Origin of the sequence: Motilibacter deserti, from assembly GCF_011250635.1 — a bacterium.
Classification (GTDB): Bacteria; Actinomycetota; Actinomycetes; order Motilibacterales; family Motilibacteraceae; genus Motilibacter_A; species Motilibacter_A deserti.
In genome coordinates, this window is sequence record NZ_JAANNP010000002.1 from 361,716 (window position 1) to 419,386 (window position 57,671).

The window sequence follows — 57,671 nt, forward strand, 5'->3', positions numbered from 1 at the left end:
CCGTGATCGGGGTCGGCCGCACGGCCGAGACGCGGGCGCTGCTCGACGAGGGCTTCGAGGGGCCGGCCGGTGCCGATCCTCCGGCACCCTGGAGCCGCGCCACCGGGCAGGGCGGCGGGGGGGAGCTGCAGTCGTTCACCGACGACGCCTCCAACAGCGCCCTGGACGGCAACGGCGCGCTCGCGGTCGTCGCACGCAAGGAGCCGTTCCTCTTCGACGGCGGCAGCACCGACTACACCTCGGCCAAGCTCACCACCGAAGGCTCCTTCGCCTTCACGTACGGGCACGTCGAGGCCCGCATCTCGCTGCCGGGCGGCCGCGGGCTCTGGCCGGCCTTCTGGGCGGTCGGCGCGGACCGGGCGCAGGTCGACTGGCCGCGCAGCGGTGAGTACGACGTGATGGAGGTGCTCGGCAAGGACCCGACCGTGGTCCAGGCGCACGTCCACGGGCTCGGCGACGACCAGGACCCGCGGGGGTGGCGGGACCAGCCCGTCAGCAGCCTCGGCCTGGGCTTCGACACCGGGCAGCCGCTGACCGACAGCTGGCACGTGTACGCGGCGGACGTCCAGCCCGGCGCGATCACCTTCAGCGTGGACGGGCGGCCGTACTTCACGGCGGCGGCCGTGGACCAGCGGCCGGGCCAGGACTGGCCCTTCGACTCGCCCTTCTACCTCATCCTGAGCATGGCCATCGGCGGCGACTGGGGCGGGCCGCCGGACGGGGAGACGGAGTTCCCCGCCCGCATGCTGGTCGACCGGGTCCTGGTGACGTCGTAGAAGATGGGTACGTGGACTCCCGCTGGTGGCCCTTCGGTCGAACCGCCGGCCCAGCAACACCCTGTGCGTCATGTGGCCATCCCCGCCGGGCGCACGAGCACCTCCGGCGCGGCTCCGACTGCGGGCTCTGCGACTGCGGGCGCTTCCGGCGTCGCCGTCGGGGCTGAGCCGCAGTTGCCGCTCGACACGCCCGACGCCCTCGGCACCGGGATCGAGCCGGCTCCGGGCGCGGCCGTCGACGGCGAGCCGGGGCCGAGCGGCCGTACGCTCACCGGCCCGGTCACGCTGCTCATGGCGCTCGGGCTGCTGTCGGTCGCCTGGGCGGCCTCTCGCGGCCGGGCCGGCGACCCGATCAGCTCCACCGAGGTCTTCTACTGGGCCGGGCTGGGGCTGGTCTTCCTGCCCGTCGCCGCCCGGGTGCTCTGGGGCCGGACCCCGGCGCGCGAGCGGCTCGTGCTCTCGGTGCTGCTCCCGCTCGCCCTGCTGGGCACCCGCGCGCTGCTCTACCCGACGCAGTTCGTCTTCCACGACGAGCTCGCGCACGCGAACACGCTGCGGGTGATCCAGAACACGGGGCACCTGTTCGGGGTCAACGCGCTGCTGCCCGCCTCGTCGTCCTACCCGGGCCTGGAGATCGCCACGTCCGCCGTCGAGGCGCTGACCGGGCTGCCCGACCGCCCCTCGGCGCTCGTCGTCATCGCGGTCGCACGCATCGTGATGACGCTCGCGCTCATCGGGGTGATGGCGCGGGTCAGCGGGTCCATGCGGGTGGCCTGTGTGGCCGCGCTCGTCTACACGTGCAACCCGCAATACCTGTTCTTCAATTCGCAATACTCCTATCAGACGTTGTCGCTGCCGCTGGCGATCCTGACGGTCTACCTCATCGTGACGCGCCGGGGAACGGGCTGGCGTGCCGCCGCTCCCGCCGCCTTCGCGCTGGCGTCCGTCGTCGTCACCCACCATCTCACCGCGATGCTGCTCGTCGGCGCCCTCGCGGTCTGGTGCGTGCTCGAGGCCACCCTGCGCGGCCGTACCCCCGACAGCAAGGCGCTGGCCTGGCTCACCGGGCTCGGCGTGCTGCTCGTGGTCGCCTGGGCGGTCCGGCCCGGCAACACCGTCACGTCCTACCTCGGAGCGATCGCCGAGAACTCCGCGTCGGAGGTGTCGAGCCGGGTCCAGGGCGGGGAGTCGCGCGAGCTGTTCTCCGACGGCAGCGGCGAGACCACGCCGCAGTGGCAGCAGGCCGCGCTCGTCGCGAGCCTCGGCCTGATCTGCGCGGCGCTGCTGCCCGCCCTCTGGCACGCGCGGACCGTCTGGCGGCGCCGGGTGGCGTTGGCCGTCTTCCTCTGCGGCATCGGCGCGCTCTACCCGATCATCCCGGCCGGCCACATCACGCCGGCCACCTCCGAGGTGACCGACCGCTCCTCGGGCTTCCTGTTCGTCGGCACCGGCCTGCTGCTCGGCAGCTGGCTGGTGGCGCGCTGGCGGCTGGCGCGCTGGGCCCCGGCGATCGTGGCCACGCTGCTCGTCGGGGTCGTCTTCGTCGGCCAGACGATCCTCGGCTCCGGCCCGCGCTGGTCGCGCGTCCCCGGCCCCTACCTCGTCTCGGCCGACTCGCGCAGCGTCGACGCCGACAACATCGCCGCGGCACGCTGGGAGGCGCGCAACCTGCCTCCCGGCGAGCGCGTGCTCGCGGATCGCGTGGGCCGGCTGCTCGCCGGCGCCATCGGCGGGCACCACCCGGTGACGCACCTCGGGGACCGGATCGACGCCTCGCAGGTGCTGCTCGGCCCCGAGTTCACCGACCGGGACCGGGAGCTGATCCGCCAGGGGCGCATCGCCTACGTCGTTGTCGACCTGCGCGACGCGACCGGCCTGCCGCGCATCGGCGTCTACTACGAGAACGGCGAGCTGGGTGGAGAGGGCAGGACCGAGCCGGTGGAGCGCTCCGCGCTGACCAAGCTGGCGGCGGTCAGGGGCGTGCAGCGGGTCTACGACAACGGCTCGATCGTGATCTACGACGTGAGGGCGATCCGTGACGGCGACTGACACTCCGGCCCCGGCGCCCGCTCCCCGGGAGCCGCAGCACCTGGGCCGTGGGCCCGTGCACCGCCCCACGGCCGCACTGCTCGCCGTCGCCGCCGCACTCGTGGTGGCGGCCGTCGTCCTCGCGCTGCTGGAGGCGGGGGCCGCGCTGCGCGGGCCGGTCACGGCCGCGGCTGTGCTGGCCACGGTGCTCGGGGCCGCGCCACGAGGCAGCGGGCGGCGTCACCTGGTCGTGTCGGCCGGCGGTGCGCTGCTCGTCGGGGCGGTGCTCGTCGGAGTCGTCCTCGACGTGCTGCCCGGCGGCATCACCCGTGCCTCGTGGGCGGTGTCCGCGGGGCTCCTGGGTCTGCTGGCCCTCGCGATGGCCGCGCGGCGCGGCACCCCGGCGGTGCTCCCACGGCTGCGCCGACTGCCTCGCCCCGGCACCGGTACGACGTGGTACGTCGCGGCCGCGGCGGTCGTCGCCGCCGCAGCCTGGGTGTCGGTTGACGCGGCGCGCGACAGCGAGCGCGCGCCCGTTCAGTTCGCTCTGGAGAACGCACGGGCCGGCAGCGTCGAGGTCGTCCTGACCGCGTCGCAGCGCTCGGGGCCGTACGACGTGGTCGCGGTCGCGGGGAAGAGGTCGACCACCCTCGAGCGGGACGTCGTCGTGACGCCCGGCCTGCCGCTCCGGCTGACGGTGCCCGCACCCGAGGGCGAGCGTGTCGTCGTGCGGCTGCTGCCGGGCGACGACCCCGAGGGCAAGCCGCTGCGCACGCTCGTCGTCGACCCGAGCTGAGGCCCGGCGGGCGGTCCTCAGACCGTGCCGCTGCGCTTGGCCAGCGACTCGAGGCGGGCCGGGTCCTCGTCGCAGCCGGGGTAGACGACCTGGTCGAAGCTGCCGCGGCCGGAGTGGACACGGGCCGGGATGCCGTACGCCACCGCGCGGTCCTCCAGCGACCGGGTCACCACGGCGTTGGCCCCGATCACGACGTCGTCACCGATGGCGATCCCCCCGGTGACGACGGCGCCCGGCCCGATCCACACCCGGTCCCCGACCCGGGGAGCGGCCTTCTCGCCGCGCCTGCCGCTCCGGCCGAGCGTGATGCCGTGCGTCAGGTTGCAGTTGCTGCCCATGGTGACGGCGCCGATGATCGTCGTGCCGTGGTGGGCGATGTGCAGGCCCGGGCCGATGTCGGCGTGCTCGTTGATGCGGATGCCGCTCGTCATCTCCGTCAGCCGGGACAGCGCGAAGTGCGCCAGCCGTCCCGCCATGCGCAGCGCCTGTCCCGTCTCCGTGCGCGGCTCGGAGAGCACGACCGCGCGGCCGAACCGGTAGACAAGCGTTGCTTGCAGCCCGGGACACACCACGATGGCGCGCAGGACCTCGGACCGCCCGCCGTCCGCGACACCCTCGCCCATGCCGTCGAGCCGGAGCATGTGCACGTAGCGCGCGATGTCCGCGCGGGCCGCGGCGACGGCTCCGGCTCGGAGCGAGGGTCCGCGCTGCAGACGGAGCACGAGGCCTCCGGGGTGGCTAGAGGGCAGGAAACAGGGGCGAGAAAGCAGTGGCAGGGCCCGAGGCGGGGCAGCCCCTGGCTGCCCGGTCCGAGCAGGTGGGGGAGGCGCGGCCGGGGGCCTGTGACTCCCCGTGCCCGTGACGGGTGCGTTCTGGGATCGGCCTCATCCTAGCCGCGGGGCGGCGACTGCAGGCATCGCGAAAAAGCACTCGTCCAGCCCCCATCCGGGCTAGTCCATGCTCCGAATCTCCTGTGGGGCTTCTCCTGCCGCGCAGTGTCGCGCGACTCCCACCGCCCACGACGGCCGGTGGCCCGGGGGCCACGCCTCCCGCTCGACAACCCGACCGTACCCAGCCCAGGGGGACGCACGTGCTCGATCCCGACGGACGGATGTCCACCACGGACTCCTCAGCCTTGTCGGCCATGCGGGTCCTGGTGACCGCCGCCCGGCGCGACCTGGACCCCTCCGGGCCCACCGTCAGCGTCGTCGTGCCGGCCATGAACGAGGCCCGCAACCTGCCGTGGCTCGCGAAGCACATGCCGCGCGGCGTCGCCGAGATCGTCCTCGTCGACGGGAACTCCGTCGACGACACGGTCGACGTCGCCCGGAGGCTGTGGCCCGACGTCCGGGTCGTGACGCAGACCCGGCGTGGCAAGGGCAACGCGCTCGCCTGCGGCTTCCACGCCGCGACCGGCGAGATCATCGTGATGATCGACGCCGACGGGTCGATGGACCCCGGCGAGATCCCGTACTACGTGGACGCCCTCGTCGCCGGCGCGGACTACGCCAAGGGCAGCCGGTTCAGCTCGGGCGGTGGCTCCAGCGACATCACGCGCGTGCGCGCACTGGGCAACCGCGCCCTCAACACCTTGACCAACTCGCTGCACGGCACGCGCTACAGCGACCTCTGCTACGGCTACAACGCCTTCTGGCGGCGGATCCTGCCGGTGCTCGCGCTCGACCCGGGTGAGCCCGGCGAGGCCGCTGCCGAGCGCCGCTGGGGCGACGGCTTCGAGGTCGAGACGCTCATCAACATCCGGGTGCACACCGCGGGCCTGCAGATCGCCGAGGTGGCGTCCTTCGAGTCCGAGCGGCTCTTCGGCACGAGCAACCTCAACGCCGTCTCCGACGGCCTGCGGGTCCTGCGGACCATCGCCATCGAGAAGCGCGACGTGCTCAGCGGCGCCCGGGTCCGCGCGCTCGGGCTGGCCGCGGCCCGCCCGGTGCCTGCCCCTGTGCCGATCCCCGCCGAGGACCGGCTCGTGACGCCCGGGGTGGTCGCACGCGAGCTCAGCGAGATCGGGGCGATGCAGGAGGTCGACGTGGACGAGCTGGACGAGCCGGAGGTCCGCTCACACCTCATCGACCTCACCGCGCGCGACGTGCCCGCCGCTCGCGCGACCCAGCTGCGCGCCGAGGACGGCCGTGGAGACGTGGCCGTCTGATGGCCGACCTGAGCTTCCCTGATCTACGTTTCCTACTGATCGCACCGCCCCGGTGGGCTGCGTGACCACCGACACGCCGCCTCTGCGCGTGCTGCAGCTGGCCGCGCGCTACTTGCCGGACCTGGGCGGCATCGAGACCCACGTCCACGAGGTCGCGCGGCGGCTCGCCGCCCGGCCCGGTGTCGACGTGACCGTGGCGGCCTCCGACCGCACTGGCACGCGCCCCGGATCCGAGCGTGTCGAGGGGTTCGACGTCCTCCGGCGACGGGCCTGGCCGCGCGAGCGGGACTACTACGTGGCTCCCGGCCTCGCCCGGGTCGTGCGCGACGGCCGTTGGGACGTCGTCCACGTCCAGGGCGTGCATACCGCGGTCCCGCCACTGGGGATGCTCGCCGCGCTGTCGGCGCGCGTGCCGTTCGTCGTGACCTTCCACACGGGGGGCAACTCCTCGGCGGCGCGCAACGCGGCTCGCAGTGCCCAGTGGCGTGCGATCGCGCCGTTGCTCCGGCGCGCCGACCGGCTCATCGCGGTCAGCCGCTTCGAGCGGCGCCTCTTCGCGGGGGCGACCGGGCTCGACGAGTCCGAGATCCTGGTCGTGCGCAACGGCGGCGCGCTCCCGGAGGTGCCGGCCGGCGTGCGGCCGGTCCCCGGCCGGGTCGTCTCCAGCGGCAGGCTCGAGCGCTACAAGGGCCACCACCGGGTGATCGAGGCGCTGCCGGCCCTGCGCCTGCTCGTCCCGGAGGCGCACGTGCACGTGCTCGGCGCGGGCCCGTACGAGCATGAGCTGCGCACGCTCGCCCGGCAGCTCGGCGTCGGTGACGCGGTCGAGATTCGGTCCGTGCCGCCGGGGGACCGGGCCGGCATGGCCCGGAGCCTGGCGGAGGCGTCCGTGTTCGCGACCTTCTCCGACTACGAGGCGCACCCGGTCGCGGTCATGGAGGCGCTGACCCTCGGCGTGCCCGTCGTCGGCACCGATGTCGCCGGTGTCGCCGACCTCGTCGAGGACGGCCTGGTGAGCGGGGTCGGGGTCGGTGCTCCCGCCGAGCAGGCGGCCCGGCTGCTCGCCGAGGCGATGACCGGGCCGCGCTCGCGCCGGCAGGTCGACCTGCCCACGTGGGACTCGGCCGCTGACTCGCTGGAGGCGGTCTACCGCGACGTCGTGGCCTCCCGCGCGCGCCTCGGTTCACCGAAGCGCAGTACGGCGAAGAAGGCTTCGCTGAAAAGTCTTGGTAGAGATGCGCGGCGCGAGGAGGCTGCATGACCGCGGAGGCCTGTGCACCGGCGGCCGCCTCGACGTCGGGCAGCCCGCTGCGTGTGGTCCACGTGGTGCCCGGGCTGGCCCCCGGTGGGGCGGAGAACCAGATCGAGTACCTCGTCACCCGGGGAAGCACGTCCGCGCAGGTCGTCTGCCTCTACCTCATGGGCGAGATCGGCGTACGCATGGCGTCCCGGGGCGCTCGGGTCGACCTGCTGGGCATGGAGGGCACGGCCAAGATCACCGCGCCGTTCCGGCTCGCCCGGCAGCTGCGCGCGCTGCGGCCCGACGTGGTCCACGTCCACCTGCTGAGCGCCCAGCTGTTCGGGACGCTGGGCGCACGGCTCGCCGGCGTGCCGGTGGTCGTGTCGAGCGAGCACTCGATCATGGGGGACTCGCTCGAGGGACGGCCGAAGACCCCGGCCCTGCGCGCGGTCTACCGGGTGCTCGAGCGGCTCGCCACGCACACGGTCGCGGTGTCCGCCACGACGGTGGAACGGCTGGCCGACTGGGGCGTCGACGGCCGCCGCGTCACGCTCGTCGACAACGCCGTGGACTTCCCCGCCCTCGCCTTCGACGCACAGGCGCGTGCCGAGGCCCGCGAGGAGCTCGGCCTGCCCCCCGACGCACAGGTGATCGGCGCCGTCGGCCGGCTCGACCCGGTCAAGCGGCTCGAGCCGCTGCTGCGCTCCGTGGCGCCGCTGCTGCGCCAGCGGCCGGCCGCGTACCTCGTGATCGCCGGGCACGGGGCCCTCCACGCCCAGCTGGCCGCGCTCGCCGACGAGCTCGCCGTCGCCGGCCAGGTGCGGCTGCTCGGCGCGCGCCGGGACGTGCCCCGGCTGCTCAACGCGTTCGACGTGCTGGCGAGCCCCTCCCGCGACGAGACGTTCGGCATCGCGGTCGTCGAGGCGCTGGCCAACGGGCTGCCGGTGGTCTACGGGCAGTGCCCGGCGCTGGACGACGACGGGCTGCGGCCGGAGTGGGCCGTCCACATGCCGGAGGGGCTGTCGGCCGCGGAGGAGGAGGAAGCCCTGCGCGCCGCCCTCACGGACGCGCTGGACGGCCGGTCCCGCCACGAGGTGCCTGCCGCGCTGTCCGCCCGCTACGGGCTGCCCACGATGCTGGCCGCCACCGAGGGGCTTTACGCCCGGCTGCTCGCTTCGTCGCCCCGGACCAACAAGGGGCGACGGCGCAACGGCGCCTAGACTCGCCGTCGATGGCATACCTCGACCACGCAGCCACGACGCCGATGCTGCCGGAGGCGGTCGCGGTGATGGCGTCCCTGCTGCCCACCGTCGGCAACGCCTCGTCCCTGCACGCGGCCGGCCGGCGCGCCCGTCGCGTCGTCGAGGAGTCCCGCGAGCAGCTGGCCTCGGCGCTCGGCGCCCGCCCCAGCGAGGTCGTCCTGACCTCCTCGGGGACGGAGGCCGACAACCTCGCGGTCAAGGGGCTCTACTGGGCGCGCCGCCGCGAGGACCCGCGCCGCCGCCGGGTGCTGGTCAGCGCGGTGGAGCACCACGCCGTGCTGGACGCCGCCGCCTGGCTGGCCGAGCACGAGGGCGCCGTCGTCGAGGTGCTCCCGGTCGACGCCGTCGGGCGCGTCGACCTCGCGGCCGTCGCCGCGGTGATCTCCGCGGACCCGGCGTCCGTCGCGCTCGTCAGCGTCATGTGGGCCAACAACGAGGTCGGCACCGTCCAGCCGGTCTCCGAGGTCGTCGCCCTGGCCGCCGAGCACGGCATCCCGGTGCACGCGGACGCGGTCCAGGCTCCCGCGCAGGTTCCCGTGGCGTTCACCGGGAGCGGCCTCGCGGCGATGACGGTGACGGCGCACAAGCTCGGCGGGCCGATCGGGGCCGGAGCGCTCCTGCTCGGGCGCGGCGTGCCCCTCGCCCCGCTGCTGCACGGCGGCGGCCAGGAGCGCGACGTGCGCTCCGGCACCCTGGACACGCCTGCGGTCGCGGCCTTCGCGACGGCCGCGTCGCTCGCCGTCGAGCGCCGGCCCGAGCGGGCCGCGCGCCTCGCCGCCCTGCGCGACGACCTCGTCCGCCGGGCGATCGAGCAGGTGCCCGACGCCATGGTCAACGGCGACCCGTCGCCCGCCGGCCGGCTGCCCGGCATCGCCCACCTGTCCTTCCCCGGCTGCGACGGGGACTCCCTGCTCATGCTGCTGGACGCCCGCGGCATCGAGTGCTCGACCGGGTCGGCCTGCTCGGCCGGCGTCCCGCGCCCCAGCCACGTGTTGCTGGCGATGGGCATCCCCGAGGACCGCGCCCGCGGGTCCCTGCGGTTCAGCCTCGGCCACACGTCCACGCAGGCCGACGTGGACGAGGCGGTCGCCGCCCTGGCGCCCGTCGTGGAGCGTGCACGACGGGCCGCTACGCCCGCGAGCGCCCGCCCCGCCGTCGCCGTGCCCGCAGGAGCCTGACGTGCGCGTCCTCGCCGCGATGTCCGGCGGTGTCGACTCGGCCGTCGCGGCCGCGCGCGCCCTCGACGCCGGCCACGACGTCACGGGCGTCCACCTCGCCCTCGCCTCCGGCGCCCCCGACCACTCCGGGCGCTCGCGGGGCTGTTGCACGCCCGAGGACGCGCGCGACGCCCGCCGCGCGGCCGACGTGCTGGGGATCCCGTTCTACGTCTGGGACCTCGCCGAGCGCTTCCGCGCCGACGTCGTGCAGGACTTCCTCGACGAGTACGCCGCTGGCCACACGCCCAACCCGTGCCTGCGCTGCAACGAGAAGATCAAGTTCGCCGCCGTGCTCGACAAGGCGCTGGCGCTGGGCTTCGACGCCGTCTGCACCGGCCACTACGCCCGCATCCTCGACGGGCCGGACGGCCCCGAGCTGCACCGCGCCGTCGACGTGGACAAGGACCAGTCCTACGTCCTCGGCGTGCTCGACGCCCGCCAGGTCGCGGCGGCGCTCTTCCCGCTCGGCGCCGACCGCAAGGCCGACGTGCGGGCCGAGGCCGCCCGGCGCGGGCTCGCCGTCGCCGACAAGCCCGACAGCACCGACATCTGCTTCGTCTCCGACGGCGACACCGCCGGGTTCCTCCGCGCCCGGCTCGGTGACGCGCCGGGGGAGGTCGTGGACGAGCGCGGCGAGGTCGTGGGCACGCACTCCGGCGCCTACGCCTTCACCGTGGGCCAGCGCCGCGGCCTGCACATCGGCCGCCCCGCCGCGGACGGGCGGCCGCGCTACGTGCTCGAGGTGTCCCCGGTCCAGCGCCGCGTCGTCGTCGGCCCCGCGGAGGCGCTCGACGTGAGCGAGCTGTCCGGCGTACGCCCGCGCTGGCCCGGGCCGGTGCCGGCCGCGCCGTTCCGGTGCTCGGCCCAGGTGCGCGCGCACGGGGAGGCGGTGCCCGCCACCGCGTACCCGCAAGGCGACCGGCTCGTCGTCCGGCTCGACGCCCCGCTGCGCGGCGTCGCGCCGGGCCAGGCCGTCGTGCTCTACGACTCCACGCGCGTCCTGGGGTCCGCCACGATCAGCGCCTCGGCGCCGGCCGCCGGCAGCACCACGGGCGCGTCCCGGACCGGCTGAGCCGGAGCCGTCGAAGCCTGCGGGGCGTCCGGACGCGCCGGGTGCGGCTCGACCGGAGCCGCCGGCGGCGCGGCGCCGGGGTCCGCGGAGTGGCGGGCCGCGGCGGGAGCCGCTCCCGCGCGACGTCGCAGCCGGCGTACGTCCGGGACGGCCAGCGCCGCCAGGGCCGCCGCGCCGGCGACGCACGCGGCCACCGTGGCCGTGGCCTGCGGCGAGGAGGCGTCTGCGAGGTGGCCGGCGAGCGCCTGCCCGAGCGGCACCGCGGCGAAGCTGCCCAGCAGGTCGAAGGAGTAGACCCGGCTCAGCGTCGCCTCGGGGACGTTCTCCTGCAACGACACCTGCCACGCCACCTCGAACACCTCGCTGCCGACCCCGGCGAGCAGCGCCGCTGCCATCAGCGCGGCGAGGCCCGGCGCGAGGCCCAGCACGAGCAGGGCGGGAGCGACGAGCACGGTCATCGCGACCCCGATCCCGAGCATCCGGGAGGCCCGCAGCCGCAGGGCCAGCAACCCGCCGAGCACCATCCCCACGGTCAGGGCGGCCGCGACGAAGCCCCACCCGGCCCGCCCGACCGAGTCCTGCGCGATCACCGGCCCGAGCGTCACCCAGCCGCCGGCGAGGGCGGCGTTCACCACGAACGACTCGGCGACCACGACCCACACCCACCGGCGGTGGGCGAACTCCTGCCAGCCGGCGCGCAGGTCGGCGAGAACAGTGCCGCCAGCGCTGCCACTGCCGACGCCGCCGCTCGGCGCGCGCTCGGCCGTCGCGACGGCCAGTCGGGACAGGCACGCAGCAGCCATTGCGTACGCCGCGGCCGCGCCGGCGAAGCCCCAGGCCACGTCCACCGCAGCGATGAGCACCCCCGCGAGGGCGGCGCCCGCGGTGAGCGCGACGTTGACGCCCAGCCGCAGGACGGCGTTCGCCTCGCGGAGCAGGGCAGCCGGGACCGTCTGGGCCGTGAGGGCCTCGCTGGCCGGAAAGAGGAATGCCGAGGCGGCGCCGGCGACCGCCTCCAGCGCGGCCAGCAGGACGAGCGAGTCCGTGCCGGCGAAGAGCATCGCCGCCACGCCGGCCTGGGTGAGCGCGCAGACGGTGGTCGACACGAGCACGACCCGACGACGCGGGAAGCGGTCGGCGACGACGCCGCCGGCGAGGAGCAGCAGCACCTGCGGCGCGGACCGGGCCGCGAGCAGCAGGCCGAGGGTCGCCGCGCTGCCGGAGATGTCGAGGACCGCGAAGGCCAGCAGCAGGGGCGCGGCCGCGGTCGCCAGGCTCGCCGCGACGCGGGCGGCGAAGAGGCCGCGGAAGGCGGGCTCGCGGAAGGGCTCCCGCGCGGCCTGCTGCCGCCGGCGCCTCCCGTGGCGGGGGGAGTGCCGGCTCCGCTCCCGCACCGGGTACTTAGCGGACATCGCTGGCTACTCTAGGTCACTTCACCCCGGCGTGAGGAGGCCTGCGCCCGATGCCTTCGTAGGGTGAGCCCGTGGAGAGCGTGACAGGCCTGTCGGCCGCGGCGGCCGAGCCCGACGACGCAGAGGACCCGGCCGGCGCGGTGCTGGCACCGGCACCCGGCAGCGCCACCGGAGTGGGGTCCGCTCCGGGCGTCGACGTCCGGGAGGCCCTGCGCGTCGTCCTCGGCGAGCTGCCCGGCCTGCCGCACCTGCCCGAGCTGCCCGCCCGCGGCCCCGGCGCGGACATGGTGGGCCGTGCCGTGGGCCTGCTCTCGGGCCTGCACGGCGACGTGCAGCCGGCCGGGTGGCGCCTCGTCGACCTCCCGGGCCGGGACGAGCGGCGCGCCGTGTCGTGGCTCGGTGAGGACCTCGACGCCGCGGAGGAGCTGGCCGAGGGCGTCGAAGGCCCCTTCAAGGTGCAGGCCTGCGGCCCGCTGACGCTCGCCGCCTCGCTGGAGCTCCCGCGCGGCGGACGGGCGCTGGCCGACCCCGGTGCGCGGCGCGACCTCGCTGCCTCGCTCGCCGAGGGCCTGGCGGCGCACGTCGCGGAGGCGCGTCGCCGGCTGCCGTCGGCGCAGGTGGTGCTCCAGCTCGACGAGCCGGCGCTGACCGCCGTGCTCGACGGTCGGATCCCCACGGCCAGCGGGCTGGGGCGGCTGGCGGCGCTGGAGCGCGGCGAGGCCGTGCAGGCCCTGCGCGCCGTCGTGGACGCCGCGGGTGTGCCGGTCGTCGTGCACTCCTGTGCGCCGCGGGTCGACGTGGGCGTGCTGCGCGACGCCGGTGCGGCCGCCGTCTCCCTCGACGCCGCGCTGCTCACCGAGCGCGACGAGGAGCCCGTGGGGGAGGCCCTGGAGGCCGGGCTGCTGCTCTTCCTCGGGCTCGTGCCGTCCACCGACCCTCCCGCCTCCCGTCCCTTGTCCTCCCCGGCCGCTACGGTCGAGCCGGCCCGGCGGCTGTGGCACCGGCTGGGGCTCGCTCCCGAGCACCTCGCGTCCTCGGTCGTCGTCACGCCGGCCTGCGGGCTCGCGGGGGCCAGCCCGGCGTACTTCCGCCGGGCGCTCGCGCTCGCCCGCGCCGGTGGGCGGGTGCTGTCGGACGACCCGGAGGGATGAGCAGTTGGCTCGAGCAGACGCGGCGAAGGACACGGCGAAGGACACCGCGGCCGTCGAGGACCTCCCGGCGGTGCCGGACGTGACGCAGGTGCCGGACGTGCCGGAGGACGCTCGCGCCCGCCACGCCCAGCTCTCGCAGGAGCTCGACGAGCACGCCTACCGCTACTACGTGCTCGACCGGCCGTCGGTGTCGGACGCGGAGTACGACCGGCTGATGCGCGAGCTGCAGGCGCTCGAGGACGCGCACCCCTCCCTGCGCACGCCGGACTCCCCGACGCAGAAGGTCGCCGGCAGCTACTCGACGCTCTTCACGCCGGTCGAGCACCTCGAGCGGATGATGAGCCTGGACAACGTCTTCGGCGACGAGGAGCTCTCTGCCTGGGCCCAGCGGGTCGTCCGCGAGGTCGGCGAGGGGGAGGCGCGCTGGCTCTGCGAGCTCAAGATCGACGGGCTCGCGGTGGACCTCGTCTACGAGGACGGCGTGCTGGTCCGGGCCGCCACGCGCGGGGACGGGCGTACCGGCGAGGACATCACGCCCAACGTCCGCTCGCTGTCCGAGGTCCCCTCGCGGCTGACCGCGCCGGCCGGCGGCTCGGTGCCCCGGCTGCTCGAGGTGCGCGGCGAGGTCTTCTTCCCCAGTGACGAGTTCGAGGGCCTGAACGCCTCGCTGGTGGCCCAGGGCAAGCCTCCGTTCGCCAACCCGCGCAACGCCGCGGCCGGCTCGCTGCGGCAGAAGGACCCGCGCGTCACGGCGCAGCGTCCGCTGCGGCTCACCCTCCACGGCCTCGGGGCGCGCGACGGCTTCGAGCCCACCTCCCAGTCCGAGTCGTACGCCGCGCTGCAGGAGCTGGGCCTGCCGGTCTCCAGCCGCTACCGCGTGGTCGAGACGCTGGAGGAGGCCAAGGCCTACATCCGGCACTGGGGCGAGCACCGGCACGACGTCGAGCACGAGATCGACGGCGTCGTCGTGAAGGTCGACCAGTTCGGGCTGCAGCGCCGGCTCGGGTCGACCTCGCGGGCGCCGCGATGGGCGATCGCGTTCAAGTACCCGCCGGAGGAGGTCACCACCCGGCTGCTCGACATCGCGGTCAACGTGGGGCGTACCGGCCGGGCGACGCCGTTCGCGGTGCTCGACCCGGTCCAGGTCGGCGGCGTGACCGTGTCGCGCGCGACGCTGCACAACGAGGACGACCTCGAGCGCCGCGGAGTGTGGATCGGCGACATGGTGGTCGTACGCCGCGCCGGCGACGTGATCCCCGAGATCGTCGGCCGGGTGGGCGAGGAGCACGACCAGGGGGCGCGCCCGTTCGAGATGCCGCGCGAGTGCCCCTCGTGCGGCATCCCGCTGCGCCGGCCGGAGGGCGAGGCCGACGCCCGCTGCCCGAACACCTCCGGCTGCCCCGCGCAGAACCGCGAGAAGGTGTTCTACTTCGCCGGGCGCGAGTCGCTCGACATCGACGGGCTCGGCTACGAGACCGCGAAGGTCCTGCTGGACAACGGCCGCATCCGTGACATCGGCGACGTGCTCGGCCTGACGCCGGAGTCCTTCGAGGGGCTGCGCGGCTTCGGGCAGAAGAAGATCGACCAGATCCTGCGCGGGATCGAGGCCGGCAAGCAGCAGCCGCTGTGGCGCCTGCTCACCGGGCTCGCCATCCGGCACGTCGGGCCGCCCACCGCGCAGGAGATCACCCGGCGGTTCCGCACGCTCGACGCCCTGCGCTCGGCCTCCGCCGAGGAGCTCGGGGACGTCGAGGGCGTGGGGCCGATCGTGGCGCAGGCGGTCGCCGACTGGTTCGCCGACCCGCAGAACGCCGAGCTCCTCGACCGGATCGTCGCGTCGGGCATGCGCACCGAGGACGAGGCCGTCGAGGAGGGGGACCGCTCGCTCGAGGGCGTCACCGTCGTCGTCACCGGCACGCTCGAGGGCTTCTCCCGCGACACCGCCAAGGACGCCATCCAGTCGCGCGGGGGCAAGGTCTCGGGCTCGGTGTCGAAGAAGACGTCGTTCGTCGTCGTGGGGGAGAGCCCCGGCTCCAAGCACGACAAGGCCGTCCAGCTCAAGGTGCCGGTGCTGGACGAGGCCGGGTTCCGGGTCCTGCTGGAGCAGGGGCCGGAGGCGGCCCGGGCCGTCGCCGTCGGGCCGGCGGACGCGGGTGACGATGCCGGTGAGGCCGCGAGTGGGGGCGCCATCGGGGCCTCGCGCGAGGTGGAGGGCTGACACCACTCCCTCTCCGGAGCTCGGCTGGCTGCCGTGCGGGTCGCGCCGGCCCACTTTCGCGGTCGCAACGGCACTTCCGCGGTGGCTTGACGCGGCGCAAGTGCCCCTCACCCCGCGGAAGTCGGTGAGCGTCAGGGGGCCGAGGTCCCCGCGGCTGGCGTCCCCGCGCAGCCACGCCCGGCCTCGCCGGAGGGCGCCCGCCTAGGATGACGCCCATGTCGTCCATCACTCGGGACGAGGTCGCGCACCTCGCCCGGCTCGCTCGCCTGCAGCTGCCGGAGGACGAGCTCGAGCACTACGCGGGCCAGCTCGACGCCATCCTCCACGCCGTCGCGCGCGTCACCGAGGTCGCGGGCGAGGACGTCCCGCCGACCTCGCACCCGCTCCCGCTCGTCAACGTCACCCGGCCCGACGAGACGCACCGCAGCCTCACCGCGGAGGAGGCGCTGAGCGGCGCCCCGGCCGCGGAGGACTCGCGCTTCCGCGTCCCGCGCATCCTCGGGGAGGAGGCGTGACCGACACGACCACCGACCTGGTCCGGCTCAGCGCCACCGAGACCGCCGGCGTCATCGCCCGCGGCGAGGCGAGCGCCGCCGACGTCGCGAAGGCGCACCTGGACCGGATCGGCGCCGTCGACGGCGCCGTGCACGCCTTCCTGCACGTGGACGCCGAGGGCGCGCTCGCCGCAGCCCGCGAGGTGGACGACAAGCGCGCGCGGGGCGAGGAGCAGGGGCCGCTGGCCGGCGTCCCGCTGGCGCTCAAGGACGTCATGGCGCAGCGCGGCGTGCCGACCACCTGCGGGTCGAAGATGCTCGAGGGCTGGCGCCCGCCGTACGACTCCACCGTCGTCACGCGGCTGCGCGCAGCGGGCGTCGTCATCCTCGGCAAGACCAACATGGACGAGTTCGCCATGGGGTCGTCCACCGAGCACTCGGCCTACGGCGCGACCCACAACCCGTGGGACCTCGACCGGATCCCCGGCGGCTCCGGCGGCGGCAGCGCGGCGGCCGTGGCGGCGTACGAAGCCCCGCTCGCCATCGGCACCGACACCGGCGGCTCGATCCGGCAGCCGGCCGCGGTGACCGGCACCGTCGGCGTGAAGCCGACCTACGGCGGTGTCTCGCGCTACGGCCTCGTCGCGTTCTCCTCCTCGCTGGACCAGGCCGGCCCCTGCTCGCGCACCGTCCTCGACGCCGCGCTGCTGCACGAGGCCATCGGCGGCCACGACCCGCGCGACTCCACCTCGATCGACGCCCCGCTGCCGCCGGTGGTGGCCGCCGCCCGCGAGGGCGCGCAGGGCCGGCTCGACGGAGTGCGCGTCGGTGTCGTCCGCGAGCTGTCCGGCGAGGGCTACCAGCCCGGGGTGGAACAGCGCTTCCATGAAGCTGTCGACCTGCTTCGCGAGCTGGGCGCGACCGTCACCGAGGTCTCCTGCCCGCACTTCCAGTACGCGCTGTCGGCCTACTACCTCATCGCCCCGAGCGAGTGCTCGAGCAACCTGGCCCGCTTCGACGCGATGCGCTACGGCCTGCGCGTCGGCGACGACGGCGAGCACAGCGCCGAGGAGGTCATGGCGCTGACGCGCGCCGCCGGCTTCGGGCCCGAGGTGAAGCGGCGCATCATGCTCGGCACCTACGCCCTGTCCAGCGGCTACTACGACGCCTACTACGGCTCCGCGCAGAAGGTCCGCACGCTCATCTCGCGCGACTTCGCCCAGGCCTACGAGCAGGTCGACGTCCTCGTGTCCCCGACGACGCCGACCACGGCGTTCCCGCTGGGGAGCAAGCTCGAGGACCCGATCGCGATGTACCTCAACGACCTGTGCACGATCCCGTCGAACCTCGCCGGCGGGGCCGCGATGTCGCTGCCGTGCGGGCTCTCGCCGGACGACGGCCTTCCGGTGGGGCTGCAGATCATGGCGCCGGCGATGGCCGACGACCGGCTCTACCGGGTGGGCGCTGCCGTCGAGACGGCGCTCGCAGATCGTTGGGGAGGCAACCTGCTCACGCAGGCGCCCGAGCTGCAGGAGAAGGCATGAAGACCGTCGAACCGGACCTCGTCCCCTACGACGAGGCGGTGGCGGCGTACGACGTCGTCATGGGCATCGAGGTCCACGTCGAGCTCTCGACGGCGTCGAAGATGTTCTGCGGCTGCTCGACCGCCTTCGGCGCCGAGCCCAACACGCAGACCTGCCCGACCTGCCTCGGCCTGCCGGGCTCGCTGCCGGTGCTCAACCAGCAGGCCGTCGAGTCGGCGATCCGGATCGGGCTCGCGCTCGGCTGCGACGTGGCCGAGTGGTGCCGCTTCGCGCGGAAGAACTACTTCTACCCGGACATGCCGAAGAACTTCCAGACCTCGCAGTACGACGAGCCGATCTGCTTCGACGGCGCGACGACGGTCGAGGTCGAGGGGCGCGAGTTCGTGATCCCCATCGAGCGCGCGCACATGGAGGAGGACACCGGCAAGTCGCTCCACGTCGGTGGTGCGACGGGCCGCATCCACGGTGCGGACCACTCCCTCGTCGACTACAACCGAGCGGGCATCCCGCTCATCGAGATCGTCACCAAGCCGATCGAGGGCACCGGCGCGCTGGCGCCCCAGGTGGCGCGCGCCTACGTCGCGCACCTGCGCGACCTGCTGCGCTCGCTCGGGGTGTCCGACGTACGCATGGAGCAGGGCTCGCTGCGCGCCGACCTCAACGTGTCGCTGCGCCGGGCACCCGAAGCGCCGTTCGGCACTCGTAGCGAGACGAAGAACGTCAACTCGCTGCGGTCGGTCGAGCGGGCCGTGCGCTACGAGATCTCCCGCCACGCGGGGATCATCGACGCCGGGATGAAGGTGACGCAGGAGACGCGCCACTGGCACGAGGACACGGGCATCACGACTGCCGGCCGCAGCAAGGAGCAGGCCGAGGACTACCGCTACTTCCCCGAGCCCGACCTGGTCCCGGTCGCGCCGGAGCGGGCGTGGGTCGAGCAGTTGAAGGCGGCCCTGCCCGAGCCTCCGGCCGTCCGCCGTCCTCGGCTGCAGGCCGGATGGGGCTTCAGCGATCTGGAGATGCGTGATGTGCTCAACGTCGGTGCGCTCGACCTGATCGAGCAGACCGTCGCCGCCGGCACCGCCCCGGCCGCTGCCCGCAAGTGGTGGCTGACCGAGCTCGCGCGGCGGGCCAACGAGCAGGGCGTCGAGCTCGACGCGCTGCCCGTCACCCCGGCTCACGTGGCCACGGTGCAGTCGCTGGTCGACGCGGGCGAGCTCAACGACAAGCTCGCGCGCCAGGTCTTCGAGGGCGTACTGGCGGGCGAGGGGACGCCGGAGCAGGTCGTGGAGAAGCGCGGGCTCAAGCTCGTCTCCGACGACGGGGCGCTCACCGCAGCGGTCGAGGAGGCGCTCGCCGCCAACCCCGACGTGGTCGCGAAGGTGCGCGGCGGCAAGCACCAGGCGGCCGGCGCCCTCGTCGGCGCGGTCATGAAGGCGACGAAGGGCCAGGCCGACGCGGCCCGCGTGCGCGAGCTGCTGCTCGAGCGCATCGGGGTCGACCACTAGCCGTTGGGGGCGGTCTCCGGGGTCGAGGCGCTCTGGCTGGCCGGCGCCGGGTTCGGCGCCGGCTTGACGGGCAGCATCGCCGGGCTCGCGTCACTGGTGTCCTACCCGGCGCTGCTGGCCGCGGGGCTGACTCCGATCGCCGCCAACGTCACCAACACCGTCGCGGTCGTCGCGACGGGCGCCGGGGCGGCGGCCGGCTCACGTCCGGAGCTGCGCGGCCAGGCCGGCCGGGTGCGGCGCTACGGGGCCGTGATGGTCGTCGGCGGCGCGGGCGGCGCGGCGCTCCTGATGTCGACGCCCACGGAGAGCTTCGAGTACGTCGTCCCGTTCCTCGTCGCCGCCGCGTCCGTCCTGCTGCTCGTCCAGCCCCGGCTGCAGCTCGCGCTCGCGACCCGGCGCAAGGGGGAGGCCCATCCGCACGGCTGGAGTGTGCCCGCCCTCTTCGGTGTGGCGGTCTACGGCGGCTACTTCGGCGCTGGCGCCGGCGTCATGACATTGGCCGTCCTGGCTGCGCTGCTGCAGGACACGCTCGTGCGGCTGAACGCCCTGCGCAACATCCTGCTCTGGATGGCGAACGGGGTGGCAGCGGTCGGCTTCGCCGTCTTCGGCCCGGTGGACTGGGCGGCCGCTGCCCCGATGGCCGCCGGCCTGCTCGCCGGCGGCTGGACCGGGCCGGCGATCGCGCGCCGGCTGCCCACAGGGGTGCTGCGCCTCGTCGTCGCTCTCGGCGGGCTCGTGCTCGCCGCGCGGCTCTGGATGCTCGCCGGGACCTGAGCCGAGCTCGCGCGTCCGCCGGTCGGCGTCCCACCCTGCGTCGTTCCCATCCGGCGCTGGACGTCGTGCCGGCGTCTGCCGCCGCTTTAGGCTCACAGAGGCAGCCCGGACGGTGGACACGGCAACGGGCGCCAGGCACGTGCTCCGGGCGGGCGCGGAGCAGGCTGTACGCCCGGGCCGCGGCAGCACGTCCCCCAGCTGGGCACGGGGGCACGTCCCCCAGGCGGCCGTCATCGGCCGGCTCCGGCGGACGCCTGTCCGCCGGCCGATTGGGTCCCTTGGCTGCGGGTACCCGGGCCGCATGACCGAGAACGAGGGCTCCGGCCCGCCTCCTGGAAGCGCCGGCAGCGACCGGGCCAGCGACGGGCAGCTCACCGCGTCCGCCGACCCGTCCGCGCCCGACATCGACGCCCAGGGCGACGACCTGGCGTCGGCGAACACCCATGGCGTGCCGCCGGGCGGCACGGAGAAGCAGGGCATGGCGCCGGGGGAGCGCCCCGGCCAGGGCGCGCCCTCGGTCGGCATCGGCGGCGCCACGTCCGGCGACCCGATCAAGCACCCGCACGACCCGGTGCTCCCGCCGACGGGCTCGGGCGCCGCGTCCGAGGCCGGCCCCGGGCGTACGGGCCGGCTCGACGAGAACGCCGTGGACAGCTAGCCGAGCCTGCACCGACCCGGCGTGGAGAGTGGACGAGCCTGCACCGACCCGGCGTGGAGAGTGGCCGAGCCTTCACCACGTCGGCGTCGACAGCCACCCGCGCCGGCACGGCCTTGCGCAGAGATGGCGGCCCCAGCCGAGTGATCACGGGGCTTGGCTGAGCGACACCGGAGTGTCGCGCGCCAAGTCCCGTGATCACCGCCGGAGTGGCCCGTGATTAACGACGGAGCGGGGCGGGGCGGGCCCTCGGGCGGCCTTCAGTTGCGTGGAGGCGAGTGTCGGGTCGCCGCGCGGTGGCGAGCGTCGGGGCCGGGGAGCGACCGTCAGGCGCCGGCGGCCGCCCCCGCGACCGTCAGGCGCCGGTGGCCGCCCCTGCGACCGTCAGGCGCCGGCGGCCGCCCCCGCGACCGGCGGCGCGTCCGCGTCCACACCTCCGTCGCCCACGGCCTCGCGGGCGAGGAAGTCCTCGATCTTGAACCAGTCGTCGCCGGCCCGGTCCGCGATCGTGAGTAGCGTCGACATGGAGGCGACCTCCTCGACCTGTTCCTTGAGGAACCACTGCATGAACTGCTCGCCGATGACGTCGCCCTCGGCGCGCGCGGCCTTGAACAGCGTCTCGATCTGCCCCGTCACGGCCTTCTCCTGCTCGAGCGCGAGCGAGACGGGCTCGCGCGGCTCGGAGAACGAGTTCACGACCGGGTCGACGCCGGGGATCGCGACGGGGATGTCGCGGTCGAGCATGTAGCGGACCATCATCATCGCGTGGTTCCGCTCCTCGCCGGCCTGCCGGTAGAAGTGGGCAGCGAGCCGCGGCAGGTCGTGCGCGTCGAACCACACGGCGATCGCGACGTACTGCTGGCTGGCGGTGAACTCGTTGCGCACCTGCTCTCCGAGCAGGGCGACGAAGTGCGAGGCGGGGGCGGCGGTCTCGGTCACCCGGCCCATCCTGCCGTCAGGACAGCGTGACGCGCAGGACCCGGTCGTCGTTGCCCGCCGGGTCGCCCCGGCCGTCCTTGTTGCTCGTCGTGAGCCAGAGGCTGCCGTCGGGCGCGAGCGCGACCGTGCGCAGCCGGCCGTAGTCGCCGGTGAAGAGGGCCCTGGGCTCCCCGCCGTCCAGCGGCACCTGCCAGAGCCGCTCCCCGCGCAGAGCGGCGACGTACGCCGCCCCGCCCACGATCGCCACGCCAGCGGGGGAGGCCTCGTCGGTCGACCACTGGACGACCGGGTCGACCAGCCCGCTGCCGCCGCCCTCGCCCTCCTGCTGCGGCCAGCCGTAGTTCGCCCCCGGCTCGATCCGGTTGAGCTCGTCCCACTGCTGGTCGCCGAACTCGCTGGCCCAGAGCTGGCCGGACTCGTCCCAGGCGATGCCCTCGATGTTGCGGTGGCCGGTGCTGTAGACCGGCGATCCGCTCGTCGGGTTGTCGGGGGCCGCCTCGCCCTCCGGGGTCAGGCGCAGGATCTTGCCGTTGAGGTCGTTGTCGTCCTGGGCGCTCTCGCGGTCGGTGCCGTCGCCCGTGGCGACGTAGAGCATGCCGTCCGGGCCGAACCCGATGCGGCCGCCGTTGTGGAAGGCCGCCGCGTCCACGTCGTCGAGCAGCACCTGCGGACGGCCGAGCGCGCCGCCGTCGTAGCGCATGCGGGCCAGCTGGTTCTCGCTGCCGGCGGTGTAGTAGGCGTAGAGCCACGGCTCGCTCGGATAGTCAGGGTGCAGGGCGATGCCGAGCAGCCCGCCCTCCTGCGTCCCCTCCGCGCTCGCGGCCGCGACCTCGCCCACCGGCTCCGCGCCCCCGCCCTCGGCCGGCACGCGCACGATGCGCCCGCTGTCGCGCAGCGATACCAGCGCCGAGCCGTCCGGGAGGAACGCGATGCCCCACGGGGTGTCCAGCCCGGTCGCCAGCGTCTCGGTTACGCGTGCCCGCGCGTCCGGCCCGACGGCCGGTGTCGTCGGCGTCGCCGGTGTGTCGGAGGGCTCGCTCTCGGCCGGCGTCGACGGGGCGACGGGGGCAGTCGACTCCGCCGGTGGCGGCGGCGCGGCCGTCTCGTCGTCGTCGGAGCCGCTGCACGCGGACAGCACGAGGGCGAGGGCGGCGAGGGCGGTCGATGCACGTACGTCGTGGCGGCGTCGGCTCATGGAGCGCGCGTACCCGCCCCGCCCCGCCCCCCACACTGCGAGAAAGGTCACGAAACCTTCACGCGCAGCAGCCGGTCGTCCCCGGACTGGGGCTCCACGCGCCCGTCGGTGTTGTTGGTCATCAGCCACAGCCTGCCGTCGGCGGCGACCGCGACGGCGCGCAGGCGCCCGTACCGGTTCGAAAAGTAGGCCTGTGCCCTGCCGCCGCCCACGGGGACCCGCCAGAGGCGCTGGCCGCGCAACGAGGCGACCCACACCGCGCCGCCGGCCACGGCGATCCCCGAGGGCGAGGCGACGGCGGGGCTCCACTGGACCACGGGGTCCGTGAACCCGCCGCGACCGGCCTTCCCCTCCACGGTCGGCCACCCGTAGTTGCGGCCCTTGACGATCCGATTGAGCTCGTCCCAGGTGTTCTGCCCGAACTCCGATGCCCACATCCGGCCTCCGGAGTCCCAGGCCAGGCCCTGCACGTTGCGGTGCCCGAGGCTCCAGACCAGGGAACCGCGGAAAGGGTTGCCGGCAGGCACCTTCCCCGTCGGCGTTATCCGCAGGATCTTGCCGTTCAGTGAACTGCGGTTCTGCGATCTCGACGGCACCCCTGCGTCACCGGTGCCCGCGTAGAGCATCCCGTCGGGGCCGAAGGCGATCCGTCCGCCGTTGTGGCTGCCCGCCTTGGCGATGCCTCTGAGCACCACCTGCGTGGTGCCGAGGCTGCTGCCGTCGAAGCGCATCCGCACGATGCGGTTGTCCGACGCGGTGGTCGTGTAGGCGTACAGCCAGGGCTGGGCGGGGTATCGCGGGTGCAGCGCGAGCCCGAGCAGCCCGCCCTCGCCGTCATGGACCGAGCCGGGCACCGACCCGATCCGGCGAGGCGTACCGCCGCCGCGCGGGACCCGCCAGATGGTGCCGTCGTCGCGCGAGGAGACGACGGCCGACCGGTCCGGCAGGAAGGCCAGCCCCCAGGGGCTGTCGAGCCCGGTCGCAAGGGTGCCGGTCACCGTGGCGGACGCGGCCACCGCCGCCGGGCGCGCCGGGGACGCCGCCGCCGGACCGGCCGCGGTGAGCGGCGTGGCGAGCCCGACCGCGAGGGTCAGCGCGAGCGGCGTGCGCCCGGAGTGCGAGAAGCCCATGCCCGAGCGTGTACCCGGCGCTTCCGGTGCCGCAACCGAGCGGCGGCGCGTACCGCCCGCACGCCCGCTGGGTAGCGTCGCCCTCCATGCGCGCGCTGCTGAGCCTGGCCGGCGTGGACGTCCCCGCAGGGGTCGACGCCGCGGTGTGGGACGCCGACGGCCCGCCCCCGCCGGGCGTGGAGGACGTCGAGTTCTACGTCCCGCCGTACGGCCGCGGCCCCGAAGGGATGTCGCTGCTGGAGCGCATGCCGCGGCTGCGCGTGCTGCAGACGCTCAGCGCCGGCGTCGAAGGCGTTCTCGGCCTGGTGCCCGACGGCGTGACCCTCTGCAACGCCAAGGGCGTCCACGACGCGTCCACGGCTGAGCTCGCGGTCGCGCTGATGCTCGCGGCGCAGCGCGACCTGCCCGCCTACGTGCAGGCCCAGCAGGCCGGGCGGTGGACGCCGACGTCGACCGTGGGCCTCGCCGACAGCACAGTCCTCATCCTCGGGTACGGCGCGATCGGCGAGGCGGTCGAGCGCCGGCTGGCGGGGTTCGAGGTCGAGGTGCTGCGCGTCGCCCGACGGGCCCGGCCCGGCGTCGCCGCGCTGGAGCAGCTGCCGGAGCTGCTCCCGCGCGCCGACGTCGTCCTCGTGCTCGTCCCGCTCACCGCGGCCACCCGCGGGCTCGTCGACGCGCAGCTGCTCGCGCGGATGAAGGACGGCGCGCTGCTCGTGAACGTCGCTCGGGGCGCGGTCGTCGACACCGGTGCGCTGCTCAATGAGCTGGCTTCGCGCCGGCTGCGGGCGGCGCTCGACGTCACCGACCCCGAGCCGCTGCCGGAGGGGCATCCACTGTGGACGGCCCCCGGACTGCTGCTCACGCCGCACGTGGGTGGCGGGACGGCCGCGATGGGGCCGCGGGCCCGCGCGCTCGTCGCGGACCAGCTCGCGCGCTGGGCGGCCGGCGAGCCGCTGCGCAACGTGATCACCGGGGAGTACTGAGGCCGCGTGGCCCGGCTTCTCGTCGACGCCCCGCTCCGGCTCTTCCTGCCCGCGCGGTCGCGGGCGGGGGCCGTGGACGTCGACGTGCACGCCGACCCCACCGCGTCGGTCGGGCACGCGGTGCAGGCCGCGGGCGTGCCGCTGACCGAGGTGGGGGAGCTGCAGGTCGCGGGCGCGCGCGTACCGGCCGGGCGGCGGCTGGGCCCGGACGACGAGGTGGAGGTCCGCGCCCGGCCCCGGCCGCAACCGCTCGACGGCCCGCCCACGCTGCTCCTCGACGTGCACCTGGGCGCGCTGGCGCGCCGGCTCCGGCTGCTCGGGGTCGACACCGCGTACGCCAACGACGCGAGCGACCCGCAGCTGGTCGAGCGGGCGGCGGCCGAGGACCGGCTGCTGCTGACGCAGGACCGCGGGCTGCTGCGGCGACGGGCGCTGCGGCGGGCGGCGTACGTGCGCGGTGCCCGCCCGGACGACCAGCTCGAGGACGTGCTCGACCGGTTCGAGCTGCCGGTCGCGCCCTACACCCGCTGCACCGTCTGCAACGGCCGGCTCGAGCCTGTGGCCAAGGCCGACGTGGTCGACCGCCTCGAGCCGGGAACGCAGCGGACGCAGGAAGTCTTCGTCCGGTGTGTGGAGTGCGCGCGGGTCTATTGGCACGGTGCCCACTCGGCCCGCCTCGACGAGCAGGTGCGCAGGCACGCGCGCCGTCGCGGCCCTGGCGGCGACGCCTCCGGTTGAGCGACGAACGGCGGGGGTTGCGGCGTTCCCGCTTTCTGCCCGCTTTCGACGGTCGCGGCGACTGTCGAGCACCAGCCGATCGGGGAAAGGGCAGGTGTCGCTCGCGCGACGTAGCCTGGTCAGGGCCTGTGCCCGTCCGACGGCTCCCGAAGAGATCGTTCCGCGTCGACCTCGGAGGTCCCTGCATGATCCTCAAGCACCGAGGCTTGCCCCTGGTGCTGCTGGCCGGGCTCGCCACCGCCGCGTGCGGGAGCTCGGACGCGGCCGACGACACGGCCGCGCCCTCTGCGCCTTCCGGGCCCACGGGGGCGTGCCCGGACACGCTGGAGCCGCTGCTCAAGACCGACGAGGCGGCGAAGGGCGAGATCACCGTCGCCATCGACCAGTCCGGGTCCTACTGGAACTCCGCGTCGGCCGAGGCGCGCATCCGCCCGCAGGTCGAGGCGGTCGTCGCCGACGCGGTCGAGCAGTCCCGCGCGCTGCGCGTCATCACCTTCACCGGCACCGCGTCCGGGGCGCAGACCGTCTTCGCCTGCGCGAACCTGCTGCCGGCGCACAACAACGAGGCCGCGCTGGCGCAGAAGCAGCGCTACGTCACGCAGGAGGCCGCACAGCTCGTGTGGTCCCAGCTGACCGCCGCGCGCGCCCAGCCCGCGCCCTCCGCGCCCGGCACGAGCATCGTCGGCGGGTGGCTCGCCGTCGCCCAGAGCACGCCGCTGGCCCCCGAGGGGACGCCGCGCGACGTCGTCATGCTGACCGACGGCGCCGGGCTCCCGGAGCAGTCGGTCGAGGTCGACCTGTCGGCGTTCGCGACCGTGGAGATGCACGGCATCGGTGCGGTGGACGGCGCCCCGTGGACCACCGAGCGCACTGTGAAGACGATCGACCAGTGGTCGGAGTGGCTGCGCGGCTCCGGTGCCCCGGCCCCCGAGGTCTCGAGCCAGTCCTACGTCTGACCCTGCACGTCCAGCACCGCCCCTCACCCCAACTCCTACGTCGGAGGACCGCCTCGTGAGCGACGACGGCACGGCCCGCAGCAGGGGCGATCGCAGCACGTACGACCCGCGGGGCTTCGCGCCGCCGGACGGGCGCCCGTCCACCGGCCCGCTCGAGGGCCGGCTCCGCAAGGAGGAGCCGACAGGGCAGCCCGCCCTGACCAAGTCGGCCGCCATCCGGCTGGCCGGCGGGCTCGGGCGCAGCATCCACGGCTCGATGCTGACCAAGCCGGACATCCGTCGGCTGACCCGGGCCGCGACCGCCGCCAAGTCGGCCGCCCACACCGAGCTCGCGCTGCTGCGGGCGACGGCGGAGGCGCAGGAGCGCAGGCAGCAGCTGTTGGACACGCCGACCGCCGTCCGCCCCATGCGGCCGGTCACGTCGCTGTTCTTCACCGCGCTGCTCATGGCCGCGAGCTACTTCACGATCAACCAGATCCTCGCGGTGGCCGACGTGCCGCCGCTGGAGTCCTACCTGCTGCCGATCGGCTTCGCGCCGGTCTTCGTCATCGGCACCAAGCTGCTGGTGTCGGGCTGGCTCTCGGCCAGTTCCGACGACGTCGAGGGGCTGGGACGGCGCAAGCGCGCGGTCTTCGCGCGGGCGGTGCTGCCGACGCTCGTCCTGGCAGCCATCGGCCTCGTCGTCGGCGTGAGCCTCAAGGGCATGGCGGTCGGCGCCTTCGAGCCGCTGTCGGACAGCACCTCGCGGCTCTCGTCCGCGCTGATGTTCGGCGGCCTCGTCCTCGCCGAGCTCGCGGGCGCGGCCGGCCTCGCGGCCTACCAGGCGACGCCGAAGGCGCAGGAGTTCGAGCGCGCCGAGCGGCGAGACCAGGCCGCGCAGCGCCGGCTGACCGGCGCGCTGCGCCGGCACGCGAAGGCCGAGCGGCTCTCGGGCAAGCGGCAGGCGCAGGTCCAGGCGCACCAGGACTGGCGGGCCGCCCGCGGCCAGCTCGGCCGGGTCAAGGGCCTGCTGGACGCCTACAAGGCCTCGCCTGACGACAGCGCTCTCTTCGACTACGCCGAGGTGCGCGCGCCGGTCTACGCCGCGCCCGTCGAGGAGCTCCTGCAGGCGCCCGAGGCTCCGATGCCGACCTCGCGCGACGAGGACAGCCCGCGCCGGGCCGCCAGCAGCACCCGGCCTTGGGAGGAGCGCCGTCCCCCCGTCGAGGACGGCCAGGTGATCGACCTGCGCACCGAGCTGCTGCGCACCGTCCGCGGCCACCTCGGCCGGCCGAAGGCCGAGCGTCCGCAGCCGAGGCCGGAGGACCGGGGCAGCGAGCGCCCGGCGGCCGGCGAGCGGGACACGGGGGCCTGATGCCGCTCTGGCGTCGGGGCATCCCGACCCGGCCGAGCTTCCCGGGCGCCCGCTACCCGGGGCTGCCCAGCGACCGCAGGGTGCCGTGGCTGCTCCTGCTCCTCCCGCTGGCCGCGCTCGCCGGCTGGGGCGTGCCGCAGCTGCTCGAGGACGACCCGTCCCCGCAGGCCGCGGCGTCGGGCGCGATCGGCGGGACCTACCTCGAGGGGGAGCGGGCGCTCGCCGGCAAGCTCTGCATCGCGATCGCCAGCGACACCTCCACCTCGATGGACCAGGTCGAGCCGCTGCGGCGCGAGGCGACGAACGAGCTGCTCCCGTGGCTGCGCGCGAACCTGCCCGCCGACGACGAGGTCGCGCTCGCGGTGTTCACCGACGAGGCGCTCCTGACGCTGGCGCCGACGCCGGTCGGCAGCGCGCCGGCGGCAGCCCCCGGCGAGGTCCCGGTGGGCACCGGCCAGACGGTGGCCACGACCGCGGCGGACGCCCTGGGGCAGGCGTTCGGCGGCCGCTCCTGCGCCTCGACGGCGCTGCTGGCGATCAGCGACGGGGAGTTCCAGGACGAGGCGGGGCCGCTGGCCGCCGCCCTCGACGCCGCCGGCATCACGCAGACCTGGGTGCTCAACCCCAAGGGCCCGGAGCGCTCGCCGGTGCTGCAGAGCCCCGAGCTCGCCGACGTGCACGTCACCCCGATCTCGACCTCGGACGACATCGGGCTGACCTTCGCGCGGGTTATCGCCGGGCTGACCGGCCAGCGGCTGGCCGGCGCGCCGACAGCGGCGCCTGCGCCCGCCACTCCCCAGCCGGGCGCACCGCAGCCGGGTGCCACGGTCCCTCAGCCGCCCCAGCCGACGGCGAGCGCACCCGCTCCCGGTGCGCCCGCGCCGGCCCCCACCGCACGGCCCGGCACCCCCGCACCCTCCAGCTCCGCCACCACGCCCGCGCGGCCTCCGGACGCCGTGGACGCGTGAGCCGGCGGCGGGGCCCGCTCCCGGAGGACGGGCCTCCGTCCGGCGCGATCGGCCCGGTGCGCGACGAGAGCGAGGACGGCGACCCGTGGCTGGCCGACGAGCTGGCCGCCGGGCCCGACCAGGAGCGTGAGCCCTCCCGTACTGGGCGGCTCGCCGGCCGGGCGGCCGCCGTCCTCGTTCTCGGCGTGCTCGTCGCCGCGGTGGCTGACCTGCCCGCGCAGCTTGCTGGCGACCCGCCGGTGCCGGATGCCGCGGGGCCGCGCGTGCCTGCCGTCGCCGGGTGGCCGCTGCGTGGAGACCTCGCCAGCGCCCTGCGCCGGCCGGAGTCCCCCGTCGCCCAGGCGGCCCGGAGCCTGCTGGCCGACGAGCCGGGGACGGTGCTCGTCTGGGGCGGCACGGTCGCCGGCACGAAGGCGCTGCTCGCCGTCGAGCCCGGGCCGCCCGCCGGGCGCGGCGTCGTCGCCTACCAGCCCCCGCGCGGCAAGTGGTCCCGCGTGACGGTCCGGCCCGCCCGCGGGGGAGCGGCGGGGTGGGCGGTCATCCTCCCGACGCCCGTCTTCGGCCGGGCCCTGCTCGCCGTCGGCCCGCCGGGCGTGCGGCTGCCCGAGGCCGGCCGCCGTGTCGACCCGCACCAGAACGGCGGCCGCGGGCGGTTGTCCTGGTCGTCGATGCCCGGCTGGAACGGCGCCGGGATCCTGCCGCTCGAGGGCACCTCCACCGCGTCGGTGTCCGTCCGGCTGCCGGCGGGCAGCGCGGGCCCGGCCGACGTGCCGGTGCCGGTGACGGTCGCGGTCGGCCCGCCCCGGACCGGCGCGCGCCCGACGCCTCGACCGGCGCTCTCGCCCGACCCCTCCTGGCTCGGCGGGCTGGGGTGACCCGCCGCGCCACGGCGTCCGGCCGCCCGCGTCTCACCACGCGGCTGTCCGCGCCGTCCTCCTCCGCGCGTACGTAACATCGTCCGGGTGCCGAAGCCGCCGGCACCGCGAGAGACAGGATGTTGCAGTGACAGCCGAGACAGACGCCGCAGCCCGCCCGCAGCCGGACCTGAAGCCGCGCAGCCGCGTAGTCACCGACGGGCTCGAGGCCACGGCGTCGCGCGGGATGCTGCGCGCCGTGGGCATGGGCGACGAGGACTTCGCCAAGCCGCAGATCGGCGTCGCCTCGTCCTGGAACGAGATCACGCCCTGCAACCTCTCCCTCGACCGGCTCGCGAAGGCCGCGAAGGACGGCGTGCACGCCGGCGGCGGGTTCCCGATGGAGTTCGGCACGATCTCCGTCTCCGACGGCATCTCGATGGGCCACGAGGGGATGCACTTCTCCCTCGTCTCGCGCGAGGTCATCGCCGACTCTGTCGAGACCGTGTTCGGCGCCGAGCGCCTGGACGGGTCCGTGCTGCTCGCCGGCTGCGACAAGTCGCTGCCCGGCATGCTCATGGGCGCGGCGCGCCTCGACCTCGCCTCGGTCTTCCTGTACGCCGGGTCGATACTGCCGGGCCGGGCGAAGCTCTCCGACGGCTCGGACCGCGAGGTCACGATCATCGACGCGTTCGAGGCGGTCGGCGCCTGCGCTCGCGGCCTGATGTCGCGCGAGGACGTGGACGCGATCGAGCGCGCGATCTGCCCGGGCGAGGGCGCCTGCGGCGGCATGTACACCGCCAACACGATGGCCGCGGCAGCCGAGGCGCTCGGCATGTCGCTGCCCGGCTCGGCCGCGCCGCCCGCCACCGACCGGCGCCGCGACGGGTTCGCCCGCAAGTCCGGCGAGGCCGTCGTGAACCTGCTGCGCCAGGGCATCACCGCTCGCCAGATCCTCACCAAGCCCGCGTTCGAGAACGCGATCGCCGTCGTCATGGCGCTCGGCGGCTCGACCAACGCGGTGCTGCACCTGCTCGCGATCGCCAACGAGGCCGAGGTCGACCTGACCCTCGACGACTTCGCCCGCATCGGCGCGAAGGTCCCGCACCTCGGCGACCTCAAGCCCTTCGGCCGCCACGTGATGGTGGACGTCGACCGCATCGGCGGCATCCCGGTCGTGCTCAAGACGCTGCTCGACGCCGGCCTGCTTGACGGCGACACGCTGACCGTCACCGGCAAGACGATGGCCGAGAACCTCGCCGAGCTCGACGCCCCCGGCCCCGACGGCGAGGTCATCCGCAAGATGTCCGAGCCGATCCACAAGACCGGCGGCATCACGATCCTGCGCGGCTCGCTCGCCCCGGAGGGCGCCGTGGTGAAGTCCGCAGGCTTCGACACCGCGGTGTTCGAGGGCACGGCCCGCGTCTTCGAGCGCGAGCGCGCCGCCATGGACGCCCTCGAGGACGGCACCATCCAGTCCGGTGACGTCGTCGTCATCCGCTACGAGGGCCCGAAGGGCGGCCCCGGCATGCGCGAGATGCTTGCGATCACCGGCGCCATCAAGGGCGCCGGGCTCGGCAAGGACGTCCTGCTGATGACCGACGGGCGCTTCTCCGGCGGCACGACCGGCCTCTGCGTCGGCCACATCGCACCGGAGGCGGTGGACGGCGGCCCCATCGCGTACGTCCACGACGGCGACCGGATCCGGCTCGACGTCGAGAACGCGACCCTCGACATCCTCGTCGACGAGGCCGAGCTCGAGGCCCGCACCGAGGGCTGGGAGCCGCTGCCGCCGGTCTACACGCGCGGGGTGCTCGCGAAGTACACCAAGCTCGTGAAGTCCGCCGCCCAGGGCGCCGTCTGCAACTGACGACCCCTCCCGCGCCGTGGCCGCCACCTCCGCCGTGCCCCCCTCGCCCGCCGTGCCCCCCACCTCCGCGGTGATCATGCACATGTGGCGAGTTCTCCACAGCCCCGCCGCCGTGGAGGGCTCGCCGCCCGGGCGGGCGCGGCGGGAGGACGGGGCGGTGGCGGCGAGCCACGCCGGGGTGCCCGCTTCTCGGACGGCTGTCTCATCATCCGGACTGGGTGGACACCGTCGCCGCCCGTGGGGCACGATGCTTCTGTGCAGTTCTCGCTCCTCGTACTCGTGCAGCGCGCCGGCTGATCTCCCGCCGAGCGCGCTACCCCTCGTCGCCCACCCGGGCCGGGGGGTTTTTGTTTGCCCCGGCCCGAGGTAGCTCTCGCACCGGCAGCCCGTCCGCCGTATGCCCCCAGCCCCAGCCAGACCCAGCATGGAAGGTGGAGCAGTGACCGAGCCCTCGGAACAGCTCACCGGAGCACAGAGCCTCATCCGATCGCTGGAGTCGGTAGGCGTCGACACCGTCTTCGGGATCCCCGGCGGCGCGATCCTGCCGGCGTACGACCCCATGTTCGACTCCCAGAAGATCCGCCACATCCTCGTCCGCCACGAGCAGGGCGCGGGCCACGCGGCTGAGGGCTACGCGGTCGCCACCGGCCGGGTGGGCGTCTGCATGGCGACGAGCGGGCCGGGCGCGACCAACCTCGTGACGCCGATCGCCGACGCCTACATGGACTCGGTGCCGATCGTCGCGGTGACGGGGCAGGTCCCCAGCGGCGCGATCGGGACGGACGCCTTCCAGGAGGCGGACATCTCCGGGATCACGATGCCGATCACCAAGCACAACTTCCTCGTGACCGACCCGGCGGAGATCCCGCGGGCGATCGCCGAGGCGTTCCACATCGCGTCCACCGGCCGACCCGGCCCGGTGCTCGTGGACGTGGCGAAGGACGCGCTGCAGTCGCGTACGTCCTTCAGCTGGCCGCCGACCATGGACCTGCCGGGCTACCGCCCGGTCAGCAAGCCACACGCCAAGCAGGTGCGCGAGGCCGCGCGGCTGATCCTGGAGAGCCGGCGCCCGGTGCTCTACGTCGGTGGCGGCGTCATCAAGGCGCGCGCCGCGGCCGAGCTGCGCCGGCTCGCCGACCTCACCGGCATCCCGGTCGTCACCACGCTGATGGCGCGCGGGGCGTTCCCCGACAGCCACCCCTCGCACCTCGGCATGCCCGGCATGCACGGCACGGTCGCCGCGGTGACCGCGCTGCAGAAGGCCGACCTGCTCATCGCCCTCGGCACCCGCTTCGACGACCGCGTGACGGGCCAGCTCTCCTCGTTCGCGCCGCTCGCGAAGATCATCCACGCCGACATCGACCCGGCCGAGATCTCCAAGAACCGTGTGGCCGACGTCCCGATCGTCGGCGACTGCCGCGACGTGATCGCCGACCTCGCCGCGACGCTGGAGGCCGAGGCCGCCGCAGGCCGTCGCCCCGACATCGAGGCCTGGTGGTCCCAGGTCAACCAGTGGCGTGAGACCTTCCCGCTCGGCTACGAGACCCCCGCGGACGGCACGCTCTCCCCGCAGTACGTCATCCAGCAGCTCGGTCGGATCGCCGGCCCGGAGGCGATCTACGCTTCGGGTGTCGGCCAGCACCAGATGTGGGCCGCGCAGTTCATCAACTACGAGAACCCCAACACCTGGCTGAACTCCGGCGGCGCCGGGACCATGGGCTACGCCGTCCCGGCGGCGATGGGCGCGAAGGTCGGCCGCCCCGACGCCACGGTGTGGGCGATCGACGGCGACGGCTGCTTCCAGATGACCAACCAGGAGCTGGCCACCTGCGCGATCAACAACATTCCGATCAAGGTCGCGATCATCAACAACGGCGCGCTCGGGATGGTGCGCCAGTGGCAGACGCTGTTCTACAACGGCCGCTACTCCAACACCGACCTGCACAGCCGGCGGATCCCGGACTTCGTCAAGCTCGCTGACGCGTACGGCTGCGTCGGTCTGCGCTGCGAGTCGGCGGACAGCGTCGACGCGACGATCGAGAAGGCGATGGCGATCGACGACGTGCCCGTCGTCGTCGACTTCGTGGTGCATCAGGACGCGATGGTCTGGCCGATGGTCGCGGCCGGCACGAGCAACGACGACATCATGATCGCGCGGAGCATGGCTCCGATCTGGGACCGCGACGAGGGCGAGACCGGAGTGGAGCTGGAGCCGCGATGAGCAAGCACACGTTGAGCGTCCTCGTCGAGGACAAGCCCGGCGTCCTCGCCCGGATCGCGGGCCTGTTCTCCCGCCGCGGCTTCAACATCGACTCCCTCGCGGTCGGGCCGACCGAGCAGCCGGGCGTCTCGCGGATGACGATCGTGGTCGCCGTCGACGAGCTGCCGCTCGAGCAGGTCACGAAGCAGCTGAACAAGCTCGTGAACGTCGTCAAGATCGTCGAGCTGGACCAGTCGAGCTCGGTGCAGCGCGAGCTGCTCCTGGTCAAGGTCCGGGCCGACGCACAGACCAGGTCCTCGGTCCTGGAGACCGTGCAGCTGTTCCGCGCCAAGGTCGTCGACGTCGCGACCGACGCCGTCACCATCGAGGCCACCGGCAACACCGACAAGCTGGCGGCGTTCCTGCGCATCCTCGAGCCGTTCGGCATCAAGGAGATCGTGCAGTCCGGCATGGTCGCGGTCGGCCGGGGATCCCGGTCGATCACCGACCGCGCCCTCCGTCCGGTCGAGCGCTCCGCCTGACCGCCCGCAGCAGCAATTCCCTTCCGACGAAGCAGAAAGAGATTCTCGTGGCAGCAGAGCTTTTCTATGACGACGACGCCGACCTCTCGCTCATCCAGGGTCGTGTCGTGGCCGTCATCGGCTACGGCAGCCAGGGCCACGCGCACGCGCTGAGCCTGCGCGACTCCGGCGTCGACGTCCGGGTCGGCCTGCCCGAGGGCTCGAAGAGCCGCGAGCGTGCCGAGGCCGAGGGCCTGCGCGTCGTGACCCCGGCCGAGGCGGCCGCCGAGGCCGACCTGATCATGCTGCTGACGCCGGACCACGTGCAGCGCCACGTCTACGCCGAGGCGATCGAGCCGAACCTGCAGGACGGCGACGCGCTCTTCTTCGGCCACGGCTTCAACATCCGGTTCGGCTACATCAAGCCCCCGGCGGGCGTGGACGTCGCGATGGTCGCCCCGAAGGGCCCTGGCCACCTCGTGCGGCGCGAGTACTCCGAGGGCCGCGGCGTCCCGGTCATCGTCGCGGTCGAGCAGGACGCGTCGGGCAACGCCTGGGCGCTCGCGCTGTCCTACGCCAAGGCGATCGGCGGCCTGCGCGCCGGCGGCATCAAGACCACCTTCACCGAGGAGACCGAGACCGACCTGTTCGGTGAGCAGGCCGTCCTCTGCGGTGGTGTTTCCGCGCTGGTGCAGTCCGGGTTCGAGGTGCTGACCGAGGCCGGCTACCAGCCGGAGGTCGCGTACTTCGAGTGCCTGCACGAGCTCAAGCTGATCGTGGACCTGATGTACGAGGGCGGCATCGCCAAGCAGCGCTGGTCCGTCTCGGACACCGCCGAGTACGGCGACTACGTCTCCGGCCCGCGCGTCATCGACGCGTCGGTGAAGGAGCGCATGAAGGACGTTCTCGGCGACATCCAGAACGGCACGTTCGCGGCGCGCTTCATCGCCGACCAGGACGCCGGCGCGCCGGAGTTCAAGGCGCTGCGCGCGCAGGGCGAGCAGCACCCGATCGAGGCAACCGGCCGTGAGTTGCGCAAGCTCATGAGCTGGGTCAAGTCGTCGGACGACGACTACACCGAGGGCTCCGCGGCTCGCTGACCTGCGCGAAAGACCGCGGAACGCGGGGGAGTACGCCCACAAGGCGTGCTCCCCCGCGCTGCGTTCGCGACCGGTCGGGCCCCGCCCTTCGCGGGCGGCGAAGTTTTTGCCACTCTCTGCTCCCGCGACATGGTCCCTTCGCTCTAGGCTGTGCGCGCTCGGTTGAGCGTCCTGGCCCCGGATGCCGCTGTCGCGGTGGGCCACATGGCACGACGGAGGGGCGGACGGTCACGGGAATGGTCGCGGTGTCGGGATCGTCGACGGGGTGGAGCCGTCCTGCGCCGGCCGAGGCGCGGACGCTCGCGCAGGCTTGCCTGTTCGCCGCCCTCGTCTGCCTGGGCAACGCCGCGGCGCCGTTCAGCCCCACCGCTCCCACCGGCCTGGCCGTCACGCTCGGCAGCGTCGGGCTGGCGATCTCGGCGCTCGTGCGCTGGCGCAGCGAGCACGTCCCCACCCCCGTGCTCCACACCGTTCTCGCCCTCGTCACGGTCATGGTCAGCGTCTGCATCGCGTGCTCGACCACTCCGGCCGGGACGGTCGTGACCGCGTTCGGCTACGTCTGGATCGCCCTGTTCACCGCGTGGTTCCACTCGCGCCGGGCAACGCTCGCCCACCTGGCCGTCATGGGCGGCGGCTTCGCGGCCGGCCTCGGCGTGTGCGACGCGCCCTCGGCCCTGCAGACGTGGGGCTTCGTGGCGGTCTCCGTCGGCGGGGTGGCGCTCGTCCTGCAGTCGCTCGTGGAACGGCTGCGCCGGCAGGCCGACCGCGACCAGCTGACCGGGCTGCTCAACCGGGTCGCGTTCGCCGCGGCGGCGGAGCGGGTGATGCACACCGCGGCCCGCAACGCCGAGCCGCTCACCCTGGCCGTGCTCGACCTCGACGACTTCAAGGGCGTGAACGACCGCGACGGCCACGCCGTGGGCGACCGCGTACTCGCCGGCCTCGCGACCGCCTGGAGCGGGGCGGTCCGGCGCACCGACGTGCTGGGCCGCTACGGCGGGGACGAGTTCGTCCTGCTGATGCCCGGCATCACCGAGGACGGCTCGGGCGAGGTCCTGCAGCGGCTGCGCGACGCGCTGCCGGACGCGCGCTGGACCGCCGGCGTCGCGCAGTGGCGGGGCGAGGACCTCTCCCGCTGGCTCGTACGCGCCGACGCCGACCTCTACGCGCACAAGCGGAGCCGGGTGCGGGACGTCCGGTCGGTCCCCGCGCCCGCGTCAGCGGACGCGGCCGGCGGGCCGGTCCTCGCCCCGCGCGGGTAGTCGCGCGGCGGGCGAGGGCGCGTCCGCGTACTGCGCGGGGGGTCGCCGGGAAGCCGACGGGGCGGCGCCGCACGCGCGGGCCGGCAGGTGGGGGTAGCGTGGCCGCGCAAGCAGTCGGCCGGGGTGCCCTTCGCGTAGCGCGGGGCTGAGAGAACACCCGCCGAACCTGATCCGGGTCATGCCGGCGCAGGGAGCCCGACGCGCGCCGCTTCCGGCACGCCCTTGGCTCTCCCCGCAGGCGGGAGGGAACTACGTCATGAACGCCCAGCCCCCGACGGCACAGGCCGACGGCCTGCAGGACGTCGCGCGAGCGCTCGAGGCGGTCCGCGCGCGCGGGCCGCTCGTGCAGAGCATCACCAACTACGTCTCCATGGACATCGCGGCGAACGCCGTGCTCGCGGTCGGCGCGTCGCCGGCGATGGTCCACGACCCCAGCGAGGCGGCGGAGTTCGCCGGGATCGCCGCGGCGCTCTCGGTCAACATCGGCACCCCGTCCCCGCGGTGGGCCGAGGGCATGGCGATGGCGGCGGACGCGGCCGTCGCCGCGGGGCGGCCCTGGGTCCTCGACCCGGTCGCGGTCGGCGCGACCGCGCTGCGCAACGAGCTCAGCGCCGACCTGCTGGCGCGCCGCCCGTCGGTGATCCGGGCCAACGCGAGCGAGGTGCTCGCGCTCGCCGCGCTCGCCGGCGCCGGCGCGCGGGGCGGGTCGGGCAAGGGCGTGGACGCCGGCGACGCGGTCGAGGACGCGGTCGAGGCCGCCCGGGCGCTCGCCGCCCAGCGCGGCTGCGTCGTCGCCTGCACCGGGAAGGTGGACGTCGTCACCGACGGCGAGCGGATGGTCCGCGTCGAGGGCGGCTCGCCGTTGCTGCCGCGGATCACGGCGGTGGGCTGCTCGCTGACGGCGGTCACGGCCGCGTTCTGCGCGGTCGAGCCCGACCCGCTCGCGGCCGCGGTGGCCGCGTGCGCGGTCTTCGCGGCCGCGGGGACACGTGCCGGGCGCGAGGCCCGGGGGCCGGGGTCGATGCGGGTCGCCTTCCTCGACGAGCTCTCCACGCTCGACGCTGCCGGCCTGGCCGACGGGGCGTCGGTCCACGTCCTCACGGGGGCGGCGGCGTGAGCGTCGACCTGCGCGTCTACCTCGTCACCGACCCCGGCCTCGGTGGCAGCCGCCCGGTCGAGCACATCGTGGCGGCGGCGGTCGAGGGCGGCGTGACGATCGTGCAGCTGCGCGACAAGGCCGCCGGGCCGGCCGCCCTCGAGGCGGTCGCGCGCCGCCTGCTGACCGTCCTCGCGGGGACCGGAGTCCCGCTCGTGATCAACGACCGCATGGACGTGGCCGCGGCCGTCGGGGCGGGGCTGCACGTGGGCCGTACGGACGTGGCGCCGGTCGACGCCCGGGCGGCGCTCGCGCCGGGCGTGCCGCTCGGAGTGAGCACGTATGCCGGGCGCGACCTCGCGCCCGGCGAGGAGGAGGCGCTCGACTACGTCGCCGTCGGACCGGTCTGGGAGACCGCGACGAAGTCCGACGCCGGGCCGGGGATCGGCCTCGACACCGTGTCACGGGCAGCCCGCAACAACCGCCTCCCGGTGGTCGGGATCGGCGGCATCGACGCGGCGCGGGCCGGCGAGGTCGTCGCGGCCGGCGCCGCGGGCGTCGCCGTCGTGTCGGCGGTGATGGCGGCCGCCGACCCGCGCGCCGCGGCGCGAGCGATCCGCGAGTCCGTGGACGCGGCCCTGGCCGGCCGGGCCGAGGGGGAGCGGTGACCGCGGCCGTCGTCCTGTCGGTCGCGGGCTCCGACCCCTCGGGCGGGGCCGGCATCCAGGCCGACCTCAAGGCGTTCTCGGCGATGGGGGCGTACGGCGGCGCCGTGCTCACCGCGCTCACCGCGCAGAGCACCCGCGGGGTCAGCGGCGTGCTGCCGGTCCCCGCCGAGTTCGTCACGGCCCAGCTGGACGCCGTCCTGGACGACCTCGACGTCCGAGCAGTGAAGATCGGCATGCTCGGCGGCCCCGACGTCGTCGCCGCCGTGGCGGAGGCGCTCGACCGGCACGCGGTGCCGCAGGTCGTCGTGGACCCGGTGATGGTGGCGACCAGCGGCGACCGGCTCGTCGACGACGCCACGGTGGACGCCATCCGCGACCTCCTGGTGCCGCTCGCGACCGTCCTCACGCCGAACCTCCCGGAGGCGGCGACCCTGCTCCGGCTCCCCGAGGCCACGGCGGACACGATGACCGATGCGGGAATCGCACTTCGCCAGATGGGCGCTTCGGCTGTCCTGGTCAAGGGTGGGCACCTGTCCGGCCCGGAGAGCACCGACGTCCTCGTCGATCCCGAGGGTGTGCTGGCGCTGAGCGCCGCGCGCGTCGCCACCAGCAACACGCACGGCACCGGATGCACCCTGTCCTCCGCGATCGCCGCGTCGTTGGCGCAGGGCGTGCCGTTGCGCGCGTCGGTGCAGCGGGCGAAGGACTACCTCACCGAGGCGTTGCAGGCCGCCGACGAGCTGCACGTCGGCACGGGCAACGGCCCCGTCCACCACTTCGTCCGGTGGTGGGCCGCATGAGCTGGTCCGCCGCGGTGCGCGCCGCCGCCCAGCCCGTCGTGGACGAGATCCTCGCGCACCCGTTCGTGCGCGGGCTCTCCGACGGGAGCCTCGACCCTGCCGTCTTCGACCGCTACCTGCTCGACGACTCCGCCTACCTCGGGCAGTACGCCCGCGCGCTGACGAGCTGTGCGAGCCGGCTGCCCGGCGGGCCGGGCGTCACGCAGCTGGCCACGGCTGCCGTCGGGGCGGCGGAGGCCGAGCGCGCCCTGCACGCGCAGATGCTCGGGGAGCGCGGCATCGGGCCGGCCGAGCTCGACGCCCACGTGCCTACGCCGACGTGCACCGCGTACGTCTCCTGGCTGCTCGCCGCTTCGGCCCTGGAGCCGGTCGAGGTCGGGATCGCCGCGGTCCTGCCGTGCTTCCGGGTCTACCTCGACGTCGGGCTCGCCTGCGAGCGCCTCGTCCCGGTCGACGGCCGCTACCGCACCTGGGTGGAGGCGTACGCCGCAGAGGCCTTCGCTGACGCCGTCCGGCAGGCCGAAGCACTCGCCGACCTGCTCGCCGAGTCGGCCGGGCCTGCACTGCGAGCGGCGATGGGACGGGCGTACCTGCGCAGCGCGCGCTACGAGTACCTCTTCTGGGACGCGGCGTGGCGCGGCGACGCCTGGCCGTGCCCCGACGTCGAGCTGCCGCTCTTGTGAACGCCTTCACGAGGCCATCGGTAGAGTTCGCTGCGCCGTCCCCGGTTCGAGTCGTAGGAGTCCCACGGTGAGCAAGCCAGTCGTCCTTCTCGCTGAAGAGCTCTCGCCCGCCACCATCGAGGCCCTCGGCCCGGACTTCGAGGTCCGCTCCTGCAACGGCGCCGACCGCGCCGAGCTGCTCGAGGCGATCGCGGACGTGGACGCGATCCTCGTCCGCAGCGCGACGAAGGTGGATGCGGAGGCCATCGCGGCCGCCAAGCAGCTCAAGGTCGTCGCCCGCGCGGGCGTCGGCCTCGACAACGTCGACGTCCCGGCCGCCACGCAGGCGGGCGTGATGGTCGTCAACGCGCCGACCTCCAACATCGTCTCGGCGGCGGAGCTGGCGATCTCGCTGCTGCTCTCGGTCGCGCGCCGCATCCCGGCCGCGCACGCCTCGCTCAAGGGCGGGGAGTGGAAGCGCAGCAAGTTCACCGGCGTCGAGCTCTTCGAGAAGACCGTCGGCATCGTCGGCCTCGGCCGCATCGGCGTCCTGGTCGCGCAGCGGCTCTCGGCGTTCGGCATGAAGGTCGTCGCCTACGACCCCTACGTCCAGGCCGGGCGGGCGGCGCAGATCGGCGCGCGGCTCGTCAGCCTGGACGAGCTGCTCGCCGAGGCGGACTTCATCACGGTCCACCTGCCCAAGACGCCGGAGACCGTCGGGCTGATCGGCGACGAGGCGCTGCGCAAGGTCAAGCCCAACGTCATCATCGTCAACGCCGCCCGCGGCGGGATCCTCGACGAGGCCGCGCTGTTCACCGCGATCCAGGAAGGCCGGGTCGCCGGCGCCGGCATCGACGTGTGGGACAAGGAGCCGAAGACCGACTCGCCACTCATGCAGCTGGATTCGGTCGTCGGCGTCCCGCACCTCGGCGCCTCCACCGACGAGGCGCAGGAGCGGGCCGGCATCGCCGTCGCGAAGTCGGTGCGGCTCGCACTCGCGGGCGAGCTCGTCCCCGACGCCGTCAACGTGCAGGGCGGCGTCATCGCCGAGGACGTGCGCCCCGGCATCCCGCTGACGGAGAAGCTCGGCCGCGTCTTCAGCGCGCTCGCGGGCGCCGTGCCGCAGTCGCTCGACGTCGAGGTGCGCGGCGAGATCGCCGAGCAGGACGTCCGGGTGCTCGAGCTCGCCGCCCTGCGCGGGATCTTCGGTGACGTCGTCGAGGAGCAGGTGACCTACGTCAACGCGCCGGTCCTGGCCAAGGAGCGCGGGCTCGAGACCCGGCTCGTGACGTCCACGGAGAGCCCGGACTTCCGCAACCTGGTGACGCTGCGGGGGACGCTCGCGGACGGGTCGCAGACGTCGGTGTCCGGCACGCTGACCGGGCCGCGCCAGGTGGAGAAGATCGTCGAGGTCGACGGCCTCGACGTCGAGGTCACGCTGTCCGAGCACATGGCGTTCCTGCGCTACGAGGACCGGCCCGGCGTGGTCGGCACCATCGGCCGGGTCCTCGGCGAGGCCGGCGTCAACATCGCGGGCATGCAGGTGAGCCGGGGGAGCAAGGGCGGGGACGCGCTCGTCGCGCTCACCGTGGACTCCGCGGTCCCCACCGACACGCTCGACGCGATCGTGCAGGAGATCGGCGCGGTGTCCGGCCGGACGGTGGACCTCGAGGGCTGACGCTCCGCACGGCGACAGGGCTGCGGGCCGGGACGACGACGTCGTCCCGGCCCGCAGCTGTTCGGTCACAGAACGCTGGTGAAGACCGCGATCGCGACGATGATGGCGATGACGAGCGCGATGATCGCGATGGTGCGGGTGTTCATGCCCTGGCCCTCCTGTCCTCCTGGCCCGCTCGGGGCCGGGCAGGCCGGACGCCTGCGTGTCGAAGTGATCTCCAGCGCGCCGGGCGCGGAAACAACGCGGGATGCCCGCCGCCGCCGTCTCGGGCTTCGAGACGAGCTGTCTCACTGCGCGGGCGCGAACTAGGCTGCTCGCCCGTGAGCGACAGCACCGTGCAGCAGCCCGAGCAGACCCTGCGCCTCGCCGCGATCCCCGGCGACGGCATCGGCCCCGAGGTCGTCGCCGAGGCCCGGCGCGTCCTCGACGCCGTGCTGGCCGCCGAGGGCCGGCGCGCGGACGTCGTGGAGTACGACCTCGGTGCCCGCCGCTGGCACGCCACCGGCGAGACGCTGCCGGACAGCGTGCTGGAGGAGCTGCGCGGGTTCGACGGCATCCTGCTCGGGGCGGTCGGCGACCCGGCCGTGCCGAGCGGCGTGCTCGAGCGCGGCCTGCTGCTCCGTCTCCGGTTCGAGCTCGACCACTACGTGAACCTGCGCCCCTCCAAGCTCTTCCGCGGGGTGGCCTCTCCGCTCGCGGGCGAGAAGGAGATCGACTTCGTCGTCGTGCGCGAGGGCACGGAGGGCCCCTACGTCGGCAACGGCGGCGCGATCCGCGTCGGCACTCCGCACGAGGTCGCCAACGAGGTCAGCGTCAACACCGCGTTCGGCGTGGAGCGCGTGGTCCGCGACGCGTTCGCGCGCGCCCAGGCCCGGCCGCGCAAGCAGCTGACGCTGGTGCACAAGAACAACGTCCTCGTGCACGCCGGCCACCTGTGGTCGAGGACCGTGAAGCGCGTGGGCGAGGAGTTCCCCGACGTCACGGTGGACTACCTGCACGTCGACGCGGCCACGATCTTCATGGTGACCAAGCCCGAGCGCTTCGACGTGATCGTCACCGACAACCTCTTCGGCGACATCATCACCGACCTCGCGGCCGCGGTCACGGGCGGCATCGGGCTCGCCGCGAGCGGCAACGTCAACCCCGACCGCACCACGCCGAGCATGTTCGAGCCGGTCCACGGCTCGGCTCCCGACATCGCCGGGCAGGGCGTCGCCGACCCGACCGCCGCGATCCTGTCGGTCGGGCTGCTGCTCGAGCACCTCGGCCTGGGCGCTGCCGCGCGGTGCGTGGAGGCGGCGGTGGAGCAGGACCTCGCCGAGCGCGGGAGCGCGCCCCGGCGTACGTCACAAGTCGGTGATGACGTCCTCTCCCGGCTCGCCTGACGGGCGGCCTGTGCCACCCTGGGGAGTGTGCGTCGAGCTCCCTTCCGGGACGCGCGTGGCCGGCTCGCCGAGGAGCTGGCGCGCCGGGCGGCGACGCGCCCGCAGGACCTCGACCTCCCCCCGGCGCACGGCTTCGACGCCCACCGGGCGCTGATCGCCGGCGTCGTCCCGCCGCCGCCCGAGCTCCCGCCGCAGACCCGCACGGGGCGGGCCCGGGGATGGCTGCGCGAGCGCTTCGGACGGGGGGCCGCTCCGCGTACGCCGGACCCTGACCCAGCGGTCCTGGTGGAGGCGGCGGTCCGTGCCCAGGCCCGGCTGGCCGCGGAGACCCGGCAGGAGGCCGAGGCCGCCGTGGCCTCGCTGGTCGCGCACGTCGAGAAGGCCTCCGAGCTGGCGTGGGCGGCCGACGGACGGCGGTGGGAGGCCGCGGTCGAGGAGACGCTGCGCTTCGTGGTGTTCGACTCCGACGTGCCGAGCCGGCGCGCCCAGGAGGCCTGGCGCCGGCTGTGGGGCAACCGTGCCCGCTCCGCGGACCCGCGGCTCGCGGTCCCGCTCGCGCGCGCCCTCGCGGCCGAGGAGCGCGAATGGCGCGAGGCCTGGGACTACTGGAGCGCGACCTACGAGCTGCGGACCGGCTGAGAAGCGGCGGACCGGCTGACGCACGGCGGACCGGACGAGGGGCGTCCATCTGGCGGTATCGGGTGGGCGCCCGGCGCAGGTGCTACTACCGTTTGCGCCATGGCCATCGAGTTGAAGCCCACCAGCAGCCCCCTGTCCGCGACGGAGCGCCAGGCGCTCCTCGTCGACCCGGGCTTCGGCCGGGTATTCACCGACCACATGGTCACCGTCCGCTGGGTCGAGGGACGCGGCTGGCACGACGGCGAGCTGGTGCCCTACGGCCCGCTCCAGCTGGACCCCGCGACCATGGCCCTGCACTACGGCCAGGAGATCTTCGAGGGGCTCAAGGCCTACCGCCAGCCCGACAGCTCGGTCGCGCTCTTCCGCCCGGAGGAGAACGCCCGCCGCATGAACCGCTCGGCGCGCCGGCTCGCGATGCCGGAGCTGCCCGAGGAGCTGTTCCTCGAGTCGGTCGAGGCGCTGACCCGCCAGGACGTCGACTGGGTGCCGGCGGAGGCCGGCCGGGCGCTCTACCTGCGCCCGTTCATGATCGCCACCGAGGTCGGCCTCGGCGTGCGGCCCGCCGCCGCGTACCTCTACCTGCTCATCGCCTCGCCGGCCGGGGCGTACTTCCCGCGCGGGGTCAAGCCGGTCAGCGTCTGGCTCTCGACCGAGTACACCCGGGCCGCGCCGGGCGGCACCGGCGAGGCCAAGTGCGCCGGCAACTACGCCGCCTCCCTGGTCGCGCAGCACGAGGCGGCGGCCCACGGGTGCGACCAGGTCGTCTGGCTCGACGCGGTGGAGCACCGCTGGGTCGAGGAGATGGGCGGCATGAACCTCTGCTTCGTCGTCGGCAGCGGCGACTCGGCGAAGATCGTCATGCCGTCGCTGACCGGCACGCTGCTGCCCGGCATCACCCGGGACAGCCTGATCACGCTCGCCGGCGACCTCGGCTACGAGGTGGAGGAGCGGCGCATCTCGACCGACGAGTGGCGCGAGGGCAACGCCAGCGGGGAGATCTCCGAGGTCTTCGCCTGCGGCACGGCCGCCGTCATCACCCCGGTGGGGACCGTGAAGTCGGCCGCCGGCGAGTGGACCGTCGGGGACGGCGAGCCCGGCCCGGCGACCATCCGGCTGCGCCAGGCACTGCTCGACATCCAGCACGGCGTCGCCCCCGACAAGCACGGCTGGATGCGCACGGTCGACGTGCGCTGACGCCGCGCGACTCCCGTGCCGCGCGGCGCCGGGGGCCGCCCGCGGCCTTCGTCGTCACGATGGCGCATCGCGACGATAGGTTCGGCGCAATGCCGCATCGTCACGCCCCGGGGCAGTGACGATGCGGCATTCGACCGGCCGGGGCCGGTGGGTGTGGCACGATGGCCCCATGCTCCGTAGCCGCTCGATTATCGGCTAGCGCGCCCGGCACCTCCGCCGAGCGCGCAGACCTCTCGCACCCGCGGGGGGTCTTTTCGTTTTCCAGCCCCTGCACAGCACGCGCAGCACCCTGTTCCGGGAAGGACCCCGATCCCATGGCCCCGACGAGCGACGGCTTCCACGTCTACGACACGACCCTGCGCGACGGCGCGCAGCAGGAGGGCCTCGCCCTCACCGTGGCCGACAAGCTCGCGATCGCGCGGCACCTCGACGAGCTGGGCGTCGGCTTCATCGAGGGCGGCTGGCCGGGGGCGAGCCCGAAGGACACCGAGTTCTTCCGGCGCGCGCAGACGGAGCTGACGCTGCACAACGCCCAGCTCGCGGCGTTCGGGTCGACCCGGCGGGCGGGCACCAAGGCCGCCGACGACCCGCTCGTGGCCGCGCTGCGGGAGGCGCGTACGCCCGTGGTGACGCTCGTGGCCAAGTCGCACGCCCTGCACGTGGAGAAGGCCCTGCGCACGACGACCGACGAGGGCCTGGCCATGCTGCGCGACACGATCGACCACCTGCGCTCGGAGGGGGCGCGGGTCTTCATCGACGCCGAGCACTTCTTCGACGGCTACCGCTACGACCCGAAGTACGCAGTCGAGTTCGTACGTGTGGCCGCCGAGTCCGGGGCCGAGGTCATCGCGCTGTGCGACACCAACGGCGGCATGCTGCCCAACGAGGTCGCGGACGCGGTCGGCGAGGTGCTCGCGGCCAGCTCGGCGAAGCTCGGCATCCACTGCCACAACGACGCCGGCTGCGCCGTCGCCAACACCCTTGCCGCCGTCGACGCGGGCGCGACCCACGTGCAGGGCACGCTCAACGGGTACGGCGAGCGCACCGGGAACGCCGACCTCGTCACGATCGTCGCTAACCTCGAGCTCAAGCGTCGTATGAAGCTGCTTGCGGGTAACGGGCTGCAGGAGTCGACGCGGATCTCGCACGCCGTCAGCGAGATCACCAACGTCCCGCCGTACGCCCGCCAGCCCTACGTCGGCGCCTCGGCCTTTGCCCACAAGGCGGGCCTGCACGCGAGCGCCATCAAGGTCGACCCCGACCTCTACCAGCACGTCGACCCCTCGCTCGTGGGCAACGACATGCGGCTGCTCGTCTCGGAGATGGCGGGCCGCGCGAGCGTCGAGCTCAAGGGCCGGGAGCTCGGCTACGACCTGTCGAGCGACCGCGAGGCGCAGACCCGGCTGACCGACCGGGTCAAGGAACTGGAGGCCCGCGGCTACACCTTCGAGGTGGCCGACGCGAGCTTCGAGCTGCTGCTGCTGGAGGTGCTCGAGGGCGCCCGCCGCCGCTGGTTCGAGGTCGAGTCGTGGCGTGCCTTGATGGACGCACGCGGCGGCGAGGTGGCGCTCGCCGAGGCCACCGTGAAGATCCACGCCGCAGGGGAGCGCCATGTCGCGACCGGCGAGGGCAACGGCCCGGTCAACGCGCTGGACGCCGCGCTGCGGCTGGCGCTCTGCGCCGCGTACCCGGTCATCGACCGGTTCTCCCTCGTCGACTACAAGGTCCGCATCGTCGACACGGGACACGGCACCGGCGCCGTCACGCGCGTCCTCATCGAGACCGGTGACGGCAGTGGCGAGACGTGGACGACCGTCGGCGTCGCGGCCAACATCATCGAGGCCTCGTGGGAGGCGCTCGTGGACGCGATGTCGTTCGGGCTGCTGCGGGCCGGCGTCGAGCCGGTGCCCGCGAAGCCGACGGAGTGAGGCGCTGGGCCTGGTGACGCTCCGTCCGCGCGTGACGGGCGACCCCGGCGGCGCGACCTCGACCCGGCGGACGACGGGGCGGCGCCCCGCTCAGCGGTAGCGCGCGCCTGTCGCGTGGTCACCAGAGCCCGAGCTCGCGCCCGCGGGCGACGGCCTCGGCCCGGGAGCCCACCCCGAGCTTGCGGTAGAGCGCCTTCGCGTAGCCCTTGACCGTGTTGATCGACAGCCCGAGCTCGGCCGCGAGCGCGGGCTGCGCGAGGGGGCCGCGCAGAGCACGGAGAACGGACAGCTCGCGGGCGGTCAGCGGCTCGACGAGCTGCGCCGCCGTCCCGCCGGCCTGGACGCGCCCGGCCCGCTGCTCGAGCATCGTGGCCTCCTCCTCGAGGAACGGCATCGCCGGCGCCTCGTCGAGTGCCGCCCGTGCGGCGTCCAGGCGCGCGAGCGCACCGGACGGGCTGGCGCAGGCCAGCTCCTCGTGCGCGGCCGCGACGAGCACGAGCGCTGCGATGCCCGGGTGCGAGGCCGCCGTCAGCTCCGAGGCCGCCGTGCGCAGGGCGGCGAGCGCGCCGGCGGCGTCCCCGCGGTGCCGGGCGAGCAGGCCTGCGGACGCGTCGAGCAGGGCGAGGCTCGGCCCGGCGGCGGCGCCGAGCTCGTCGCGCAGCCGCCGGGCCTCGTGCGCGGTGGCCGCCACCAGCCGGGCGAGCTCGTCCCAGGCGTGCGCCCGGCAGAGGGCCCAGGCGAGCAGGCCGGCGGTCTCCGTGCGCGAGGGCGCGGGCAGCGCGGCGGTCGCAGGCGCACGCCAGGCGGCCTGCAGCGCGTCGACCGCTGCGTCCACGTGACCCGCGCAGAGCAGGGCCCCGCCGAGCGCCACGTGGGCCACGACGAATCCGGGCAGTGCCGGGTCGTCCTCCTGGGCCACCGCCTGCCGGGCGTACGCCTCGGCGACGTCGGGCAGGTCGCCCGGCCCGGCGTGCACGGAACGCAGGGCCGCGACGACCGACCGGCCGCAGCGGAAGCCGGGCAGGTCGAACGCGGCCTCGGCCGCGTCGGCGACGGCCAGGAACCGGTGTACGTCCTGGCGTCGCCCTGACTGCCCGGCCGCCCACGCGAGCAGCGTCGCGAGGGCGGGGCTCGTGCGAAGGCGAGCCTCTCCCACGGCCTCGCCGAGGGACACGAAGGACCCGAGCGCGCCGGACGCGAGGAACGTGGCGGCCTGCCCGAGCAGGAGGGCGACGGCCGCGCCGCTGTCCCCGGCGTCGAGCAGCAGACGGACGGCCGGCTCGGGCTCCCCACGCGCCGCGAGGGCGCTCGCCGCGCGCCGGGCCGCCTCCTGCCGGCCGGGGTACGCCTGGCGCAGCAGCCCGCGCCGGAAGACGGGGTGGCAGGAGTACGCCGCTCCGTCCTGGGCCACGAAGGCGCCGGCACGTTCGAGCGCCCGCAGGACGTCCGCCGATCCCTCGGCGCCGAGCGCGGCGTCGCAGAGGGCCGGCTCGAGGACGGGGAGCACGGCTGTGACGAGCAGGAAGCCCCGCTGACCCGGGGGCAGCCCCTCGAGCACCTCGGCGATCAGGTAGTCGGCCATCTGCTCGCGGCCCCTCGCCCGGGCGTGCTCGACGGGGCGCGGCGACCCGGCCGCGAGGGCGGCGAGCACGACGCCGGCGGCCCACCCGTCGGCCTCCTCGAGCACGTCCGCCGGCACCTGCGCGGCGCCCGGCCCGAGAACGGCGTCGAGGAGCGCTCGCTGCTCCCTCGGCGTGAGCCGCAGCTCGTCCGCCGCGAGCTCGCGGAGCAGGCCGCGCGCCCGCAGCCGTGGCAGGGCCAGCGGCGGCGCGGACCGGGACACGAGCACGACGCGCAGGCCGGGCGGCAGGTAGTCGAGGAAGAGCTCGAGGCCCTCGTGGACCTCGCCGCTGGTGACCGCGTGCAGGTCGTCGAGCACGAGCACGCCGGGCCCGTCCCCGATCCCGTTGAGCAGTTGCGGGACCGCGTCCTCCAGCGGGTTGGAGCCGGCGACGGCGAGCGCGCGATCGGCGCGGGCGGCGGCGTCGGGGGACACGGCGGACAGGCCGGCGGCGACGTACGACCAGAAGCGCCGGGGGTCGTCGTCCCCCGCATCCAGCGACACCCACGCCACGGGCAGGCCGCAGCCCGCCGCCCAGTGCGCGACCAGCGTGGTCTTCCCGTAGCCCGCACCGGCCACGACCGTGGTGACGGGCGCGTCACCCCGGTCGAGCGCGGCGAGCAGCCGGTCCCGTGCCACGAGGGTGGACGGGGCACGGGGGAGACGGGTCTTTGCGGCGAGCAGCGTGCCGCGACCGTCGCCGCCCATCCCCCTCCGTCCCGCTCGCGCCTGCTCGTAGCTCGTTCCCAGGGTGGCCGCTGCGCGGGGCGCGCGCCACCCCGTAGAGCCGACACGGACGGGGTGCCGGCGGGGCGAGGCCGGGTGGTGCGGGGACAGGGGGGTGCGGGGGCAGGGGGGTGCGGGGGCAGGGTGGTGTGGGGACAGGGTGGTGCGCGACCACCCTGTCCGGGCCGAGCCTCGAGGGCGTGCCGATCCTTCCCGACCTCCTCGTCCCCGATGTCGCTGTCCCGGCCTCGCTGCCGACGCCGTCCTGGCTGGCCGCCCGTCCTGTCGTGCTCGACGTGGGGGGGCCGGTCCGCGTCCTCGACTTCGGCGGGCCCGCCGACGCCCCGCTGCTGCTCTGCCTGCACGGCCTCGGTGGCAGCGCCCTCAACTTCGCGGTCGTCGGGCCGGCGCTGGCCTCTGCCTTCCGTGTCGTCGCGCTCGACCTGCCGGGGCACGGCGGCAGCCGGGCGACGCCACTGCCCCGGCAGGCGGGCCGCCGTGCCCCGTCCGCGCTGCTGGACTGCCTCGACGTCGTGCAGGGCCTGCTCGCCGACCAGGAGCGGTACCCGGTGCTCCTGGGCCACAGCCTGGGCGGCATCCTCGCGCTGCTGCACGCGACCCGCAGCCCTGGTCGGCTGGGCGGCCTGGTGCTCCTGGCGCCTCCGGTCGCCCGGGCCTGCGGGCGTCGCATCGACCCCCGGCTCGCGGCCAGGCACGCCCTGCTCTCGGCGCCCGGCGTCCGCCGGCTCGTCAGCGGCCGGGTCGCGTCGGCCAGCGCACACGACCTGGTGCGTATGCAGATCGAGCAGGCCACGCCCGATCCCGGCGCAGTGCCCGCCGACGTCGTCGCGGCTGCGATCGCCGAGGAGGCCGCCCGGCCCGGGCGCGCGGAGGCGGCGCGTACGCAGTGGGACGCGATCGTGGGGGTGGTGGCACTGCTGGCCCGGCCGGCTCGGTTCCACGCCCTGCTGCGCGGGCTCGACGTGCCCGCACTCTGGCTGCAAGGCGACGAGGACCCCCGGGCCCCGGTCGCGTCGGCGCGGGCCCTCGCACACTCGCTGCCCGCGTGGGCGTACGCGGAGCGGAACGGCGTCGGGCACCTGCCGCATCTCGAGGACCCGGCGTGGGTCGTCGACCGCATCGAGGAGTGGGCGAGGCCGGAAGGAGGGCCGACATGGCCGAGGTGATGGTGACGGTCATGCCGTTCACCGGGCACGTGACCCCGGTGCTGCAGGCGGTGGAGGCGCTGCGGGGCGCCGGGCACCGCGTACGCGTCTACTGCGGGTCCCGGTTCGCGGCCCAGGCCGCGGCAACGGGCGCCACGCCCGTGGTGTGGCGGCACGCACCGGACTTCGACGAGCGTGACCTGCGGGCGACGTTCCCGCGGGCCGGGCGCCCCGGCCCGCGGGGCGCACTCGCGAACCTCGAGCACGTCTTCGTCCGCACGGCCGCGCTCCAGGCGCAGGACCTGCGCGAGGAGTGGGAGCGCCGGCCCTGGGACGTCCTGGTCGCCGACTCCTTGAGCCTCGGCGGTGCACTCGTCTCCGAACGGCTGGGGACCCCCTGGGCGACCGTGTCGGTCGTGCCGCTCGCGCTGCCCAGCCGCGACCTCCCTCCGCCCGGGCTGCCGCTGGCGCCCGGCCGGGGCCGGCTCGGCCGTGCCCGCGACGCGGCGCTGCGGGGCGCGGTCCGCGTGGCCTCCGGACGGCTGCGCCGGGCGCTGCGCCAGACGAGGGCGGCCGCCGGGCTCGACCCCGCCGCCGTGCGGCTCGACGACCAGTGGTTCTCGCCGTTCCTCGTCATGGCGCTGGGGATCCCGGGTCTCGAGCCGGAACGGACCGACCTGCCCGCGCACGTGCACTTCGTCGGGGCCTTTCCGCCCGGAGGGGACGCCGCGCTGCCGCCGGGCTGGGAGCCGGCGCTGCGTGCGCGGCGGCCGGTGGTCCACGTCACGCAGGGGACTTTCGGGACCGACCCCGACGACCTGCTGCGGCCGGCCATCGCGGGCCTCGGCGGGCGGAGCCTCACGGTCGCGGCCACGACCGGCGTCGTGGGCCGGGATGCGTTGCCCTTCGCGGTGCCGGACGGCGTCCTCATCGCGGCCCGGGTGCCGTACGCCCGGCTGCTCCAGCTCACCGACGTGATGGTGACCAACGGCGGCTGGGGCGGCGTGCTGGCGGCGCTGCGGCACGGCATCCCGCTCGTCGTCGCCGGCCGGGACCTGGACAAGCCGGCGATCGCGGGGATGGTCGCCCGGAGCGGGGCCGGGATCGACCTGCGCACCGGGCGCCCGTCCCCGGAGGCGGTGGCCGCCGCGGTCGACCGGGTGCTCACTGAGCCTTCCTTCGCGCAGCACGCCCGTCGCCTCGCCGACCAGTTGAACGCGCACGACACGGCCGGCGAGGTCGTGCGGCTGGTCGGCCAGCTCGTCGCCGACGGAGCGCGGGTCGTCCGCGAGGCCAGCCCGTGGGCCGCGTGAGCTCTCGCCGCCTGTCGCCGCCGTCCGGCGCCCGGCACCTGTCGACTAGCCTTCCCGGGTGCGCATCGCGAGGTTCTCCCGCGGCGACGCGGTGTCCTTCGGGGTGGTCAACGGGGAGGCGGCGCAGCCGGCGTCCCTGACGATCACGCCCATCGCCGGGCACCCGTTCGCCCCCTTCCAGCTGGCCGGCGAGCCGGTCCCGCTCTCGGACGTCCGCCTGCTGGCGCCCGTGCTGCCGAGCAAGGTCGTCGGTGTCGGCAAGAACTACGCCGACCACGCCCGGGAGATGGGTGGTGAGGCACCGGCCGAGCCGCCGATCTTCCTCAAGCCCTCGACCGCGGTGGCCGGGCCGCGGGACGCGATCGTGCTGCCCCCTGGACACGGGGAGGTCCACCACGAGGCCGAGCTGGCGGTCGTCATCGGCCGGCTCTGCCGGGAGGTCCCGCGCGAGCGCGCTGCGGACGTCATCCTCGGCTACACCTGCGCCAACGACGTGACCGACCGGGACCTGCAGAAGAAGGACGGCCAGTGGGCGCGGGCCAAGGGCTTCGACACCTTCTGCCCGCTCGGCCCCTGGATCGAGACCGACGTGGCGCCCGACGACGACCGGGCGGTCGGCTGCACGGTCAACGGCGAGACCCGGCAGGACGGGCGTACCTCCGACCTGCTCATGGGCGTCGCGGACCTCGTCGCGCTCGTGTCGGCGGCCTTCACACTGCTGCCGGGTGACGTGATCCTCACCGGCACGCCGGCAGGCGTCGGCCCGATCGTCCCCGGCGACGACGTGGCCGTGACCATCGAAGGGGTCGGGACGCTGAGCAGCAGGGTGGTGGCGCGTGACTGACACGCCCGTGAGGGTCCGCTTCTGCCCGTCGCCGACGGGCAACCCGCACGTCGGGCTCGTCCGGACCGCGCTGTTCAACTGGGCCTACGCCCGGCACACCGGCGGCACGTTCGTCTTCCGCATCGAGGACACCGACGCCGCGCGGGACTCCGAGGAGTCCTACGAGGCGCTGCTCGAGACGCTGCGCTGGCTGGGGCTCGACTGGGACGAGGGGCCGGAGGTCGGCGGCCCGCACGCGCCCTACCGCCAGTCCCAGCGGATGGACGTCTACGCCGACGCCGCCCGCCGGCTGCTCGCGGCCGGGCTCGCCTACGAGTCCTTCTCCACCCCGCAGGAGGTCGAGGAGCGGCGCCGCGCCGCCGGGCAGGACCCGAAGCTGGGCTACGACAACGCCGACCGGGAGACGACCGCCGAGCAGCGCGCGGCGTACGTCGCCGAGGGCCGGCAGCCGGTGCTGCGGCTGCGGATGCCCGACGAGGATCTGCACTTCACCGATCTCGTACGCGGTGAAGTGCGCTTCGCTGCAGGCTCGATCCCTGATTACGTCATCGTCCGTGCCGACGGCTCGCCGCTCTACCCGCTGGTGAACCCGGTCGACGACGTGCTCATGGGCATCACCCACGTGCTGCGCGGCGAGGACCTGCTGTCGTCGACGCCGCGTCAGCTCGCGCTCTACCGCGCGCTCGGCGAGATCGGCATCGGCAGCGGCGAGCCCCCGCTCTTCGGCCACCTGCCCTACGTCATGGGGGAGGGCAACAAGAAGCTCTCCAAGCGCGACCCCGAGTCCGCCATCGGCTACTACCGCGACGAGGGGTTCATCCCCGAGGGCCTGCTGAACTACCTGGCGCTGCTCGGCTGGTCGATCGCGGAGGACCGCGACGTCTTCTCGCTGCAGGAGATGGTCGAGGCCTTCGACGTCGCGCGCGTCAACGCCAACCCCGCCCGATTCGACCTCAAGAAGTGCGAGGCCATCAACGGGCAGTGGATCCGCCGCCTGGAGCCCGCGGACTTCACCGAGCGGGCGCTGCACCAGCTCGCACTCGACGGCTTCGTCTCGGCCCCGCCCACGGACGAGCAGCGCGCGCTCATGGCCGCGGCGACGCCGCTCGTGCAGGAGCGCGTGACGCTGCTCAAGCAGGTCTCGGCGATGCTCGCCTTCCTCTTCACGGACACGGTCACGATCGCCCCGGAGGCGGCGAAGCTGCTCGACGCCGGCGTCCTGCAGGCCGCGCTCGACGCGCTCGAGCCGCTCGAGGAGTGGACGACCGCGGCCACGCAGACCGCGCTGACGGCGGCGCTCGTGGAGGGCATGGGGCTCAAGCTTGGCAAGGCGCTGGGGCCGCTGCGGTCGGCCATCAGCGGCCGCAAGGTGTCCCCGCCGCTGTTCGAGTCGCTGGAGCTGCTGGGCCGGGAGCGGTCGCTGGAGCGCATCCGCGCGGCGCTCGACTCGCTGTCGTGACGACGGGGGCGGACGTAGCGGTCGAGGCGGTCCTCTTCGACGTCGACGACACCCTGCTCGACCACACGGGGGCGGTCGAGCGGGGGTTCCTCGCGCGGCTCGCGCAGATCGCCCCCGAGGCCGAGCAGCAGGCCGCGGTCGCCGAGTGGAAGCGGCTCGAGGACCTGCACTACCCGCGCTACCTCGCGGGGGAGCTGACCTGGTCCGGGCAGCGCAGGGAGCGGGCGCGCGACATCCTCGCCTGGCTCGGCCTGCCCGCGCTGGCCGGCGACGACGAGCTCGACGCGTGGTTCGACGCCTACCGGGAGGCGTTCGACGCCGCCGTCGAGGTCTTCACCGACACCGTCGACGTGCTCGACGCGCTCGGCGTGCCGATGGGCGTCGTGAGCAACAACGAGACCGCCAACCTGCTCGCCAAGCTCGAGCGCGCCGGGCTGGGCGGCCGCTTCGACGTCGTCATCTGCCCCGCCGAGGGCGGGCTGCCGGCCAAGCCCCATCCGGCGGTCTTCCACGCCGGGTGCGAGGCGCTCGGCTCGGACCCGGCCCGCACCGCGTACGTCGGGGACCGGCTGCGCACCGACGCGCTGGGCGCGCGCGACGCCGGCCTGGTCGGGGTCTGGCTCGACCGCGCCGCCTCCGACCGCGAGGTGCCCGAGGGCGTCGTACGCATCGAGAGCCTCGCCGAGCTCCCGGCCCTGGTGGCTCGCGGCGCTCAGGACGCCGCCCGGCCGTAGCCGGGACCTAGCCACCCCCTGGCCGGCTCCCGACGCACGAGGGCCCGCCGTACGACACCAGGTGTCGTGCGGCGGGCCCTGTCGTCGCAGGCTGCCCTTGTCGTGGCGGCGCCCGCTTCAGCGGCCTGGCGTCAGGCGGCCTTGAGGTGGTTCCACTGGCCGCCGGAGCCGGCGCGGGCGATCGCGACCGGGTCGATGACGGTGCCGCCGGAGGCAGCGCCCGGGCGGGCGACGCCGCCCTGCACGACGTACGTCTGGCCGTTGGGGCCGGCGCGCAGCACGGTGCCGTCCACCGGGTGGTACGAGACGTGCGAGAGGCGGCCGGTGGCGGCGGTGTTCACGAGCGCGTAGTTGTCGACCCGGGTGTAGTCGGAGCGGTAGCCGCCGATGGCGTCCCAGCTGCTGAGGTAGATCGGCGCGCCGCCGGCGAAGACGAAGACCTCGCCGGAGGAGGACAGCACGAGAGCGCCGTCGGCGGGCCGCTTCGGCAGCGTGTCGAACTCCGCCTGGCTGACGTTGGTGTAGGACCGGAAGCCGCCGACCGCGGCGAAGTCGCTGACGTAGAGCGGCGCACCGCCCGCGATCACGTAGACCTCACCGGTGCTCGTCAGGTTGATGAGCGTGCCGTCGCTGAGCGACAGGGCCGGCGCGGTGGGGGTGGGGGTCGGCGTCGGGGTGCTCCCCGTGGCCCTGACGGTCACGCCGGCGCTCGTGGCCGCGGAGGCGTTGCCCGCGCCCGCGTACGTCCAGCGGTACTCCGTCGTGGCCGACGGCGTCACCACCGTGCTCGCCCGGCCGCCCGACGTCGTCGCGTTGCCGACGGTCGCCCAGTCGCCGCCCGTCTTCGCCTGCAGGGTCAGCGGCGAGCCGTCCGGAAGGGGAGCGCTCCCCGTGCGCAGCACCGAGCTGCCCGAGACGCTCACCGTGACTCGGGAGCCGGGCGCGACGGAGGTGGGGGTCGCGGAGGCGGCCAGTGTGGTCTGTCCCGAGATCTGGATGTTGTACGTCGGGAAGCCCTGCGCCCGGGTGCGGATCGCCCCGTTGTCATCGCGGTAGGTCACGCCGCCGGCGCCGAGGTTCCACGTCCCGACGCCGAGCCGGAAGTTCTGGGCGTCCGTCAGCGTCGCGCGCCACTCGGTGCGCTCCCCGTTCACCGGCGCGAAGATCAGGTTCCGGAACTTCTGCTCCTCGAGGAGCAGCGTCGTGAGCCCGGTCACCCACACCTCGACCGACTCGGCCGGCGCCGTCGTCGTCAGCGCCACGTCCACGGACGGCACCTGGCCCGCCTGGACCACGGTGCTCGTCACGTTGCTGCGCAGGTTGACGATCGAGGGGATCGCGGCGGCCTGGGCCGGCGCGGCCGTGAGCACGCCCGCCGAGGCGGTCAGGACGCCGGCGGCGAGGCCGGCTGCGGTCAGGGCGGGAACACGCATGCGGGAGCGGGGGAGCAGGCGCATAGGGGTCCTTCGACGGAGGGGAGTCGGCGAGGGGGCTTCACGGGAACTGACGTCCGTGGCAGCTCGGCGAGCGAGCCCGCCCGGCCTCGTACTCGGCATAACACCACGGATCCGGCGGCTGTTCCGGGTTTCGGCCCGGTCGGGTGGGTCACAGATCAACTCCCCGCGGGCGTGCGGGGCCCGACGGGGAGGGGTGGGGTTCGCATGGGGCGACCGCCGTCGGGTACAGTTCTTCCCGTGGTCGAGCCGGGAACGGCTCAACTCCATGGGGTATGGGGTAATTGGCAGCCCGGCTGATTCTGGTTCAGCTAGTCTAGGTTCGAGTCCTGGTACCCCAGCTCCGCTCGCGGCGCTTGCGTCGCGGGTTCTGTATGGCCCCGTTGTGTAGCGGCCTAGCACGCCGCCCTCTCAAGGCGGTAGCGCGGGTTCGAATCCCGTCGGGGCTACAGAGCCGAAGGCCCGCTCCTCACTGAGGAGCGGGCCTTCGTCGTTGGTGGGCTCAGGCGCCGCTGGGGTCGGGCGCAGGCGTCCGAGGCCGCGCGCGCTGGGACGGTCCGTGAGCCGGGCCGTGGGGCGACGGCGAGGGGTGGGCTCGCGTGCCGTGCCTCGGCCGCTTGGATCTTCTGCGGTACGCCCGAGGCCGGCGGGAGCGCGTGCCGGGCCGAGCGACGCCCTGCGTGGTGGCGACGGCGGGCTGGTGGTCCCGCGCGACCTTGTGAACCGTAGAGCGGGTCCTGACCGGCCGCGTGGTGCACGAGGTGCGCCGTCGAGCGGGAGCGGGGCGTACGTCGAGTGCGCCCGGTTGGTGGGTCGTGGGCGGGGCTCCGGTTCCGGCGGTACGTGTTTACGAGGGCCCCGCGGGTTGTGTGCGACAGCGCACGCCATCACGTGCTGCAGCGCACACAACATGGCTGTGCGTACACCGCGGGGCGTGCCGGAGCAGCGCAGCGTGGTCGACGGTGCGCCTGTCGACCACGCCGGCTCCGGTCTCGCCGGGACGCGCGGCTCCGCAGGGCCCCGGTGCCGCCAGGTCGCGTGCGGCGGGGTCCGTGTCCACCAGGGCATGTGAGGCCAGGTCGTGTGCGCTCACGCACGTCATCACGTGCCCCGGCGCACACAACGCCGATCCAGCGGCCGCGAGGAGCCCGTCCACCCGGCAGCCCACGACCTCGAGGCCCGGGAAGACCGCCCGCCGCTCGTCGACCGCGCCCGCCACGCACGACGGGCGTCAGCGGCCGAGGGCCTCCGTCAGCCGCGCGGCTGCCGCGACGACCGCGGGGGCGTGCACGCGGCCGGGCTGGCGGGTGAGCCGCTCGATGGGGCCGGAGACGCCGACGGCCGCGACGACGCGGCCGCCGGGGCCGCGTACGGGCGCGGAGACCGACGCCACGCCGGGCTCGCGCTCCCCGACGCTCTGTGCCCAGCCCCGGCGGCGGACGGCGGCGAGGGCGGTGGCGGTGAACACGGCCTCCCGCAGCCCGTGGTGCATGCGCTCGGGCTCCTCCCAGGCGAGGAGCACCTGGGCCGCCGACCCGCCCTGCATCGAGAGGGTGGCGCCGATCGGGATGGTGTCGCGCAGGCCGTACGGGCGCTCGGCCGCAGCGACGCAGACCCGGTCCTCGCCCTGCCGGCGGTAGAGCTGCGCGCTCTCGCCGGTGGACTCCTGCAGCTGGGTCAGGACAGGCCCGGCCACGGCCACGAGGCGGTCCTCACCGGCGGCGGCGGCGAGCTCGCCCAGCCGCGGCCCCAGGACGAACCTGCCCTGCAGGTCACGCCCCACGAGCCGATGGTGCTCCAGCGCGACCGCCAGCCGGTGCGCCGTCGGGCGGGCCAGCCCGGTCGCCGTGACGAGCCCGGCGAGGGTCATCGGCCCGGCCTCGAGGGCGCCGAGGACGACAGCGGCCTTGTCAAGGACGC

Annotated in this window: 48 protein-coding genes, 2 tRNA genes, 1 pseudogene and 1 riboswitch (2 of these 52 cut by a window edge); of the genes and pseudogenes, 43 read left to right on the forward strand and 8 right to left on the reverse strand. The window is 74.8% G+C overall.

The window, feature by feature from the left end:
* From G9H71_RS06655 to G9H71_RS06665, 3 genes are all read left to right on the forward strand, one after another.
* On the forward strand, positions 1-776 hold the 3' portion of the coding sequence (locus G9H71_RS06655; RefSeq protein ID WP_166279898.1) for a family 16 glycosylhydrolase. The gene continues 625 nt to the left of window position 1, outside the view; the window shows 776 of its 1,401 coding nt (coding positions 626-1,401); the start codon falls outside the window, past its left edge; the stop codon is at positions 774-776.
* A gap of 72 nt (positions 777-848) precedes the next feature.
* Positions 849-2,825, forward strand: a complete 1,977-nt coding sequence (locus G9H71_RS06660) for a hypothetical protein (RefSeq protein WP_166279900.1) — start codon at positions 849-851, stop codon at positions 2,823-2,825.
* 55 nt (positions 2,826-2,880) lie between these two features.
* The gene (locus G9H71_RS06665; protein ID WP_166279902.1) at positions 2,881-3,600 is read left to right on the forward strand and encodes a hypothetical protein; all 720 of its coding nucleotides are present in this window, start codon (positions 2,881-2,883) and stop codon (positions 3,598-3,600) included.
* Positions 3,601-3,617: 17 nt separating this feature from the next.
* Here the strand turns inward: G9H71_RS06665 and G9H71_RS06670 are convergent, their stop codons facing one another.
* Complete coding sequence (locus tag G9H71_RS06670) at positions 3,618-4,322, reverse strand: serine O-acetyltransferase (RefSeq protein WP_166279904.1); 705 nt, start codon at positions 4,320-4,322, stop codon at positions 3,618-3,620.
* A 422-nt stretch (positions 4,323-4,744) separates the two neighbouring features.
* Between G9H71_RS06670 and G9H71_RS06675 the strand changes: the two are divergent.
* The 5 genes and pseudogenes from G9H71_RS06675 to mnmA all read left to right on the forward strand — a co-directional run.
* Positions 4,745-5,491 (forward strand): annotated as a pseudogene (locus G9H71_RS06675) (glycosyltransferase family 2 protein); the annotation flags it as partial.
* Positions 5,492-5,828: 337 nt separating this feature from the next.
* Positions 5,829-7,028 carry a glycosyltransferase family 4 protein gene (locus tag G9H71_RS06680; RefSeq protein WP_166279906.1) on the forward strand — a complete coding sequence of 400 codons (1,200 nt, stop codon included), beginning with the start codon at positions 5,829-5,831 and terminating at the stop codon, positions 7,026-7,028.
* Positions 7,025-8,227, forward strand: a complete 1,203-nt coding sequence (locus tag G9H71_RS06685) for a glycosyltransferase (protein WP_166279908.1) — start codon at positions 7,025-7,027, stop codon at positions 8,225-8,227. Before G9H71_RS06680 ends, G9H71_RS06685 begins: the two co-directional genes overlap by 4 nt.
* Positions 8,228-8,238: 11 nt before the next feature.
* Positions 8,239-9,447, forward strand: a complete 1,209-nt coding sequence (locus G9H71_RS06690; protein ID WP_166279910.1) for a cysteine desulfurase family protein — start codon at positions 8,239-8,241, stop codon at positions 9,445-9,447.
* A gap of 1 nt (position 9,448) precedes the next feature.
* Entirely contained in the window at positions 9,449-10,558 is a 1,110-nt protein-coding gene (gene mnmA / locus G9H71_RS06695; RefSeq protein WP_331272798.1) for a tRNA 2-thiouridine(34) synthase MnmA, read from the forward strand.
* Here the strand turns inward: mnmA and G9H71_RS06700 are convergent.
* The gene (locus tag G9H71_RS06700; RefSeq protein ID WP_166279912.1) at positions 10,468-11,970 is read right to left on the reverse strand and encodes an MFS transporter; all 1,503 of its coding nucleotides are present in this window, start codon (positions 11,968-11,970) and stop codon (positions 10,468-10,470) included. The two genes, mnmA and G9H71_RS06700, sit on opposite strands and share 91 nt — an antisense overlap.
* Positions 11,971-12,110: 140 nt before the next feature.
* Here G9H71_RS06700 and G9H71_RS06705 point away from each other — a divergent pair, with 140 nt between their 5' ends.
* The 7 genes from G9H71_RS06705 (at position 12,111) to G9H71_RS06735 (ending at position 20,317) form a co-directional block, all read left to right on the forward strand.
* Positions 12,111-13,121, forward strand: a complete 1,011-nt coding sequence (locus G9H71_RS06705; RefSeq protein ID WP_166280568.1) for a methionine synthase — start codon at positions 12,111-12,113, stop codon at positions 13,119-13,121.
* 4 nt (positions 13,122-13,125) lie between these two features.
* Entirely contained in the window at positions 13,126-15,339 is a 2,214-nt protein-coding gene (ligA, locus tag G9H71_RS06710) for an NAD-dependent DNA ligase LigA (protein WP_196791744.1), read from the forward strand.
* 215 nt (positions 15,340-15,554) lie between these two features.
* Positions 15,555-15,854 (forward strand): Asp-tRNA(Asn)/Glu-tRNA(Gln) amidotransferase subunit GatC, encoded by a 300-nt coding sequence (gene gatC / locus G9H71_RS06715; protein WP_166279914.1) that lies wholly within the window; start codon positions 15,555-15,557, stop codon positions 15,852-15,854.
* Complete coding sequence (gatA, locus tag G9H71_RS06720) at positions 15,851-17,377, forward strand: Asp-tRNA(Asn)/Glu-tRNA(Gln) amidotransferase subunit GatA (protein ID WP_166279916.1); 1,527 nt, start codon at positions 15,851-15,853, stop codon at positions 17,375-17,377. The genes gatC and gatA overlap by 4 nt, the downstream gene beginning before the upstream one ends.
* Complete coding sequence (gene gatB, locus G9H71_RS06725) at positions 17,374-18,885, forward strand: Asp-tRNA(Asn)/Glu-tRNA(Gln) amidotransferase subunit GatB (protein WP_166279918.1); 1,512 nt, start codon at positions 17,374-17,376, stop codon at positions 18,883-18,885. The genes gatA and gatB overlap by 4 nt, the downstream gene beginning before the upstream one ends.
* A 3-nt stretch (positions 18,886-18,888) precedes the next feature.
* A complete protein-coding gene (locus G9H71_RS06730) occupies positions 18,889-19,659 on the forward strand; it encodes a sulfite exporter TauE/SafE family protein (RefSeq protein ID WP_166279920.1) in 771 nt (256 codons plus the stop codon).
* A gap of 301 nt (positions 19,660-19,960) precedes the next feature.
* The gene (locus G9H71_RS06735; protein WP_166279922.1) at positions 19,961-20,317 is read left to right on the forward strand and encodes a hypothetical protein; all 357 of its coding nucleotides are present in this window, start codon (positions 19,961-19,963) and stop codon (positions 20,315-20,317) included.
* Positions 20,318-20,698: 381 nt separating this feature from the next.
* Here G9H71_RS06735 and G9H71_RS06740 read toward each other — a convergent pair whose 3' ends face one another.
* From G9H71_RS06740 to G9H71_RS06750, 3 genes are read right to left on the reverse strand one after another with little or no spacing between them, the layout of a single operon-like run.
* Positions 20,699-21,262 (reverse strand): ferritin, encoded by a 564-nt coding sequence (locus tag G9H71_RS06740; protein ID WP_196791745.1) that lies wholly within the window; start codon positions 21,260-21,262, stop codon positions 20,699-20,701.
* A gap of 7 nt (positions 21,263-21,269) precedes the next feature.
* Positions 21,270-22,448 (reverse strand): PQQ-dependent sugar dehydrogenase, encoded by a 1,179-nt coding sequence (locus G9H71_RS06745; RefSeq protein WP_166279926.1) that lies wholly within the window; start codon positions 22,446-22,448, stop codon positions 21,270-21,272.
* Positions 22,449-22,495: 47 nt separating this feature from the next.
* Positions 22,496-23,578 carry a PQQ-dependent sugar dehydrogenase gene (locus G9H71_RS06750; RefSeq protein WP_166279928.1) on the reverse strand — a complete coding sequence of 361 codons (1,083 nt, stop codon included), beginning with the start codon at positions 23,576-23,578 and terminating at the stop codon, positions 22,496-22,498.
* A gap of 86 nt (positions 23,579-23,664) precedes the next feature.
* On the opposite strand from G9H71_RS06750, the gene G9H71_RS06755 reads away from it, so the two are divergent.
* The 21 genes from G9H71_RS06755 to cimA all read left to right on the forward strand — a co-directional run bounded on the left by G9H71_RS06755 (position 23,665) and on the right by cimA (position 46,434).
* Positions 23,665-24,561 carry a 2-hydroxyacid dehydrogenase gene (locus tag G9H71_RS06755; RefSeq protein WP_166279930.1) on the forward strand — a complete coding sequence of 299 codons (897 nt, stop codon included), beginning with the start codon at positions 23,665-23,667 and terminating at the stop codon, positions 24,559-24,561.
* A 6-nt stretch (positions 24,562-24,567) separates the two neighbouring features.
* Positions 24,568-25,299, forward strand: a complete 732-nt coding sequence (locus G9H71_RS24945; RefSeq protein WP_166279932.1) for a Mut7-C RNAse domain-containing protein — start codon at positions 24,568-24,570, stop codon at positions 25,297-25,299.
* Between the two features lie 185 nt (positions 25,300-25,484).
* The gene (locus tag G9H71_RS06765; protein WP_166279934.1) at positions 25,485-26,255 is read left to right on the forward strand and encodes a hypothetical protein; all 771 of its coding nucleotides are present in this window, start codon (positions 25,485-25,487) and stop codon (positions 26,253-26,255) included.
* Positions 26,256-26,310: 55 nt separating this feature from the next.
* Positions 26,311-27,609, forward strand: a complete 1,299-nt coding sequence (locus tag G9H71_RS06770) for a hypothetical protein (RefSeq protein ID WP_166279936.1) — start codon at positions 26,311-26,313, stop codon at positions 27,607-27,609.
* Positions 27,609-28,577 (forward strand): vWA domain-containing protein, encoded by a 969-nt coding sequence (locus G9H71_RS06775; protein ID WP_166279938.1) that lies wholly within the window; start codon positions 27,609-27,611, stop codon positions 28,575-28,577. The genes G9H71_RS06770 and G9H71_RS06775 overlap by 1 nt, the downstream gene beginning before the upstream one ends.
* Entirely contained in the window at positions 28,574-29,452 is an 879-nt protein-coding gene (locus G9H71_RS06780; RefSeq protein ID WP_166279940.1) for a hypothetical protein, read from the forward strand. Before G9H71_RS06775 ends, G9H71_RS06780 begins: the two co-directional genes overlap by 4 nt.
* A 127-nt stretch (positions 29,453-29,579) precedes the next feature.
* A complete protein-coding gene (ilvD, locus tag G9H71_RS06785) occupies positions 29,580-31,301 on the forward strand; it encodes a dihydroxy-acid dehydratase (protein WP_166279942.1) in 1,722 nt (573 codons plus the stop codon).
* A 424-nt stretch (positions 31,302-31,725) separates the two neighbouring features.
* A complete protein-coding gene (locus tag G9H71_RS06790) occupies positions 31,726-33,522 on the forward strand; it encodes an acetolactate synthase large subunit (protein WP_166279944.1) in 1,797 nt (598 codons plus the stop codon).
* The gene (gene ilvN / locus G9H71_RS06795; RefSeq protein ID WP_166279946.1) at positions 33,519-34,043 is read left to right on the forward strand and encodes an acetolactate synthase small subunit; all 525 of its coding nucleotides are present in this window, start codon (positions 33,519-33,521) and stop codon (positions 34,041-34,043) included. Before G9H71_RS06790 ends, ilvN begins: the two co-directional genes overlap by 4 nt.
* A gap of 47 nt (positions 34,044-34,090) precedes the next feature.
* Complete coding sequence (ilvC, locus tag G9H71_RS06800; RefSeq protein ID WP_166279948.1) at positions 34,091-35,122, forward strand: ketol-acid reductoisomerase; 1,032 nt, start codon at positions 34,091-34,093, stop codon at positions 35,120-35,122.
* 236 nt (positions 35,123-35,358) lie between these two features.
* Positions 35,359-36,384 (forward strand): GGDEF domain-containing protein, encoded by a 1,026-nt coding sequence (locus G9H71_RS06805; protein ID WP_166279950.1) that lies wholly within the window; start codon positions 35,359-35,361, stop codon positions 36,382-36,384.
* Positions 36,385-36,493: 109 nt separating this feature from the next.
* A riboswitch (TPP riboswitch) is annotated at positions 36,494-36,595 on the forward strand.
* 45 nt (positions 36,596-36,640) lie between these two features.
* Positions 36,641-37,501, forward strand: a complete 861-nt coding sequence (gene thiM, locus G9H71_RS06810; protein WP_166279952.1) for a hydroxyethylthiazole kinase — start codon at positions 36,641-36,643, stop codon at positions 37,499-37,501.
* Positions 37,498-38,148, forward strand: a complete 651-nt coding sequence (gene thiE, locus G9H71_RS06815) for a thiamine phosphate synthase (RefSeq protein WP_166279954.1) — start codon at positions 37,498-37,500, stop codon at positions 38,146-38,148. Before thiM ends, thiE begins: the two co-directional genes overlap by 4 nt.
* Positions 38,145-38,948: a bifunctional hydroxymethylpyrimidine kinase/phosphomethylpyrimidine kinase gene (thiD, locus tag G9H71_RS06820; protein WP_166279956.1), complete on the forward strand. Its 804-nt coding sequence runs from the start codon at positions 38,145-38,147 to the stop codon at positions 38,946-38,948. Before thiE ends, thiD begins: the two co-directional genes overlap by 4 nt.
* The gene (locus G9H71_RS23505) at positions 38,945-39,631 is read left to right on the forward strand and encodes a TenA family protein (protein WP_166279958.1); all 687 of its coding nucleotides are present in this window, start codon (positions 38,945-38,947) and stop codon (positions 39,629-39,631) included. The genes thiD and G9H71_RS23505 overlap by 4 nt, the downstream gene beginning before the upstream one ends.
* 67 nt (positions 39,632-39,698) lie before the next feature.
* Positions 39,699-41,288 carry a phosphoglycerate dehydrogenase gene (serA, locus tag G9H71_RS06830; protein WP_166279960.1) on the forward strand — a complete coding sequence of 530 codons (1,590 nt, stop codon included), beginning with the start codon at positions 39,699-39,701 and terminating at the stop codon, positions 41,286-41,288.
* A gap of 78 nt (positions 41,289-41,366) precedes the next feature.
* Positions 41,367-41,597, forward strand: coding sequence for a hypothetical protein (locus G9H71_RS06835; RefSeq protein WP_166279962.1), 231 nt, complete (start codon positions 41,367-41,369; stop codon positions 41,595-41,597).
* Positions 41,598-41,608: 11 nt separating this feature from the next.
* Positions 41,609-42,673: a 3-isopropylmalate dehydrogenase gene (locus tag G9H71_RS06840; protein ID WP_331272800.1), complete on the forward strand. Its 1,065-nt coding sequence runs from the start codon at positions 41,609-41,611 to the stop codon at positions 42,671-42,673.
* A gap of 27 nt (positions 42,674-42,700) precedes the next feature.
* Positions 42,701-43,312, forward strand: a complete 612-nt coding sequence (locus G9H71_RS06845; protein ID WP_166279964.1) for a hypothetical protein — start codon at positions 42,701-42,703, stop codon at positions 43,310-43,312.
* A gap of 99 nt (positions 43,313-43,411) precedes the next feature.
* The gene (locus tag G9H71_RS06850) at positions 43,412-44,506 is read left to right on the forward strand and encodes a branched-chain amino acid aminotransferase (protein WP_166279966.1); all 1,095 of its coding nucleotides are present in this window, start codon (positions 43,412-43,414) and stop codon (positions 44,504-44,506) included.
* A gap of 314 nt (positions 44,507-44,820) precedes the next feature.
* Positions 44,821-46,434 carry a citramalate synthase gene (gene cimA / locus G9H71_RS06855; protein ID WP_166279968.1) on the forward strand — a complete coding sequence of 538 codons (1,614 nt, stop codon included), beginning with the start codon at positions 44,821-44,823 and terminating at the stop codon, positions 46,432-46,434.
* Between the two features lie 118 nt (positions 46,435-46,552).
* On the opposite strand, the gene G9H71_RS06860 is transcribed toward cimA, so the two are convergent.
* Positions 46,553-48,763: a LuxR C-terminal-related transcriptional regulator gene (locus tag G9H71_RS06860; RefSeq protein ID WP_166279970.1), complete on the reverse strand. Its 2,211-nt coding sequence runs from the start codon at positions 48,761-48,763 to the stop codon at positions 46,553-46,555.
* Positions 48,764-48,981: 218 nt separating this feature from the next.
* On the opposite strand from G9H71_RS06860, the gene G9H71_RS06865 reads away from it, so the two are divergent.
* From G9H71_RS06865 to G9H71_RS06885, 5 genes are read left to right on the forward strand one after another with little or no spacing between them, the layout of a single operon-like run.
* Entirely contained in the window at positions 48,982-49,968 is a 987-nt protein-coding gene (locus G9H71_RS06865) for an alpha/beta fold hydrolase (RefSeq protein WP_166279972.1), read from the forward strand.
* Positions 49,956-51,260 carry a glycosyltransferase gene (locus G9H71_RS06870; protein WP_166279974.1) on the forward strand — a complete coding sequence of 435 codons (1,305 nt, stop codon included), beginning with the start codon at positions 49,956-49,958 and terminating at the stop codon, positions 51,258-51,260. Before G9H71_RS06865 ends, G9H71_RS06870 begins: the two co-directional genes overlap by 13 nt.
* A 58-nt stretch (positions 51,261-51,318) precedes the next feature.
* On the forward strand, positions 51,319-52,104 hold the full coding sequence (locus G9H71_RS06875; RefSeq protein WP_166279976.1) for a fumarylacetoacetate hydrolase family protein: 786 nt from the start codon (positions 51,319-51,321) through the stop codon (positions 52,102-52,104).
* Positions 52,097-53,563 carry a glutamate--tRNA ligase gene (gltX, locus tag G9H71_RS06880; RefSeq protein WP_166279978.1) on the forward strand — a complete coding sequence of 489 codons (1,467 nt, stop codon included), beginning with the start codon at positions 52,097-52,099 and terminating at the stop codon, positions 53,561-53,563. Before G9H71_RS06875 ends, gltX begins: the two co-directional genes overlap by 8 nt.
* Positions 53,560-54,297, forward strand: coding sequence for an HAD family hydrolase (locus G9H71_RS06885; protein WP_166279981.1), 738 nt, complete (start codon positions 53,560-53,562; stop codon positions 54,295-54,297). The genes gltX and G9H71_RS06885 overlap by 4 nt, the downstream gene beginning before the upstream one ends.
* 131 nt (positions 54,298-54,428) lie before the next feature.
* Here the strand turns inward: G9H71_RS06885 and G9H71_RS06890 are convergent, their stop codons facing one another.
* The gene (locus tag G9H71_RS06890; RefSeq protein WP_231134283.1) at positions 54,429-55,754 is read right to left on the reverse strand and encodes a hypothetical protein; all 1,326 of its coding nucleotides are present in this window, start codon (positions 55,752-55,754) and stop codon (positions 54,429-54,431) included.
* 266 nt (positions 55,755-56,020) lie between these two features.
* On the opposite strand from G9H71_RS06890, the gene G9H71_RS06895 reads away from it, so the two are divergent.
* A tRNA-Gln gene (locus G9H71_RS06895) sits at positions 56,021-56,092 on the forward strand.
* Between the two features lie 35 nt (positions 56,093-56,127).
* Positions 56,128-56,200: transfer RNA gene (locus G9H71_RS06900), tRNA-Glu, on the forward strand.
* Positions 56,201-56,982: 782 nt separating this feature from the next.
* Here the strand turns inward: G9H71_RS06900 and G9H71_RS06905 are convergent.
* Positions 56,983-57,671: the 3' portion of an IclR family transcriptional regulator gene (locus G9H71_RS06905; RefSeq protein WP_166279987.1), read on the reverse strand. The gene runs 22 nt beyond the window's last position; 689 of the gene's 711 nt are visible here — the last part of the coding sequence; the start codon falls outside the window, past its right edge — the gene reads right to left on this strand; the stop codon is at positions 56,983-56,985.

Coding starts and splice junctions, on each gene's coding strand:
- G9H71_RS06685 (WP_166279908.1), top strand. CDS start 7,025: ATGACCGCGGAGGCCTGTGCACCGGCGGCCGCCTCGACGTCGGGCAGC.
- G9H71_RS06690 (WP_166279910.1), top strand. CDS start 8,239: ATGGCATACCTCGACCACGCAGCCACGACGCCGATGCTGCCGGAGGCG.
- G9H71_RS06700 (WP_166279912.1), bottom strand. CDS start 11,970: ATGTCCGCTAAGTACCCGGTGCGGGAGCGGAGCCGGCACTCCCCCCGC.
- gatC (WP_166279914.1), top strand. CDS start 15,555: ATGTCGTCCATCACTCGGGACGAGGTCGCGCACCTCGCCCGGCTCGCT.
- gatB (WP_166279918.1), top strand. CDS start 17,374: ATGAAGACCGTCGAACCGGACCTCGTCCCCTACGACGAGGCGGTGGCG.
- G9H71_RS06735 (WP_166279922.1), top strand. CDS start 19,961: ATGACCGAGAACGAGGGCTCCGGCCCGCCTCCTGGAAGCGCCGGCAGC.
- G9H71_RS06740 (WP_196791745.1), bottom strand. CDS start 21,262: ATGGGCCGGGTGACCGAGACCGCCGCCCCCGCCTCGCACTTCGTCGCC.
- G9H71_RS06745 (WP_166279926.1), bottom strand. CDS start 22,448: ATGAGCCGACGCCGCCACGACGTACGTGCATCGACCGCCCTCGCCGCC.
- G9H71_RS06750 (WP_166279928.1), bottom strand. CDS start 23,578: ATGGGCTTCTCGCACTCCGGGCGCACGCCGCTCGCGCTGACCCTCGCG.
- G9H71_RS06755 (WP_166279930.1), top strand. CDS start 23,665: ATGCGCGCGCTGCTGAGCCTGGCCGGCGTGGACGTCCCCGCAGGGGTC.
- G9H71_RS06765 (WP_166279934.1), top strand. CDS start 25,485: ATGATCCTCAAGCACCGAGGCTTGCCCCTGGTGCTGCTGGCCGGGCTC.
- G9H71_RS06775 (WP_166279938.1), top strand. CDS start 27,609: ATGCCGCTCTGGCGTCGGGGCATCCCGACCCGGCCGAGCTTCCCGGGC.
- G9H71_RS06790 (WP_166279944.1), top strand. CDS start 31,726: ATGGAAGGTGGAGCAGTGACCGAGCCCTCGGAACAGCTCACCGGAGCA.
- ilvN (WP_166279946.1), top strand. CDS start 33,519: ATGAGCAAGCACACGTTGAGCGTCCTCGTCGAGGACAAGCCCGGCGTC.
- G9H71_RS06805 (WP_166279950.1), top strand. CDS start 35,359: ATGGTCGCGGTGTCGGGATCGTCGACGGGGTGGAGCCGTCCTGCGCCG.
- thiM (WP_166279952.1), top strand. CDS start 36,641: ATGAACGCCCAGCCCCCGACGGCACAGGCCGACGGCCTGCAGGACGTC.
- G9H71_RS23505 (WP_166279958.1), top strand. CDS start 38,945: ATGAGCTGGTCCGCCGCGGTGCGCGCCGCCGCCCAGCCCGTCGTGGAC.
- G9H71_RS06850 (WP_166279966.1), top strand. CDS start 43,412: ATGGCCATCGAGTTGAAGCCCACCAGCAGCCCCCTGTCCGCGACGGAG.
- cimA (WP_166279968.1), top strand. CDS start 44,821: ATGGCCCCGACGAGCGACGGCTTCCACGTCTACGACACGACCCTGCGC.
- G9H71_RS06860 (WP_166279970.1), bottom strand. CDS start 48,763: ATGGGCGGCGACGGTCGCGGCACGCTGCTCGCCGCAAAGACCCGTCTC.
- G9H71_RS06870 (WP_166279974.1), top strand. CDS start 49,956: ATGGCCGAGGTGATGGTGACGGTCATGCCGTTCACCGGGCACGTGACC.
- G9H71_RS06890 (WP_231134283.1), bottom strand. CDS start 55,754: ATGCGCCTGCTCCCCCGCTCCCGCATGCGTGTTCCCGCCCTGACCGCA.